Source organism: Enterococcus thailandicus (assembly GCF_001886265.1).
Taxonomy (GTDB): Bacteria; Bacillota; Bacilli; order Lactobacillales; family Enterococcaceae; genus Enterococcus_B; species Enterococcus_B thailandicus.
This window is the reverse complement of sequence record NZ_JXLE01000001.1, coordinates 173,014-230,684: the sequence shown is the minus strand read 5'-3', so window position 1 is coordinate 230,684 and position 57,671 is coordinate 173,014. Positions and strand designations below refer to the sequence as shown.

At 36.2% G+C, this 57,671-nt stretch carries 57 protein-coding genes (2 of these 57 only partly in view); 10 read left to right on the top strand and 47 right to left on the bottom strand.

Annotated features, from left to right (window positions below; translation table 11 throughout):
• From accB to fabT, 7 genes are all read right to left on the bottom strand, one after another.
• Positions 1–459, bottom strand: the 5' portion of a protein-coding gene (gene accB / locus RV17_RS01040; RefSeq protein ID WP_071868244.1) for an acetyl-CoA carboxylase biotin carboxyl carrier protein. The gene continues 27 nt to the left of window position 1, outside the view; 459 of the gene's 486 nt are visible here — the first part of the coding sequence; its start codon is at positions 457–459; its stop codon lies off the left edge, out of view.
• A gap of 2 nt (positions 460–461) precedes the next feature.
• On the bottom strand, positions 462–1,697 hold the full coding sequence (gene fabF / locus RV17_RS01035) for a beta-ketoacyl-ACP synthase II (protein ID WP_067480871.1): 1,236 nt from the start codon (positions 1,695–1,697) through the stop codon (positions 462–464).
• Positions 1,698–1,715: 18 nt separating this feature from the next.
• On the bottom strand, positions 1,716–2,453 hold the full coding sequence (gene fabG / locus RV17_RS01030; RefSeq protein ID WP_067480868.1) for a 3-oxoacyl-[acyl-carrier-protein] reductase: 738 nt from the start codon (positions 2,451–2,453) through the stop codon (positions 1,716–1,718).
• Between the two features lie 2 nt (positions 2,454–2,455).
• The gene (fabD, locus tag RV17_RS01025; RefSeq protein ID WP_071868243.1) at positions 2,456–3,382 is read right to left on the bottom strand and encodes an ACP S-malonyltransferase; all 927 of its coding nucleotides are present in this window, start codon (positions 3,380–3,382) and stop codon (positions 2,456–2,458) included.
• Between the two features lie 104 nt (positions 3,383–3,486).
• Positions 3,487–3,711, bottom strand: a complete 225-nt coding sequence (locus RV17_RS01020; RefSeq protein ID WP_002287614.1) for an acyl carrier protein — start codon at positions 3,709–3,711, stop codon at positions 3,487–3,489.
• A gap of 60 nt (positions 3,712–3,771) precedes the next feature.
• Entirely contained in the window at positions 3,772–4,734 is a 963-nt protein-coding gene (locus RV17_RS01015; protein ID WP_067480860.1) for a beta-ketoacyl-ACP synthase III, read from the bottom strand.
• A gap of 9 nt (positions 4,735–4,743) precedes the next feature.
• Positions 4,744–5,184, bottom strand: a complete 441-nt coding sequence (gene fabT, locus RV17_RS01010; RefSeq protein WP_067480856.1) for a fatty acid biosynthesis transcriptional regulator FabT — start codon at positions 5,182–5,184, stop codon at positions 4,744–4,746.
• Positions 5,185–5,489: 305 nt separating this feature from the next.
• On the opposite strand from fabT, the gene RV17_RS01005 reads away from it, so the two are divergent.
• Complete coding sequence (locus RV17_RS01005) at positions 5,490–6,413, top strand: GIY-YIG nuclease family protein (RefSeq protein ID WP_067480853.1); 924 nt, start codon at positions 5,490–5,492, stop codon at positions 6,411–6,413.
• A gap of 116 nt (positions 6,414–6,529) precedes the next feature.
• Here the strand turns inward: RV17_RS01005 and RV17_RS01000 are convergent, their stop codons facing one another.
• From RV17_RS01000 to RV17_RS00975, 6 genes are all read right to left on the bottom strand, one after another.
• A complete protein-coding gene (locus RV17_RS01000; protein ID WP_067480849.1) occupies positions 6,530–6,760 on the bottom strand; it encodes a YkuJ family protein in 231 nt (76 codons plus the stop codon).
• A gap of 85 nt (positions 6,761–6,845) precedes the next feature.
• Positions 6,846–7,733, bottom strand: a complete 888-nt coding sequence (locus RV17_RS00995) for an NAD(P)-dependent oxidoreductase (protein ID WP_071868242.1) — start codon at positions 7,731–7,733, stop codon at positions 6,846–6,848.
• Between the two features lie 76 nt (positions 7,734–7,809).
• Positions 7,810–9,033, bottom strand: a complete 1,224-nt coding sequence (locus RV17_RS00990) for a glycosyltransferase family 4 protein (RefSeq protein WP_067480843.1) — start codon at positions 9,031–9,033, stop codon at positions 7,810–7,812.
• A gap of 17 nt (positions 9,034–9,050) precedes the next feature.
• Positions 9,051–10,100 carry an LTA glycolipid anchor biosynthesis glycosyltransferase, IagA/BgsA family gene (locus RV17_RS00985; protein ID WP_211276007.1) on the bottom strand — a complete coding sequence of 350 codons (1,050 nt, stop codon included), beginning with the start codon at positions 10,098–10,100 and terminating at the stop codon, positions 9,051–9,053.
• 188 nt (positions 10,101–10,288) lie between these two features.
• Positions 10,289–12,016, bottom strand: a complete 1,728-nt coding sequence (gene ptsP / locus RV17_RS00980; protein ID WP_071868241.1) for a phosphoenolpyruvate--protein phosphotransferase — start codon at positions 12,014–12,016, stop codon at positions 10,289–10,291.
• Positions 12,016–12,282 (bottom strand): phosphocarrier protein HPr, encoded by a 267-nt coding sequence (locus RV17_RS00975; protein WP_002287602.1) that lies wholly within the window; start codon positions 12,280–12,282, stop codon positions 12,016–12,018. The genes ptsP and RV17_RS00975 overlap by 1 nt, the downstream gene beginning before the upstream one ends.
• A gap of 577 nt (positions 12,283–12,859) precedes the next feature.
• Between RV17_RS00975 and RV17_RS00970 the strand changes: the two genes are divergently transcribed.
• Together RV17_RS00970 and RV17_RS00965 are read left to right on the top strand one after the other, a co-directional pair.
• Entirely contained in the window at positions 12,860–15,097 is a 2,238-nt protein-coding gene (locus RV17_RS00970; RefSeq protein WP_067480837.1) for an ATP-dependent Clp protease ATP-binding subunit, read from the top strand.
• Between the two features lie 219 nt (positions 15,098–15,316).
• Positions 15,317–15,640: a DUF1827 family protein gene (locus RV17_RS00965; protein ID WP_067480834.1), complete on the top strand. Its 324-nt coding sequence runs from the start codon at positions 15,317–15,319 to the stop codon at positions 15,638–15,640.
• Positions 15,641–15,803: 163 nt separating this feature from the next.
• Here the strand turns inward: RV17_RS00965 and RV17_RS00960 are convergent, their stop codons facing one another.
• From RV17_RS00960 to RV17_RS00910, 11 genes are all read right to left on the bottom strand, one after another.
• The gene (locus tag RV17_RS00960) at positions 15,804–16,064 is read right to left on the bottom strand and encodes a hypothetical protein (protein ID WP_067480831.1); all 261 of its coding nucleotides are present in this window, start codon (positions 16,062–16,064) and stop codon (positions 15,804–15,806) included.
• 248 nt (positions 16,065–16,312) lie between these two features.
• Positions 16,313–17,194, bottom strand: coding sequence for an AraC family transcriptional regulator (locus RV17_RS00955; RefSeq protein WP_071868240.1), 882 nt, complete (start codon positions 17,192–17,194; stop codon positions 16,313–16,315).
• Between the two features lie 130 nt (positions 17,195–17,324).
• Positions 17,325–17,867 carry a ClbS/DfsB family four-helix bundle protein gene (locus tag RV17_RS00950; protein WP_071868239.1) on the bottom strand — a complete coding sequence of 181 codons (543 nt, stop codon included), beginning with the start codon at positions 17,865–17,867 and terminating at the stop codon, positions 17,325–17,327.
• A 181-nt stretch (positions 17,868–18,048) separates the two neighbouring features.
• Positions 18,049–18,426 carry an HsmA family protein gene (locus tag RV17_RS00945; protein WP_067480822.1) on the bottom strand — a complete coding sequence of 126 codons (378 nt, stop codon included), beginning with the start codon at positions 18,424–18,426 and terminating at the stop codon, positions 18,049–18,051.
• 18 nt (positions 18,427–18,444) lie between these two features.
• Positions 18,445–18,864: a DUF2871 domain-containing protein gene (locus RV17_RS13190; protein WP_071868238.1), complete on the bottom strand. Its 420-nt coding sequence runs from the start codon at positions 18,862–18,864 to the stop codon at positions 18,445–18,447.
• A 9-nt stretch (positions 18,865–18,873) separates the two neighbouring features.
• Positions 18,874–19,284, bottom strand: coding sequence for a hypothetical protein (locus RV17_RS13185; protein WP_067480816.1), 411 nt, complete (start codon positions 19,282–19,284; stop codon positions 18,874–18,876).
• A 44-nt stretch (positions 19,285–19,328) separates the two neighbouring features.
• Positions 19,329–19,883, bottom strand: coding sequence for a TetR/AcrR family transcriptional regulator (locus RV17_RS00930; protein ID WP_067480814.1), 555 nt, complete (start codon positions 19,881–19,883; stop codon positions 19,329–19,331).
• A 263-nt stretch (positions 19,884–20,146) separates the two neighbouring features.
• Complete coding sequence (locus RV17_RS00925) at positions 20,147–20,521, bottom strand: hypothetical protein (protein ID WP_071868237.1); 375 nt, start codon at positions 20,519–20,521, stop codon at positions 20,147–20,149.
• Between the two features lie 205 nt (positions 20,522–20,726).
• A complete protein-coding gene (locus tag RV17_RS00920) occupies positions 20,727–22,304 on the bottom strand; it encodes a peptide chain release factor 3 (RefSeq protein ID WP_067480807.1) in 1,578 nt (525 codons plus the stop codon).
• 163 nt (positions 22,305–22,467) lie between these two features.
• Positions 22,468–23,844: a hemolysin family protein gene (locus RV17_RS00915; RefSeq protein WP_067480803.1), complete on the bottom strand. Its 1,377-nt coding sequence runs from the start codon at positions 23,842–23,844 to the stop codon at positions 22,468–22,470.
• A 126-nt stretch (positions 23,845–23,970) separates the two neighbouring features.
• Entirely contained in the window at positions 23,971–25,089 is a 1,119-nt protein-coding gene (locus RV17_RS00910; protein ID WP_067480800.1) for an AI-2E family transporter, read from the bottom strand.
• 155 nt (positions 25,090–25,244) lie between these two features.
• On the opposite strand from RV17_RS00910, the gene RV17_RS00905 reads away from it, so the two are divergent.
• The gene (locus RV17_RS00905) at positions 25,245–25,688 is read left to right on the top strand and encodes a GNAT family N-acetyltransferase (protein WP_067480796.1); all 444 of its coding nucleotides are present in this window, start codon (positions 25,245–25,247) and stop codon (positions 25,686–25,688) included.
• A gap of 53 nt (positions 25,689–25,741) precedes the next feature.
• Here the strand turns inward: RV17_RS00905 and ntdP are convergent, their stop codons facing one another.
• The 3 genes from ntdP to recX form a co-directional block, all read right to left on the bottom strand.
• The gene (gene ntdP / locus RV17_RS00900; protein ID WP_067480792.1) at positions 25,742–26,275 is read right to left on the bottom strand and encodes a nucleoside tri-diphosphate phosphatase; all 534 of its coding nucleotides are present in this window, start codon (positions 26,273–26,275) and stop codon (positions 25,742–25,744) included.
• A 93-nt stretch (positions 26,276–26,368) separates the two neighbouring features.
• The gene (gene mutY / locus RV17_RS00895) at positions 26,369–27,556 is read right to left on the bottom strand and encodes an A/G-specific adenine glycosylase (protein WP_071868235.1); all 1,188 of its coding nucleotides are present in this window, start codon (positions 27,554–27,556) and stop codon (positions 26,369–26,371) included.
• Positions 27,549–28,349: a recombination regulator RecX gene (gene recX / locus RV17_RS00890; protein ID WP_071868234.1), complete on the bottom strand. Its 801-nt coding sequence runs from the start codon at positions 28,347–28,349 to the stop codon at positions 27,549–27,551. Before recX ends, mutY begins: the two co-directional genes overlap by 8 nt.
• A gap of 107 nt (positions 28,350–28,456) precedes the next feature.
• Between recX and rlmD the strand changes: the two genes are divergently transcribed.
• Positions 28,457–29,833, top strand: coding sequence for a 23S rRNA (uracil(1939)-C(5))-methyltransferase RlmD (rlmD, locus tag RV17_RS00885; RefSeq protein WP_071868233.1), 1,377 nt, complete (start codon positions 28,457–28,459; stop codon positions 29,831–29,833).
• A gap of 94 nt (positions 29,834–29,927) precedes the next feature.
• Here rlmD and RV17_RS00880 read toward each other — a convergent pair whose 3' ends face one another.
• The 8 genes from RV17_RS00880 to RV17_RS00845 all read right to left on the bottom strand — a co-directional run bounded on the left by RV17_RS00880 (position 29,928) and on the right by RV17_RS00845 (position 40,108).
• Complete coding sequence (locus RV17_RS00880; RefSeq protein ID WP_071868232.1) at positions 29,928–31,175, bottom strand: LCP family glycopolymer transferase; 1,248 nt, start codon at positions 31,173–31,175, stop codon at positions 29,928–29,930.
• Positions 31,176–31,567: 392 nt separating this feature from the next.
• Positions 31,568–32,572 (bottom strand): WxLIP family cell surface protein, encoded by a 1,005-nt coding sequence (locus RV17_RS00875; RefSeq protein WP_249024335.1) that lies wholly within the window; start codon positions 32,570–32,572, stop codon positions 31,568–31,570.
• 33 nt (positions 32,573–32,605) lie between these two features.
• Positions 32,606–33,214: a WxL domain-containing protein gene (locus RV17_RS00870; RefSeq protein WP_067480775.1), complete on the bottom strand. Its 609-nt coding sequence runs from the start codon at positions 33,212–33,214 to the stop codon at positions 32,606–32,608.
• 24 nt (positions 33,215–33,238) lie between these two features.
• Positions 33,239–34,603 (bottom strand): adhesive domain-containing protein, encoded by a 1,365-nt coding sequence (locus RV17_RS00865; RefSeq protein WP_071868230.1) that lies wholly within the window; start codon positions 34,601–34,603, stop codon positions 33,239–33,241.
• Between the two features lie 33 nt (positions 34,604–34,636).
• Positions 34,637–36,124 (bottom strand): Mur ligase family protein, encoded by a 1,488-nt coding sequence (locus RV17_RS00860; RefSeq protein WP_067480769.1) that lies wholly within the window; start codon positions 36,122–36,124, stop codon positions 34,637–34,639.
• A 29-nt stretch (positions 36,125–36,153) separates the two neighbouring features.
• On the bottom strand, positions 36,154–36,393 hold the full coding sequence (locus tag RV17_RS00855) for a hypothetical protein (RefSeq protein ID WP_067480764.1): 240 nt from the start codon (positions 36,391–36,393) through the stop codon (positions 36,154–36,156).
• Entirely contained in the window at positions 36,393–38,078 is a 1,686-nt protein-coding gene (locus tag RV17_RS00850) for a hypothetical protein (protein WP_067480761.1), read from the bottom strand. Before RV17_RS00850 ends, RV17_RS00855 begins: the two co-directional genes overlap by 1 nt.
• Before the next feature lie 71 nt (positions 38,079–38,149).
• Entirely contained in the window at positions 38,150–40,108 is a 1,959-nt protein-coding gene (locus tag RV17_RS00845; protein ID WP_071868229.1) for an adhesive domain-containing protein, read from the bottom strand.
• A 482-nt stretch (positions 40,109–40,590) separates the two neighbouring features.
• Between RV17_RS00845 and RV17_RS00840 the strand changes: the two genes are divergently transcribed.
• Positions 40,591–42,039: a helix-turn-helix domain-containing protein gene (locus RV17_RS00840; RefSeq protein WP_082904049.1), complete on the top strand. Its 1,449-nt coding sequence runs from the start codon at positions 40,591–40,593 to the stop codon at positions 42,037–42,039.
• Positions 42,040–42,175: 136 nt separating this feature from the next.
• Here RV17_RS00840 and RV17_RS00835 read toward each other — a convergent pair whose 3' ends face one another.
• The 3 genes from RV17_RS00835 to RV17_RS00825 form a co-directional block, all read right to left on the bottom strand.
• Positions 42,176–42,376, bottom strand: coding sequence for a cold-shock protein (locus RV17_RS00835; RefSeq protein WP_067480755.1), 201 nt, complete (start codon positions 42,374–42,376; stop codon positions 42,176–42,178).
• Between the two features lie 136 nt (positions 42,377–42,512).
• Positions 42,513–43,121 carry a superoxide dismutase gene (locus RV17_RS00830; protein WP_067480752.1) on the bottom strand — a complete coding sequence of 203 codons (609 nt, stop codon included), beginning with the start codon at positions 43,119–43,121 and terminating at the stop codon, positions 42,513–42,515.
• A gap of 114 nt (positions 43,122–43,235) precedes the next feature.
• Entirely contained in the window at positions 43,236–43,694 is a 459-nt protein-coding gene (locus tag RV17_RS00825; RefSeq protein WP_067480749.1) for a GtrA family protein, read from the bottom strand.
• Positions 43,695–43,939: 245 nt separating this feature from the next.
• Here RV17_RS00825 and RV17_RS00820 point away from each other — a divergent pair, with 245 nt between their 5' ends.
• Positions 43,940–44,749 carry a DUF1189 domain-containing protein gene (locus RV17_RS00820; RefSeq protein ID WP_067480746.1) on the top strand — a complete coding sequence of 270 codons (810 nt, stop codon included), beginning with the start codon at positions 43,940–43,942 and terminating at the stop codon, positions 44,747–44,749.
• A gap of 122 nt (positions 44,750–44,871) precedes the next feature.
• Positions 44,872–45,819 (top strand): phosphoglycerate dehydrogenase, encoded by a 948-nt coding sequence (locus RV17_RS00815; protein ID WP_071868228.1) that lies wholly within the window; start codon positions 44,872–44,874, stop codon positions 45,817–45,819.
• A gap of 135 nt (positions 45,820–45,954) precedes the next feature.
• On the opposite strand, the gene RV17_RS00810 is transcribed toward RV17_RS00815, so the two are convergent.
• Positions 45,955–46,254, bottom strand: coding sequence for a HesB/YadR/YfhF family protein (locus RV17_RS00810; RefSeq protein ID WP_067480740.1), 300 nt, complete (start codon positions 46,252–46,254; stop codon positions 45,955–45,957).
• Positions 46,255–46,272: 18 nt separating this feature from the next.
• The gene (locus RV17_RS00805; protein WP_067480737.1) at positions 46,273–46,938 is read right to left on the bottom strand and encodes a potassium channel family protein; all 666 of its coding nucleotides are present in this window, start codon (positions 46,936–46,938) and stop codon (positions 46,273–46,275) included.
• Between the two features lie 662 nt (positions 46,939–47,600).
• On the opposite strand from RV17_RS00805, the gene RV17_RS00800 reads away from it, so the two are divergent.
• Positions 47,601–49,376, top strand: coding sequence for a DUF3329 domain-containing protein (locus RV17_RS00800; RefSeq protein ID WP_067480734.1), 1,776 nt, complete (start codon positions 47,601–47,603; stop codon positions 49,374–49,376).
• 487 nt (positions 49,377–49,863) lie between these two features.
• Here RV17_RS00800 and RV17_RS00795 read toward each other — a convergent pair whose 3' ends face one another.
• The 5 genes from RV17_RS00795 to mltG all read right to left on the bottom strand — a co-directional run bounded on the left by RV17_RS00795 (position 49,864) and on the right by mltG (position 54,247).
• Entirely contained in the window at positions 49,864–50,496 is a 633-nt protein-coding gene (locus tag RV17_RS00795) for a response regulator transcription factor (RefSeq protein WP_067480731.1), read from the bottom strand.
• Between the two features lie 6 nt (positions 50,497–50,502).
• Positions 50,503–51,570 (bottom strand): two-component system sensor histidine kinase LiaS, encoded by a 1,068-nt coding sequence (gene liaS / locus RV17_RS00790; protein WP_067480728.1) that lies wholly within the window; start codon positions 51,568–51,570, stop codon positions 50,503–50,505.
• The gene (gene liaF / locus RV17_RS00785) at positions 51,567–52,298 is read right to left on the bottom strand and encodes a cell wall-active antibiotics response protein LiaF (protein WP_067480723.1); all 732 of its coding nucleotides are present in this window, start codon (positions 52,296–52,298) and stop codon (positions 51,567–51,569) included. The genes liaS and liaF overlap by 4 nt, the downstream gene beginning before the upstream one ends.
• Positions 52,299–52,460: 162 nt before the next feature.
• Positions 52,461–52,940: a transcription elongation factor GreA gene (greA, locus tag RV17_RS00780; RefSeq protein ID WP_067480720.1), complete on the bottom strand. Its 480-nt coding sequence runs from the start codon at positions 52,938–52,940 to the stop codon at positions 52,461–52,463.
• A 134-nt stretch (positions 52,941–53,074) separates the two neighbouring features.
• Complete coding sequence (mltG, locus tag RV17_RS00775) at positions 53,075–54,247, bottom strand: endolytic transglycosylase MltG (protein WP_067480717.1); 1,173 nt, start codon at positions 54,245–54,247, stop codon at positions 53,075–53,077.
• Between the two features lie 169 nt (positions 54,248–54,416).
• On the opposite strand from mltG, the gene RV17_RS00770 reads away from it, so the two are divergent.
• Positions 54,417–55,574 carry a serine hydrolase domain-containing protein gene (locus tag RV17_RS00770; protein ID WP_067480714.1) on the top strand — a complete coding sequence of 386 codons (1,158 nt, stop codon included), beginning with the start codon at positions 54,417–54,419 and terminating at the stop codon, positions 55,572–55,574.
• A gap of 70 nt (positions 55,575–55,644) precedes the next feature.
• Here the strand turns inward: RV17_RS00770 and RV17_RS00765 are convergent, their stop codons facing one another.
• Positions 55,645–56,595 carry an NAD-dependent epimerase/dehydratase family protein gene (locus RV17_RS00765; RefSeq protein ID WP_067480712.1) on the bottom strand — a complete coding sequence of 317 codons (951 nt, stop codon included), beginning with the start codon at positions 56,593–56,595 and terminating at the stop codon, positions 55,645–55,647.
• A 100-nt stretch (positions 56,596–56,695) separates the two neighbouring features.
• Positions 56,696–57,671, bottom strand: partial view of a hypothetical protein gene (locus tag RV17_RS00760; protein ID WP_067480708.1) — the 3' portion only. Its footprint extends 239 nt past the window's final position; 976 of the gene's 1,215 nt are visible here — the last part of the coding sequence; its start codon lies off the right edge, out of view — the gene reads right to left on this strand; the stop codon is at positions 56,696–56,698.

The following is a 57,671-nucleotide window of genomic DNA, read 5'->3' as shown; positions in this document are numbered from 1 at the left end:
TTGACCAAATTCAACAACTTCTTCATTTTCAACCAGAATTTCAACAATTTCTCCGTCAAAGTCACTGGTGATCTCATTCATTAGCTTCATTGCTTCAATAATGCAGATGATTTCACCTTTTGCTACTTGGTCACCAACTTTTTTGTAAGCTGGTTTATCCGGTGAAGGTTGCAAGTACACAACACCAACAATTGGTGATTTTACTTCAATGCCTTCAATTTCTTGCTTTGTGTCTGCTACTACAGTCTGTTCTTTAACAGGTTCATCTGCTTTGATTTCTGGTTTCGCTGATACAGGTTGAACTGCAGGTGCTTCCATCATTTGAGGTGCTGTTACTGCTCCACGACTGGTATTGTTTTTATTCATATAAAGTTCAAATTGACCTTCACGTAAATCAAATTCAGTCAAAGAAGATTGATCGAATTGCGTTACTAGTTCTTTAATTTCACTGATGTTCAAGCTTATTCCTCCCAGCGTTTCATGCAAAGGACCGCATTGTGTCCGCCAAAGCCTAGTGAGTTACTCATGGCATAAGTAAGTTCAGCAGGTTTGCTCTCATTTTTTACGACTGTTAAATCAATTTCTGGATCTTGATTTACTACGTTGATAGTTGGTGGTACAAATTGGTGCTCTAACGCTAATAATGTTGCTAAAGCCTCGATTCCCCCAGCAGCACCTAGTAAATGTCCTGTCATTGATTTTGTACTGCTAACATAAGTGTCTCGGAAGTTTTCACCAAGTGCTAGCTGAATTGCTTTTGCTTCTGCTTGGTCATTTGCAGGTGTGCTTGTTCCATGCGCATTGATATAGCCCACTTCTTCTGGTTGGATGCCTGCTTCGTCCATCGCCAATTTCATTGCTTTTGAAGCCCCTGATCCGTCTGGCGTTGGTGCTGTCATATGATATGCATCACAATTTGATCCATAACCTACGATTTCACCATAGATTTTCGCACCGCGTGCTTTTGCATGTTCTAAGGACTCGATCACTAAGATTCCAGCGCCTTCTCCCATAACAAAACCATTACGTTCTTCATCGAATGGAATAGAACCACGGTCTGGATCTGTAGCAGTTGATAAAGCTGTCAACGCAGCAAAACCTGCGATTCCCATTTCACAAATCGTTGCTTCTGTTCCGCCAGCTAGGATAACATCTGAATAACCATGTTTAATGTTACGGTAAGCTTCACCAATGGAGTTCGTTCCACTAGCACAAGCTGTAACGATTGATGTACAAATGCCTTTAGCACCTACTCGTAAAGCAATATTCCCAGCAGCCATGTTGGCAATCGACATAGGAACAAACATTGGTGATACTCGTTTAGCGCCTTTTTCATGCAAGCGAATTACTTGATTCTCAATTGTTGGTAAACCACCAATTCCTGAACCAACGATAACACCGAAACGATCTTGATCAATTTTTTCTTTTTCTAATCCACTCATTTCAATTGCTTCAAGAGCAGCATAGATTCCATAAATTGAAAACATATCCATACGTTTGCTATCTTTTTTAATAAAATATTTATCATAAGGGAAATCTTTTACTTCACCAGCTAGCGTAATCCCTGTTTCAGTTGCATCAAATTTCGTAATTGGTGCAATTCCGTTCGTTCCGTTTTTTAAACTATCTAAAAAGCTATCTCCATCGTTTCCGATTGGCGAAGTAACACCATAGCCTGTAATTACTACTCGATTCATCAATCATCTTCCTTTCTATTATCCGTGCATGACCAAACCGCCATCAACATTAATCACTTGACCTGTGATGTACGCATTTTCTGCTAAGAAAACTGCAGTCTTGGCAATATCTTCCACGTTACCAAAGCGCTGCAATGGAATTTGTTTTGTGACTTGTTCTTTTACTTTTTCTGATAGAACATCCGTCATGTCTGTTGCAATAAAGCCCGGCGCAATGGCGTTACATGTGATTCCACGCGTCGCTACTTCTCTAGCAACTGATTTGGTTAAGCCAACAACTCCGGCTTTACTGGCTGCATAGTTTGCTTGTCCGACATTCCCGATTAAACCAGAAACACTTGCCAAATTGATGATTGCACCTTCACGTTTTTTCATCATTTGTTTTAGAACATGTTGGGTCATGTTGAATGTACCAGTCAAATTGATATCCAAACATTTTTTGAAATCTTCAGCGTCCATCCGAAGTAATAATTTGTCATTTGTGATTCCAGCGTTATTGACTAAAATATCAACAGAACCTAGCTGCTCTTGCGCTTCCTTGATCATTTCACCTGCTTTAGTAAAATCTGCGATATCACCAGATACCCCAATGCAGGTAACACCTAAAGCTGAAATTTCAGCCAATTTTTCTGAAGAAATCGCGCTGCGACCATTTAAGACAACATTGGCACCCGCTTTAGCAAACGCAATTGCAATTGCTTCCCCGATACCTCTCGTACTTCCTGTGACAAAAACGTTTTTTCCTCTAACGTCCATAATTACCTCCCCGATAATCGTTGATAAGTTTCTTCAAATGTTTGTTGATTCTCAACACGGTAAACAGGAATCGTTTTATCGATTTTTTTCATGAAACCACTCAAGACTTTCCCTGGTCCGACTTCAATCATTTGGTCAATTCCCAATGATTTTAATTTTTCAATACTTTCATAAAAACGAACAGGAGACATCACTTGACGCTCTAATAAGTTTGGAATTGCTTCTTTTGTCATAACCTCAGTGGTTGTATTGCTAATCACTGGGATCCTTGGTTCGTTAAATGAGATTGTTTTTAATTCCTTCGCTAGCTTTTGCGCTGCTGGCGCTAGGATGGCTGTATGAAATGGTCCACTAACATTTAATGGAATCATTCGTTTGGCGCCTTGTTCTTGTAACAAAGTCATCGCCGCGTCAACAGCTGTCACTTCCCCACCAATAACGATTTGCTGTGGTGTATTGTAATTTGCAGGTGAAACAATGCCAAACTGACTTGCTTCCTGACAACAAGCTTCAATCAATTCAATCGGCGTATTCATCACAGCGACCATTTTGCCACTTCCGGTTGGCGCAGCCTCAGTCATATAAGCACCGCGTTTAGCCACTAATGCTACTGCTTCTGCAAACGATAGCGCTTCGCTTGCAACCAATGCTGAATATTCTCCTAAGCTAAGCCCTAATGCTGCGTCCGGAGTAATTCCTTGTTCTTGTAATAAGCGATGATAGGCAACACTTACCGTTAAAATCGCCGGTTGTGTGTAAGTGGTCTGATCTAGTTGCTGATTTTCAGTAAAACACAATTCTGCCATGTCATAACCAAGAATTTGGCTTGCTTCATCAAATGTTTGTTTTACTACGGGTTCATGGTATAAATCTTGACCCATGCCTTGGTATTGAGCGCCTTGCCCACTAAATAAAAATGCTGTTTTCATTATATTCTCCAATAATTTAGGATAGACGACTAAGTATCCATTTATTCAAAAAGGCTAAGACATTTCACATCGGAAATGTCCCAGCCCCCAACCTTATTACATGATTATGCAGTTTGTTTTTCAACGTAAGTAACTAAATCTTGTACAGTTTTAATGCCATCTTCTGTTTCAATTTTCACATCGAATTCATCTTCGATTTCGTTGATGATTTGGAATAAGTCCAAGCTATCAGCTTCTAAATCTTCTTGAATATCTGTGGTTAATTTAATTTCTTCTGTTTCTTTACCTAATTCTTCTGCAATAATTTCTTGAATTTTTTCGAATACCATACGATATATTCCTCCGATATTGTTTACAATTTTATAGTTTTATTTTTATCATTTATCAGTTTATAGCTCCATGAGGATACTTCCCCATGTTAAACCTCCGCCATAACCTGTAAATACCACTTTTTGATTACTGCCTAATTGAAGCGTTCCAGCGGAAACCGCCTCGTCTAATAAAATAGGAATACTTGCAGCAGAAGTATTACCATATTTATCCATGTTTGCTAGAAACTGCTCTTGTGGAATTTTGACCTTCCGAGCAATTTTTTCAATAATTCGTTGATTTGCTTGATGCAAAAGTAGATAATCAACTGAATTTTCTTGCGTTATTTCTTTTAGATTTTTCGCGACATCTCGGACTGCAAAGTCAAAAATATCACGTCCAACCATTTGCAAATAGTAAGAACCTTCTGACTTTTCAGAATAAAATGGACTTTTATTTTCATGATATCCTGCTGTTAACGAAGAACCTCGTGTACCATCCGTTGCTAAATGCTCCACTAATAATTTTTGTGTTGCGCCAGCTTCTAATAACACACCACCTGCTCCATCACCGAATAAAACAGCTGTAGAGCGGTCTGTCCAGTCAAGTAACTTAGACAACGTTTCTCCACCAATGACAAGCCCTTTTTTCGAGCCACAGCGAATCAGTTTTTCAGCAATACTTAGTGCATACACAAAACCAGTACAAGCAGCACTCAAATCAAAAGCAATTGCTTTGGTTGCGCCCAATCGACCTTGGACTTGCGCAGCCACTGACGGCATTGCATAATCCGGAGAAATCGTAGCAACTACGATGAAATCCAGTTCTTCGGGTTGGATTTTTTGCTTTTCTAGTAATTTTTGCGCAACTAGGAAACAAAGATCTGATGTTGTTTGATTCGTTACACAACGTCTTTCTCTAATCCCAGTTCGTGAACGAATCCATTCATCTGATGTTTCCATCATTTGTGAAAGCTCATCGTTAGTCACGATTCTTTCAGGAAGTACACTTGCAGTTGCCGTAATTGTTCCAAATTGTTCCATTAACGTTCCTCACTTATACTCTCGCAAGAAATCATGCAAGTTTTTCAGTGCATTTAGCAAAGCATGTTGTTCTTGGTCGCCCATTCCATCCAGAATGTTTTTGACCATTTCTCGATGAAAATGTTGATGTACGCGATACAATAGCTTTCCTTTTTTCGTCAAGCCCAGTTTCACCACACGCCGATCATCTTCACTGCGAATACGCTCAACATACCCTTTTTTCACTAATTTGTTGATGGCAGTGGTCAAGGTCCCAACAGTGATCGATAACTCCTTTGCTACTTCTGAAGTTGTTTTTTTCTTATACATCCCGATTGCCTCGATCGTATGCATCTCAGTAATTGATAGATCGTTGAATTGTGATTTTTTCAACTCAGACTCTTCGATCGTCAAAATATCATTGAACACACTTACGAGATAATCATTAACTGTTTTCAAATCTGGTTCCATGTTCCACCATCCACTAATTAGTTTGATTATCAAATCTTTTGATGTTCAAACTATATCTTAACTTTTTTCAAAAATCAACCATAATCAACAACTTTTTTCGATTCTCAGTTTATTTTAAGAAAAAATTCATTTATAAATGCTGATAAAACAAATATTTAACAAAGATAGATTAAAAATTCATTTCAAAAAAATATTTTGATTATCAAAGCTTTTTTGTCCAGTAGTTTTCTAAAAAAACAAGTTTTCTTGTTTGTTTTTTTCAAATTTGATATAGTTTTTTTGATTGAAAGATAAAAGGAGTAATTATGCTTAAAGAAAAAGTGAAACATTTGCCTCTTCTTCCCGGGGTTTATTTAATGAAAGATAAACATGGCTCAGTGATTTATGTTGGTAAAGCCAAGCAATTAAAAAATCGTGTGAGTAGTTACTTTCAGCAAAACAAACAACATTCAACTAAAGTGCTACGAATGGTACATACAATTGTCGATTTTGATTTTGTGGTGGTAGATACCGAATTAGATGCATTGCTTTTAGAATGTGAATTGATTCAACACTATCATCCATTCTATAATCGACAGATGAACTATTTTACCAATTACAATTATCTTCAATTAACTGATACTGGTTTTATCCTGTCAGATGAGCCGACTGCTCAAAGCTTCGGTCCTTTTCGTTCCTACAAAAAAATACCTACTATCTTACGTATTTTAGAAGAGACTTACCAAATGCCTTGGCTGAAAGAAATTAGTTTATTAGCTTTGCGAACACAACTTCCAACAATCGCTCAGTTGTCCTTTCAACAAAAGAAAAAAGAAATTGAAGGTCTTTTAAAAGGTCGAAATAAAAAAGTTTTAACTTATCTTAAACAACGACAAGAACACTTTATTGAACTTCTCAATTTCGAACGTGCAAGTAGTATTCAAAGTGAAATTGAGTTAATGACTTACTTCATCCAGCAAATCCAAAACCAAAAGACCTTTTTGCAAACACCTCGTCTCATTTTGTCTTTACCCGTTGCAGCAGATCAAGAATTGACAAAATATTATTTGATTTGCTACGGTCAATTAGTAGCGACAACTAAAATAGCTGGTAACACCCCACCTAATTTTCATTTTGCTGTTGGAAATGATACTTTAGCAAAAAAACAACAGCTAACAAAAGCTGAAGTTGATCCTGTTCAAATTTTACTCAGCTATCAACGCAAGCTTAGCAAAGAACAGTCACAATAAATAACCTACGAGCGTCTCTTAATAGCCACTCAAACAGAACAACATAAAAAGACCAAGACGAATAATCATCTCGGTCTTTTTATGTTGTTTACAAGCTTACGCTAAATGAGCAAAACTTATTGGATTAAGTCGTAGATTTCCATCGCAACGATATCAATATTATCAAACTCGTATTGTTGGTGTGTATCTGTTTCAGTTAATTCAAATGTAGTAGTTGCTTTATCATAAGTTACTGTACATTTTTCAACGCCTTCTTTTTCAAAGCGACGAACTTGCAACTCGTTGTCTGCTGATTCGACCATAGCCTCCAGTCGTTTAATAATTGCGACTAATTGTGAATGTGTCATAGGAGGTCCTCCTTTTCTTATTTCTGTTATATTGTATCAAAGTCATGGCTGTCTTGCATTGATTTTCGCGAAAAAAACCAGTTTTTTATGATTTTTTTTCTGGAACATTTCCATTCGGCCACCAAAGTTTAATCAACGCTTGTGTCCCATCATTTTCAAACCCTTTACCAGCCAACTGTTCGTACAAGATAAGTGCTTGTTTTGTAGCTGGTAGTTCAAGTGATTGGTTTTCAGCTTCATCTAAAGCAATTTTTAAATCTTTGATAAAATGTTTAACAAAAAATCCGGGAGAGTAGTCTTCGCGTAAAATACGTGGCGCATAATTGCTCAAAGACCAGTTTGCTGCACTACCACCAGAAAGCGTTTCAATCACCTTTTTCAAATCAAGTTGATTTTTTTTTGCGTAAGCTAACATTTCGGTCATCCCTGTCATTGTACCAGCAATCATGATTTGGTTGGCCATTTTTGTATGCTGACCTTTTCCTGCATCACCATGTAATGTAAAAGTTGAGCCAAACTCTCTAAAAATTGGTAAAACTTTTTCGTAGACATCTGATTGTCCACCAACCATAATGGTTAATGTCGCGTTCTTTGCTCCTAAGTCGCCACCAGAAACTGGCGCATCCAACGCAGCTGCTCCCTTTTCAGAAGCTGTCTGAGCAATTTTTTCTGCCAAAGTTGGCGTACTGGTTGTTAAGTCAACTACAATTTTCCCCGAAACATCTGCTGAAAAAACCCCATTTTGCCCATAATAGATTTCTTCAACGTCTGTTGGGTATCCAACCATTGTAAAAATCACTTCGCTTTGTCTAGCAACTAGTTGTGGTGTCTCTGCCCAAACAGCTCCCTTAGCAACTAAAGGATCTGCTTTTGCTTTTGTTCGATTATAAACGACCACTTCGTATCCTGCTCGTAATAAGTGTTCAACAATTGAGCTACCCATTACTCCTGTTCCAATAAATCCGAGTTTCATCTTTCAACCTCCTAAAAAAAAACCTTGACTCTAGTATACGCTAGAATCAAGGTTTTTTAAGAATAAATTGCTTTATTTATCGTTTAAATGAATTTAATTTAATTTTAATTCGCTCGATGGAAGCTTCTTCTTCTTTTCTGCGCGTTTCCTCTTCATGATAAACAATCATGTCTTGATAAAATTCAATCATTGCTTCACCAAAATGAGTAGACGAAATTTCATAAAGCTTCGCAGCTAAAACTGCTTCATCACGAGGAATCTCATCTGTTATATATTGAATAAGTGCTTGTGCAAAATCTTGGTCTGTTTCAAATGTTTTTCCTAATGATGCGTGATCAAATAGGCGATTTAAATAAGCGTTACCTTCAACCACACACGGTGTACCAGCAGCCATAGCTTCTGTATATGTTAACCCTTGTGTCTCAGAAGTGGACGCGCTGACAAAATAATCTGCTGCTTTATAATACAGAGCAACTGCATTATTATCAACTTCACCAGTAAACTGAACGACTTCTTGTAAATCTAATTCTTCTATTAACTCTTGTAATTCTTCCATATAAGGTCCTTTTCCAACAATCACTAAGCGCGCATTTGGATAAGATGCAATGACTTCTGGAAAACCTTGAATAATTGCTTGAATGTTTTTCTCATAAGAGAGCCGACTAAGCGAAAGCACCATCAATTGGTCATCAGTCATTCCTAATGACGTACGTAAGGCGCTGATTTCCTGAGTGGTAATATCTGATCGCTTAAACTTCTCGATATCAATCCCCGTTGGAATCACTCGCAACGGTGCAACTACACCATACCCACGTAACGTGTCAATCACTCGTTCACTTGGACAAACCACTCCTGTCGTATGGTTAGCAAAAATACGCGAAAAATATTTGACGTGTGACTGTCTGATCACCTTACCATTTGCAATATAATGAAGATAATCCTCATACATTGTATGGTAAGTATGAATAACTGGAATTTTCAATTTCTTGGCTACCATTTTCCCCAGAATCCCCGCTCCAAATTCGGTATGTGTATGAATCAAATCTAGCTCCAGCTCTTTGGCAACTAAATAAGCATACCACATGCCTCTTACAACGATTCGCCGATCTTTGAAAGAAACAAACGGAACACTTGGCATCCTAATAACATCTTTTTCTAATTTATCCGCATTCGGATCTGTTGTAGTGAAAATATAGACTTCATGACCATTTTTTTCAAGTTCATCTTTTAATGTCTTGATTGATGTAGAAACCCCGCTAACTTGCGGAAAATAGGTATCGGTAAAAAAGCCAACTTTCATGTTTTTTTGCCTCCAAACTACCTTTTCATTGATTTACTTTTTCTTACCTCTAAAGGTGCTTCTTGTTCCTCTAACACCATTTCATAAACTCCTTGAAGTTCTCGCCCAATTCGTTCGATGCTACGTTCTTCGGCTGTTTGATAACCAGCTTGCACCAAACTTGGAACCTCTTTTTCAGTTATTTGTCTGATTTTTTCAATAAATTCTTGATTCGTTCGTCCCATATAACAGTTTTCGCCATCTTTTAACCAGCCTTCATACACTGGAATATCTCTAACTAAGACATTTTGTCGACTTGCTAGCGCCTCTAAAACAACGATTCCTTCAGTTTCTTCGTATGAAGGAAAGAAAAACAAATCTGCACCTGAATAAGCACCCTCAATGACATCTCCACGAATGTAACCAGGGAATATGACATTTTCCGGATGGTCTTCTTTAACGATTTTTCGAATATTTTTAGGAATCGAGTACATCGGTACATGACCAAACCAAACAAATGTGTACTCAGGCATTTCTCTAGCAATTTCAACGAAGTCAATGATTCCCTTTCGTTCAAAAAACAAGCCAACACAAATCACTACTTTTTGATCTGAAGACAAATTGAAATATTCTCTAAATCTTTGTTCTTTCGTAAGATCAGGTTGGTATTTATCTAAATCAATTCCATTGGAAATTGCACGAATAGGTACTTCGATTCCGTAGCTTTCTAATAACTTTTTAGAATATGGTGTAGGCGTAATCAAATAATCTGCCTTTTGATACAAACTCACTAGATATTTTTTGACGACAGGAGATAATTGGTTAGAGCCAATAAACGAATTGCGAAAGTCTTCTTCTGTCGAATGTGCATGATAAACAACTTTCTTGCCATCTCTTCGCGCTTTGTTAACCATATTATGACTATTGATACCATAAGTATTAATGTGCAAAATATCATAGTCGTCGTTGGTATCTAATGTATAAGGAATCCCCACATCTGACAAAGCACGCTTTTGATGATCAAGCGCACGCCCAATCCCAGATTTTGCAAGTATTTTTTCACTTTCAAAATATAATAATACTTTCACCTTACGTCCCCCTTCTCCTATATAGTATAACATAGCCAAGAAACTGTCACTCAAACTTAAGCCCTATTTTTCAACAACTTAAAAAGTAAGCGATTCAATTGAAAAAACTAAACATGTTACGAGAAAATAAAAAAAGTGTTAGAAATCTCGCTAAAGCTAGCAAAATTTCTAACACTCAATAGTCAAGCTTATTTTACGTATTCATTTACAAGTTCAACGACTTCTTCCATTGTATCGCAATCTTTCAATGCGTGATCTGCAAGTTCAGCCATTTTCGTTGTATCTAAACGTTTCATCAAGCTACGTGTTTTAAGAATAGATGTTGCGCTCATTGAGAACTCATCTAAGCCCATACCAACTAATAGAGGCACAGCTGTTTGATCCCCAGCCATTTCTCCACACATTCCAGCCCATTTGCCTTCAGCATGTGCTGCGTCAATCACGTTTTTAATTAGACGTAAGATTGATGGATTGTAAGGTTGATATAGATATGAAACACGTTCATTCATACGGTCAGCAGCCATAGTATATTGGATCAAGTCGTTTGTACCTACTGAGAAGAAGTCAACTTCCTTAGCAAACTTGTCAGCAATGACAGCTGCGGCAGGAATTTCAATCATAATTCCGACTTGGATTGTATCAGATACTTCCACGCCTTCATTAATTAATTTTTGTTTTTCATCTTCAAAGATTCCTTTTGCTGCACGGAATTCTTTCAAAGTAGCTACCATTGGGAACATGATACGCAAGTTACCATGAACAGAGGCACGTAACAATGCACGCATTTGTGTGCGGAACATGTCATCACCTTGTTCAGACAAGCTGATACGTAGTGCACGGTAACCCAAGAATGGGTTCATTTCGTGTGGTAATTGTAAGTAAGGCAATTCTTTGTCCCCACCGATGTCCATTGTACGAACAACAACAGGTTTACCTTCCATACCTTCTAGGACAGCTTTGTAAGCTTTATATTGGTCATCTTCTGTAGGGAAGTCCGGAGAATCCATGTATAAAAATTCTGTACGATAAAGACCAACAGCTTCTCCGCCGTTGTTATGAACACCAACTAAATCTTTTGGTGTTCCAATATTTGCGGCTAATTCAAAATGCTTGCCATCAGCCGTAACTGTTTCAGCATTTTTTAATTTTTCCCATTCTGCTTTTTGTGCAGCGTAAGATTCTCCTGCTTTAATAAATTCAGCCTTTTGTTCTTCTGTTGGTTCGATGATTACATCACCTTCGATACCATTAACAGCTAACATTTGACCTTCTTTTACTTTAGCAGTGATTTCTTTCGTTCCAACGATTGCTGGAATTTCTAAAGAACGAGCCATAATTGCAGAGTGAGAAGTGCGTCCGCCAATATCAGTCACAAAAGCTTTAACAAATGTACGATCTAATTGAGCTGTGTCACTTGGTGTCAAATCATGAGCAACAACGACAACTTCTTCGTTAATCATTGAAGGATTTGGCAAGTTCACACCTAATAGATGCGCTAAAATACGTTTTGCAACGTCACGAATGTCAGCAGCACGTTCTTGCATATAAGCGTTGTCATCCATAGCTTCAAACATGCCAATATACATATCAGTTACTTCTTTAAGAGCTGATTCAGCATTCACACTGTTATCTTTAATATTTTGCTTGATTTGACCAATCATTTCTGGGTCTGATAGAACCATCAAATGAGCATCAAATACTTGCGCTTCTGCTTCACCTAAGCTTTGCGCTGCTTTTTCACGAATTTGTTGCAATTCTTCAGTAGATTTTAATAATGCAGCATCTAAACGAGTTTCTTCAGCAGCTGTATCTTCTACTGTTGTCTTACTGAATGATAAATCCGGTTGAACTAGCAGGTAAGCTTTTGCAACGGCTACACCGTCACTAGCGGCAATCCCTTTTAGCATTTCAACCATTATTCAGATAAGCCTTCTTTCTTCATTGTTTCTACGATAGCTGCCATAGCGTCTGCTTCGTCAGCACCTTCAGCTGTAATTGTAACGTCAGAACCTTGACCTACACCTAAAGACATAACGCCCATGATAGATTTCAAGTTTACTGATTTACCTTTATACTCTAAGTTTACATCAGAGTTAAATTTGCTTGCTGTTTGTACTAATAATGTAGCTGGACGTGCGTGGATCCCAGTTTCTGCTACTACGTGAAATTCTTTCTTTTCCATATTGATCGGTCTCCTTTAAGTGAGTGTTGTTTTTATGTGAGGGTTTTCTTTTTTAGCAATCCAGAAGATTTCTAATAAAGCTTTACCCTTTCATTTGTAAAGATTACCATTTTTTGTCGACAGATACAACAGTTTTCATTCAAATTCAGTGAAAAGTATTTTATTTAAACTCCTTTTCTTTTCGTTATTGGATTTATCCTTTCGCATTCATTCGTTGATTCCGTTTTCAATAAACTTCTATTATTTTATCTTCTTTTTTGGACAAATCACACGAATTTTTTTCTTCTCTCTTCCTTAAGAAAAAGGACAAGGCTTTGTTATGTAGTCTAAGACATTCTTTCTATTAGATGCGCCTTTATTACGCTATTTTAAAATCAAAATTGATTCGAGTTAAAATAGTTGATTCTCTTCTTTTTTTTAGTATAATAAGTTCAAAGGTCAGAAATGGTCAATAGACTTTTTTTACCTTCTCAACTAACGAATGATGGAAGAAAGATAAGGGTTTTCTTTTTACCTCTTGAAATATGCGTTGTAAAATAAAGATGCAACCCATTTTGTGAAAGGACGTGAACTACACATGCTTTGTCAAAATTGTGGCAAAAATGAAGCAACGATTCATTTATACGCAACAGTTAACGGACATCGAGCGCAATTAGATTATTGCCAGAGCTGTTATCAAAAAATGAAAAATCAAAAAAATGGAGGTCTGACAAATATGGCCCAAAATGATCCATTTGGATTTGGTAGTCTTGACGATCTATTCCGTTCAATGTCTAATCAAATGCAACAACAAGGAAATGGTTATGAACAAACACCACCTACTCAATTCGGTGGCGGTAATAACTTTAACGGTGGACAACCACCACAAGGAAATACTGAAGGTTTGCTTGGTGAGTATGGCATTAATATCACTGAACAAGCTCGTCAAGGTGATATCGACCCAGTTATCGGTCGTGATGAAGAAATCAAACGTGTGGTTGAAATCCTCAACCGCCGAACAAAAAACAATCCTGTTTTAATTGGTGAACCTGGTGTTGGTAAAACAGCAGTCGTTGAGGGTTTGGCACAAAAAATCGTTGATGGCGATGTTCCACAAAAATTGATGGATAAAGAAGTCATTCGTCTAGATGTTGTTTCTTTAGTTCAAGGAACTGGGATTCGTGGTCAGTTTGAAGAACGGATGCAAAAACTGATTGAAGAAATCACACAAGCAGAAAATGTAATCTTATTCATTGATGAAGTTCATGAAATCGTTGGTGCAGGTGCTGCGGGTGATGGAAACATGGACGCCGGAAATATCTTAAAACCAGCTTTAGCTCGTGGTGAACTTCAAATGGTTGGTGCTACTACTTTGAACGAATACCGAATTATTGAAAAAGATGCTGCTCTTGAACGTCGGATGCAGCCAGTCCGTGTCGATGAGCCAACTGTCGATGAAACAATTAGTATTTTAAAAGGTCTACAAAAACGTTATGAGGACTACCATCATGTGAAATATACAGATGAAGCAATCAAAGCTGCAGCTGTCCTGTCTAACCGTTACATCCAAGACCGCTTTTTACCTGATAAAGCAATTGATTTATTAGATGAAACTGGTTCAAAGAAAAATTTGACGATCCAAATCGTTGATCCAAAAACGATTGATAAAAAACTGCAAGAAGCTGAAACACAAAAAACGCAAGCTTCTAACGAAGAAGACTTTGAAAAAGCAGCCTATTATCGTGACCAAATCAATAAACTTCAAAAAATGAAGGAAAAACAAATCACCGATGAAGAAACACCAGTCATCACAGAAAAAGATATGGAACAAATTGTTGAACAACGCACAGGTATTCCTGTTGGTGAATTGAAAGAAAAAGAACAAACACAGCTTAAAAATCTTGCAACTGATTTGAAAGCGCACGTAATTGGTCAAGACAACGCCGTAGAACGCGTTGCCAAAGCCATCCGCCGTAACCGCGTTGGATTAAGCAAAAAAGATCGCCCAATTGGTTCATTCTTATTTGTTGGACCTACTGGCGTCGGGAAAACAGAACTTGCTAAACAATTAGCTTTCGAGTTATTTGGTTCCGAAGACTCAATGATTCGTTTCGACATGTCTGAATACATGGAAAAACACAGCGTGTCAAAATTGATTGGTTCCCCTCCTGGCTATGTTGGTTATGAAGAAGCTGGTCAATTAACTGAAAAAGTACGACGTAATCCGTATAGCCTAATCTTGCTTGATGAAGTTGAAAAGGCACATCCAGATGTCTTGCACATGTTCTTGCAAATTTTGGATGATGGTCGTTTAACAGATGCGCAAGGTCGGACAGTCAGCTTCAAAGATACGATCATCATTATGACAAGTAATGCTGGTACAGGTAAAGTTGAAGCAAATGTTGGTTTCGGTGCAGCGAGAGAAGGCGTTACTCGCTCTGTTTTGAATCAATTAAACAACTATTTCACACCAGAATTCTTGAACCGTTTTGATGGCATCATTGAATTCAGTGCTTTGTCAAAAGAAGATTTAATGTCCATCGTTACTTTAATGTTGAATGACGTGAATGAAATGTTGGCACCTCAACAACTTCATATTGAAGTACCTGAAAATGTCAAAGAAAAATTAGTTGATTTAGGATATGATCCATCAATGGGCGCACGTCCACTTCGTCGAACAATCCAAGAACAAATTGAAGACGGGATTGCGGAATTCTATCTAGATCATCCAACAATCCATGATTTGAAAGCAAAACTAGATAAAGAAAACCGAATCGTTATTACATCAAAACCTGAACGTTTGGCAAAAGAATCAAAATCTGAAGCTGTGGAATAATTGACAACTAACAACTGTTCGCAGTGTGAATCAAAAAGATAAGTCGTGCTTTCTTCAATTTGTTTTACAAATTTTATAGAAAGTTCGGCTTTTCTTTCTCTCCTTAGTTTTTTTTAAAAGACAATGCAAATTACTGTTCATTTTATGAGAAAAAAATTATAATTAGGTAAATAATTCTGTTACTTATGTACTTATGCGTAAAGAAGAGAGGTGAGCGCCATGAAATTAGTAAACGTGACGAATAGCCATTCACGCCTTGTATTAAATCAATTAGAAAATACTGACGCACATATGGTCAAAGTTTATAGCATGGGAAATACCACAGTTGTCTATACTGAAGCACCTGAACACAATGAGATTTTGCTAGTGAATCATAAGCGAAATATCCGCCAAAATGAAATTCAAGAAGTGCAAAAATACTTCTTGAAGAAACTCCATGACGCAGACTATCGTAAAGAAGATATCACAGTTATTGAACTTGAAGGTATGGTTGAAATTTCTATTCCAAAACAACCACTAGGACAAGAATTAGCATATAATTAAAAATAAGCCTAATCAACAAGAATTGTTCATCAATTCTTGTTGGTCAGGCTTATTTTATTTTTGTCTTTCTTAATATTGAGATAATCATGTTTTTTCTATACTACACTGCATACAGCTACACGTACCTGTACATATATATACAGTAGCTAGTAAACTATTTTAGTTAGTTGTTCTCATTGCTTCTTGCGACACTTAGTTCGTTGCTTAATTTTTTTATTTCTCTGATTCTTTGTTCTTTTTGGGTCTTCATGACATTTTTATTGTTAACTTCTGGTTTTCGAGTCACTCCGCTAACTATTTTTTTGATTTCACTACTGATTGCTTGATTTTGATCCCAGTCTTCAATATCCAATAGTCGGCACAGTCTTAGCATCTCCGCTTTTTTTCTCAATTTTCGTTCTCGTTTTTGCCATTCTGTCTCCATCGTTTCCCACCTCACTTTCCTTTTTTAAGTTTATATACGCAAAAAAGAATATTTTTTTTATTTAAAAATTTATTTTTCGCAAGTAACGTAAAAATACTCGTAGCGGGAAAACTTAAGAAACTTTTGTATGTACTTTTTCATCCGTTTAGCACCAATCACAAAAAAGCTGGGAGTTAAATTCCTCCCAGCCTCGTAGAACAAAACACAATTATCTCGTCCTTGTAATCTATCGACTTTCTAAAATCAGTTTAACCTTCATCAGTTATTCCTTCTTTTTTAGTAACAGCTAACCAGATTTCACTAGCCAAATTTTCTTGATCTTTTGTCCAACTAGTAAAAGAAATTTCCGGTGCCTCTACTAATTGGTATTCTGATGAAGGTAACCATTCAGAGAAAATCAGTGCCATTGTTTCTTGTAACACTTCAGGAAACTTTCCACGGTTAGGAAAAATAGCCCATGTATGTTCTGGAACAGTTATCTGTTCCAAATCACTAAAAATATTTTCTTTACTAGTTAAAAAACCAATCATATGGGTTAAGCTTCCTGTTTCTGCTAATCTTCCCTCATCAAAATGATAAGAAGCATTTACTACTTGGTGAGGATATAAGTCACCTAATTGATGCATTTCTTCCCGCTGTTTTTCGGTAATGGATTGTGCCAGTTCAACAATTCTTTGATTTTCTCCCTCAAATTGGATTGGTACACGCTTCGACACACCTACTAGTCGAAATGGCGCTTTTTTTTCAATTTTGAATTCCATTGAAATTCCTCCTCTTACTTCAATATAAAATGAAAGTTTAGGAAAAGATTTTTGAATTCCTATTTTTCTAATCTCTGAAGGTAGGTATCCACTCCACTCTCGAAAAGCTCTTGAAAAACCTTCAACTGTCTGATATCCATAGCTAAATGCGACTTCGGTAACTTTTTTTCCTGAAATCAAGTCTTGATTTGCTAATGCCAGTCTTCGATTTTTAACATATTCCGTTAAAGTCATACCAGCAACAAATGAAAAAGTTCGCTTTAGATGATAGTCAGAAATGCCCATTTGTTGAGCAATTTCAGTCAATGAAAGTTCACCTGTTAAGTTTTCTTCGATATAATCGATTAGTTTGTTTAAGTTTTGAATCATCTTTTCCTCCTAACTTCATTAACAGGTTATCCTTTTGTCAGTGACTATACTTGATTTTAGCTAGACATCTTTAGTCGATTTTTCATAACATGAATGGAGTAAAACAGTTTAGTTTCTTTGTATAGCAAGTTTATTTTTTGCTTTTGATTTGTTGCTTGATTTTTTTTATTACCCACTCATAGTGACTGGAAGTCGAAGATACACAATAACTGCCTAACGTCGAATGCCCCGTCCAGCTTAGTTGATTTTTTTCAAATAGTTCTTCATTTGTAAAAGAATTGATTACAGTCATTACTTCGTGATGGCTCTGCTCCAACAATTTTTTTGCTTGCTCCAGAGAAGTAGTTTGGTGCTTTTCAACAAATACTTCATTCATTTCTCCATATGTTCGCCAGTTATAAGGTGACGGCAGAAATGAAATTTCTTGACCAGCTTGATTTTCTTTCACCCAAGTTAAAAGTAATTGATGCCATTCATATAAATGAATGAAAACATCTCGGACATTTTTATCTCGACGCCAGTGTTTTTCTTTTTTCTTGGTCAAAAACGCCTCATCAAAGGTAAATGGTGCCTTCTGTTCCTCATCAGTCAACGTATTTACCAACTCCATCAACGCAACAAATTGTTCCTCTGCAAGGAACATCAGATCAGTCTTCGTCTTCGGTCTTGCCATTGTCACTCACTCCCTGAAATTTATTCTTGATAAAATCATAACAAAAAACGGTTCTATTTGTCGCCTGCTAACTTAAAATGTGGACTATACTCTCAGAATGAGATGAAAAAGAGGATGAGATTTTGTTTTATCTCACCCTCTAAAACTGTTTTTTATTTTTAAACTTTTTAGACAAAAATTCCTACTGATTCATGCCAATGAAAATCCCTAGAACGAAAGGAACTAGCCATGCAATCCAGACAAATAAACTAAATTGATGAAATGTCTGTTTGGCTTTGTCGTCTTTTTTAATCAAAATAATTGTTGCCCAAATTGCATGAAAAGCCATTAATAGTAACGCAACTAATCCCGTTACGCTGTGCAAATTAAATGTAAAACCACGACCAGAAATTTTACTCATGATCGTTGTTCCAGCAGTATCAAAGACAAAACCACACCAGAAAACCAATGCATGCCAGTTCAACAATAAACCTTTTTTTCTTTCGGCAAATACTCCAATTGTATAAAACGTTAAAGCTAAAACCATGCAACTAATTGCTGCAATCAATAAAGTTGACATCTACACTTCTCCTTCTTCCTACATTTCATTAAGCATTTCTTTTTTTATTGCTAATAACACCATCAACAATGCCACTGTGACTCCAATATGCGATAAACCCGCAATCCCAGAAATCATGGCATCCACACCAGTAGAAATCGTTTGTTGTTGGATTTGGATTAGCCCTCTAACAACCATCATTACAATCATCAAAGGAAAAGATAAGTTATACAGTATATAAAACTTTTTATATCGTTTATTTTCTTCTAAGCGTGTCACCTTAAAAAGAACTGCTATCAATAAAAAGAGTCCTGTTCCTAAAGCAAATAAATGAGTATGGACAACTGCCAAAACCGTCTGACCCGTAAAATCATTTAACTTGGTGGCTTCTCGATAAAAAACGCCACTAATCATTGCCAGAACAAAATAAACAATAGCTGTATTCATCACTTTTTTCATATTTTCCGCTCACTTTCTATTTGAATTAAAGTAGTTATACCCAAAAACGATGCCTGCTAAAAACAATGCAGACCCTAGACCACTGTAAAAAATGGCGATAAATTGTTCAGGTAATAGTTGAAACTTTCGAATACTAAAACCTCCAAGAATCATGATTGCCATGATACTAAATGATTTGCCATCAAAAAACTTTAAAAAGAACTGTTTTTCTTCGTTAAGTTCACTGATTCTTTGTGTATGTTTTTTTGTCAAAGGTCCAAATACCATGAACCAAAAGAGTAAAAAAATGAAAATGGATAGAAATATGTTCAATATTCCAACATAATTTTGATATGCATCTATTCCAATCTTTATGACATTAAAACCTGCAAACAGCCAAACCAAACTTGCAATTAATAATAACTGGATTTTTTTTACCATAAGCACTCCTTGTGAACGATGTTCATTTTGCTTTAAAATTTTTACTAATAGATTGAGTTACGGACGAGTTGCAATAAATTTTCATGTTTTTTTTCGCTAATTATTGTGTACAAGAATAGCTCAAATATATAATCGACATATTCTTCCATTGATAATTGTTGATTAAACACACTTTCTCGAACTTGTGAATCTTTTTGTAACGCCTTGAGCATTCCTTGCTTGATGTGGTTCCAATAAGTTTCCATCAATTCTGAACCCATTGCTTGATCTTCCGCAGGCATAACTAACGCATGCGCCGTAAAAAAATTAGGATATAGTTCTTTTCCTTTTTCAATGCTTCTTAGCAAAGCTGCTAAGCAGTCAAGAAAGTTGCTAAAGTCGAAAGATGTTTCAGACAAATGAAAGATTTCTGCCCAAATACTTCCAATTGTTGCAGATAGCAAATGACTTTTTGAAGGAAAATAATTATAAACAGCCCCAACAGAGATACCGCTTTTTTTGGCTAAAGAACGGATATTAACCGCCTGAATCCCTTGCTCTTTCACAATTTCTTTACAATAGCTAATCAGTTCTTCTTTTGAGCTAACAGCATTATTCATCACTCATCCTCCTCTAACATGAACAATGTTCATATTGATGATACTAAAATTTCATTTAGTCGTCAACAAAAAAAGTTGAAGCATGAGATATACTTTTTTTTTACCTGTTCAGTTTTCTTACCATTTTTAGAAAAATATTCCTTTTGACTTTTTCAATTACAAAAAAAAGCCCATCAAAAATAGGCTCTTCTGTGCTATTGTTTTATCTTTTAGCTAGTTATTTCTTTCTATTAATTCATCAAGTGTTTTCTCAAGCATTTGTATTAACGATACCCTCGCCTTTTGATTTCCACCGCACCGATTGTTACAATTGTTGCAACCAACAGAGTGACTCCACCAACAACAATAAAGGAAGTGTAGTCAACATAACTATGATCAAGAAACATTTCAACGCTAGCAATAGTAAAAAAAATCAAATAAACCAAGATGAATAGCAACCATTTAGGCAAAGACAGTTTTGAAAGAAGCAACATTGCCCCATAGAGAAATAGAAACGTATAGGTTGTTTGCATGTTACTAAATAGGAAGCGATGATTGAAGAGATTTAAAAAGCTTTCGCCTATTGCAACTAAACTAACCACTGCAATCATCCTATAAAATGGTGATTTCTTAAGAATTTGATCTATTTTTCGAAACATGTCTGGGCCCTCCTCACATCATTTTTTCTTCTATGTAATCAATCAAAATCCATTTCTTTTATACTTAATCCTGTACTTTATTATAGCATAGGAATGTTTCGATCATTCCAAACAAAAAAAGCCCTTTTCCATCAAATTTTGACAAAAAAGAGCTTTTGTAAGTGTACGATTTTTATTTTTTACAGCTGATTCACGAGCAATCTTTTTAGAGCAAACTTTTCAATTCAACATCCGGATACTTGTCGCTAAACCAGCGCATGGCGAATTGATTTTCAAACAAGAAGAGTGGTTGATCGAAACGGTCACGAGCTAAGATATTTCGACTTGAACTCATCTTTTCGTCTAGGTCTTCTGGATTGATCCAACGCGCGATTTTATTCCCCATTGGCGTCATAATGACTTCTGAATTGTATTCATTCATCATTCGGTATTGGAAAACTTCAAATTGGAGTTGTCCTACAGCACCAATAATGTATTCTTCAGTCAAATAAGTTTTATACAACTGAATTGCACCTTCTTGAACCAATTGTTGGATTCCTTTATGGAAAGATTTTTGTTTCATCACATTTTTTGCTGTGACTTTCATAAACAATTCTGGTGTAAATGAAGGCAATTCTTCATAAGCAACTTTTAATTTTCCTTCATATAAAGTATCACCAATTTGGTAATTTCCGGTATCATAGACCCCAATAATATCACCTGCAACTGCATTTTCGACATTTTCACGAGCATCTGCCATAAATTGAGTCACATTACTTAATTTCAATTTTTTGCTTGTACGTTCCAAAGAAACGTCCATTCCGCGCTCAAATGTTCCTGAACAGATTCGCACAAAGGCAATTCTGTCACGATGTGCAGGATTCATATTTGCTTGAATTTTAAAGACAAAGCCTGAAAATTCTTCTTCGTAAGGACTAATGACTTGCTCATCCCGAGTTTTATGTCCATGTGGTGATGGCGCTAAGTCTACAAAAGTTTCCAAGAAAGTTTGCACCCCAAAATTCGTTAGCGCTGAACCAAAGAAGACAGGTGTTTGCTCACCTCGTGCAATTTTTTCCGCATTAAAAGCATCGCCGGCTTCTTTGACTAACTCAACCTCTTCCAATACTTGTGAGTAAATTGAATTTTGAGTTAATGGATGATTGTCAGGCAACAAGCCATCTTCATCTAGTTCAACTAAACGTTCATCGTTATAGTTTTCAGGACGGTAAAATTCCACACGATTATGGTAAATATCATATAAGCCTTCCAACCCTTTTCCCATACCAATTGGCCAGTTCATTGGGTAAGACTCGATATCCAATAATTCTTCGAGTTCTTCAAGTAATTCAAGTGGTTCGCGACCATCACGATCTAGTTTATTGATGAAAGTAAAAATCGGGATACCGCGTTTTTTGACAACTTTAAATAATTTTTTCGTTTGTGCTTCGATCCCCTTCGCGCTATCAATCACCATCACTGCACTGTCGACAGCCATCAATGTTCGATAAGTATCTTCAGAGAAGTCTTCGTGTCCAGGTGTGTCCAAAATATTGACGCGTTTTCCTTTGTAATCCAATTGCATCACTGAACTGGTAACTGAGATTCCACGTTGTTTTTCGATTTCCATCCAGTCAGATTTAGCAAAATTCCCTGTTTTTTTTCCTTTAACCGTACCGGCTTGGCGAATTGCACCACCAAACAAAAGTAATTGTTCAGTAATCGTTGTTTTCCCCGCATCCGGATGGGAAATAATCGCAAATGTGCGGCGATTATCAACTTGTTGTTTTAATTCCTTGTTCATAGATTAACTCCGTTTCTTCATCATTTATTTACTGTTTCCGCGAATACCTAATAGTCTCGTCTTACAACTAGATTAGTATATCATGTATTTCTTGAATGAAACAGTCAGTGAGTGGATAAATTCAAAAAAGAAGCTATGATTTTCATCACAGCTTCTCTTCGTTTTATCTTCTAAGTTCGTCGTCTTCGAACTCTTTTCTAAAATAACGACGTTCCTCTTCTGGCTCGACTTCGACTTCTTCTGGATCATGGAATTGGACACGAATTTTTAAAATTCTTGATCCTTCCATTTCTTCTGAAATCAATGTCACGTTATCAACATCAAACGAAAGCTTTTCGCCTTCATCAGGAATCAATCCTAATGCTGTAATCAAGTAACCAGCCATCGTATCGACATCGCTCATATGAAGATCTGTGTCAAACGCTTCATTGAATTCGTCGATCAGCATCCGTCCTTGAATGATATATTCATGTTCTGCTACTTTTTCATAAAGGCTTTCAACTTCATCAGATTCATCGTCGATTTCACCAACGATTTCTTCTAGCAAATCTTCTAAAGTTGCTAAACCTACTACACCACCATACTCGTCAAGCAAAATGGCCATTTGATTTTGTGTTTTCTTCAATTCATACAACAAATCATCAATAAAAATTGTTTCAGGAACAAACAATGGTTCTTGCATGATTTTACGAATTTCTAAGTTAGCAAAGCCAAATTTGTGAGCAGCTTTTAATAAGTTTTTCGTATGAAGAATCCCGATTACTTTATCCTTATCTTCGTTATAGACAGGTATTCGAGAATAGTTTTCGGATAAAACTTCATTGATATTATCTTCAACGGAATCATTGATGTCGATCATAAAAGCATCCGTTCGAGGTACCATCACTTCTCGCGCAACTTTCGTATCTAAAGAAAAAACACCTTGCAACATTTCTAGTTCTTCATTATCCAAGACACCTTCTGTTTCCAACATGTAACGCATTTCGTCTCGAGTCATCTTTGAGTCCTCATCGTCAAATGTCATCGGAGTGATTCGGGCTAACAAACTAGTTGAGGCAGACAACAACCACACGAAAGGTTTTGCTACCACACCAATTGCTCGGATAAAACCAGAAGTTAATTGTGCAACTTCTTCAGATTTATTCAAAGCGATTCGTTTTGGATAAAGCTCACCAAAAACAATCGATACATAAGTTAAAATCGCTAAAACAATCACACTAGCAAGATTTTTTGCTGCCGCACTACCACCTAGCACTGGAGCAAGTTTCTCAGACAACGTATTGGCCAAAGAAGCACCAGATAAAATGTTGACCAACGTAATCCCAACTTGAATCGTAGATAAAAAGTTGGTAGGGTCTTGCAATATTTTCAAAAGTTTTTGTGATTTTGTATCTCCTTCTTCAGCTTTTTGTTCAACCCGGTTTTTATTGATAGACACAACCGCAATCTCTGAAGCAGCTAAAAAAGCATTGATCAATGTCAAAACGATCAATAATAAAATCTGCGCTAACAGCGACTGACTCTCAGGGTCAGCATTCATAATCGCATTCTCTCCTTGTTAAGTTAAATTTTTTTAGTTTACGATAGAAAAAAACGTGGCTAGGTAGCCACGTTAAAATGGTATCACAAAGCGATTTTCTTTGCAATAAAAATAGCGGTGCACGTCTTATGGTGTCGTCGCGATTTTCTTCGTACTTTCGTTTCGCTGATCTTCCTTAACGATTTTGATAACATAAGAAACAATTGTTTTACAAATCGCATAAAAAGGTACACCTAAGAAGATTCCTAATAGTCCAGCAATATTTCCAGCAACTAATAAGACGATAATAATTGTTAATGGATGGATTTTCAATGATTTCCCAATAACATTTGGATAAATGATATTTCCATCTAGTTGTTGAACGACTAATACAACGACACAGCAAAGCAATGCTTTAAATGGCTCATTGAAAACCGTCACTAAAAAGGCTGGAGCTAACCCTAAATAAGGACCTAAGTAGGGAATCAAATTGGTCAATCCTGCAATCACGCCGAATAAAAAGGCATAATCAACCCCTAGAAGAAAATATCCTAGGAAGGTAAATGTACCGACAAATAAACATTCGATTGCTTGCCCACTAATATAGTTAGCTAATGTTTGATTCAGTTGGCCAAGTAATTCGACAATTTGACTTCTTCTTTTTTCTGGGAAAAAGCGCTCGATATTCGGTACTAACTTTTCACCATCTTTTAGCATATAGAACAAAATAAATGGTGCCGTCACAATCACGATTGTCGCAGAAGCAATCGTTCCAACAATCGAACCTAAGCTAGAAGAGATTCCGCTTAAAAATTGTTGAATGATTCGCCCATAAGAAATATCTAGCTGGTCTAAATATTTGCTGATATTCACTTCTTTAAAAATCGGCAATTCTGCCATTTCTCTTAACCAGCGTTCGACCTGTTTGATGAAGTCAGGCATGTTTGAAGCCAATGAAGAAATTTGTTGTACCAGATTTGGGATTACGCTTAGTAAAATCCAAATAATTGCCGTTAATAACATCAGCAATACAAGAACCACTGCCCAAGTTCGTTTGATTTTTGTTCGCATCAGCAACTTAACAATCGGATTCAAAATATAATACAAGAATCCAGCAATTAAAACTGGTGCAAATAAGGTTGAAAAAAATGTCCCAATGGGTTCAAATATAAAATTGATTTTTGAAGAAACCAAAATCAATGTGGCTAAGATCAATAATTCAAAAGACCAAAACATTAATTTGGAATTTCTCAGTTTTTCAAACAATCGATTTCCTCCTTTTCTCTTTTTTATAGTATAGCGCATCTAGTTTAAAAATTCTTCTCTAACTTCTCTTTTTTTATCTAACGACTAGGATTGCCACGGCTTTTCATTTCACAAACTTTCCAGTATACTAAAAAATAATGAGAGGTGATTGTAGAATGAAAATCGTACAAACAAGAGATACGTTAAGTGGGATTTATTTAGATGCTATTCGCATTCGACATCAAGTATTTGTCGTTGAGCAAGGCGTTCCATTAGAACGAGAAATTGATAAAGATGAAGCTAGATGTATTCATTTTGTCCTTTATTCAGAAAAAAAAGAACCCTGCGGAACTGTTCGTTTACTACCATTAGATAATGGCAAAATGAAATTGCAGCGAATGGCAATTCTTCAAAATTTCCGTCAACAAGGTTTAGGAAATCATTTAGTGAAAGAAGCGGAAGAATTCACCAAAAATCAAGGCTACAATACCATTCTTTTAGGTGCTCAAGAAACTGCTGTGAATTTTTATTCCAAACTAGGTTATGAAATTTATGGCGAACCATTTGAAGATGCGGGAATGCCTCATCTACATATGCGAAAAAAAATGTCACAACCATAAAAAAGAACAGCGAGTTTAAGAAAAATTTCTTAAGCTCGCTGTTCTTTTTTGTTTTACTTTCGCGACAATTGCTTATAACGATCATACCAAACATCAATATAGCCTTCAGAAAAAGGTCCTTGTTCATTATTGATCCAGTCAACTAAAATCTTCACATTCTCTTTTAAAATGAAGTCGATGTCATTAGGATAATGCATGATTTTACTATGCATTTCATATTCATCAACATCCAACAATCGTTTCTCTCCATCAGGAAACACCTTGATATCTAAATCATAATCGATATACTTCAAGGCTTCATCGTCTAATAAAAAAGGTGAAGCTAGATTACAATAATAGGAAACCCCCTTTTCACGAATCATTGCTATTACATTAAACCAGTATTTTTTGTGGAAATACACAATCGCTGGTTCTCGCGTTACCCAGCGGCGACCGTCAGACTCGGTAACTAAAGTGTGATCGTTCACGCCAATCATTGAGTGTTCGCTTGTTTTTAATACCATGGTATCACGCCACGTTCGATGCAATTTGCCGTCGTGTTTGTAACTTTGGATCGTGACAAACTCTCCTTCTTTTGGAACTCCCATAGCAACCCTTCCTTAAGCAGCATCTTGTGCTTTGTGTTTGGGTGTTCATTACACCGACATCGTAATTATTATATCAATAAACTTTCTCTTTGCCTAGGAAGGATTACTATTGTTTCTATTTTTCTCAAGTTGTTCCACCAATTTCATTTGAACTTTCGGAAAAACAAATTGAGCAAACTTTGCTTCATCAGTCCACAAAGCAGCTTCTGTTTCCGGTAACAGCTGATTAGTCCTGCTTGTTGCTCGCCCGTAAAACAAAAGAACATGCCATTTTAAATGACTGAACACATGGACTACCTCGCCCAAATGACGCTTTTGCCAAACGACTGTCTCTTGGTGTGCAAAGGGTAAATCTATCTGTTTTTCTGCGACCAGTAACTCATCAAACAAATTCGGTTGATTGTCAACAACTGATGCCCATTCTTGCTGAAGTTCCTGATACCGTTCAAGTGTGACTTCAACTAACGGAAACGTCCACATGTCTGCCAATAACTTTTGACTGGTTCGTTTTTCCAAATAAAAGCTTCCTGCTTGATCTTGAATTGCTGCTGCCACATAATAAACATCTTTTGGCTTTGCTTTTTTTGTTTTAACAGGAAAGTTGGTTTGTATTCCACGTTTATTTGCTAAACAAAAAGATTGAATGGGACAAATCTCACATTTGGGTGACGTCGGTGTACAGATAGCCGAACCTAAATCCATGAATGCCTGATTGAGTTCTCCCGGATGTTCTTCGTCAATAATGCTTCGAACTGCTTCATCAAAAACTTTCCTACTAGACGCTTTCGCAATGTCTTCTTCAATGCAAAACAAACGACTCACAACTCGCATCACATTTCCATCAATTGCGGGTTCAGGCAAATCAAAGGCAATGCTAGCAATCGCTCCCGTCGTATAAGGACCGATTCCTTTCAACGAACTAATTTCAGCAACTGTTTGGGGCATTTCCCCACCAAATTCACTCATGATTTGTTTCGCTGCTGCTTGAATATTTCGAGCGCGGGAGTAATAACCTAACCCTTCCCAAGCCTTCAATAATTTTTCTTCTGGTGCATTGGCTAACTCCTCAATCGTTGGAAACCACTCCATAAACCGATAAAAATAGTCGATAACTGTATCGACGCGCGTTTGTTGTAGCATAATTTCTGAGATCCAGATGCGGTATGGGTCGTGATTATAGCGCCAAGGTAAATTCCTTTTTTCTCTTTCATACCACTCAACAAATTCTTCCTGAAATTCTTTTGTCTGCTCTATTGACCAGTTTTTCCATTCTTTATTCACTGATTTCTGCTTCCTTTTCTGAAATAAATCGTTGAATCAACTCCAGATTGAATCCTTTTTGATACAGACTTTGTTTGACTTTCATTCTGCGTTTTGTTAAATCAAAACGTGCATTCTTTCGCCATAATTTTTCGCCTTGGCTTACCAACAACTCATACTCAGCTTCCTCATCAACTTCTTGTGGTAATTGGGCAATCGCCTGCTGGATGACCTCCGAGTTAAAGCCTTTAGTCATTAAATTTTGTTGGATTTTTCGTAAAAGTTCTTTCTGGCTTTTTCCATGATTTTTTTTATATGCTTTTTGTGCCGCGATACTGGCAACCTCCACTTGGTCTTCAAAAAGATATTGGCTCAATGCTTGCTCGATGATTTCTGGTTTGAGCCCTTTTTGCTGTAATTGCTGGCTCAACTTTCTGGGACCTTTGTCACTCAATCGCATCTGAGTTCGGACGTAGCTTTCTCCGTAAACAAGATCATTAATCAAATCTAATTCTTTCAATCGTGCAACGATTTTATTTCGATCTTCTTGAACAATTTCTTTTTCTTTTAAATAGGTACGAATTTCTTTTTCTGAACGTAATTGATAACTCAAATAATTCAATGCTTGTTGAAAACCAAAGTCTTCTCCACTGCTTTTTTTGATTTCTTTGATTAATTCTTCATCTAACTCTCGTCCCTTTAATAAACGATAACGAATTAAAACATCTTCTGACACGCGCAGTGGCTCGCCAACAGATAAATCGACTTGGTAAAAAGGGCCTTTGCCTTTACTGATCCTCGTCACTGTTATCATGAAACTCCTCCTCGAACATATATTCTCTATCATATCATAGAAACTCCCCGCCGACAGCGATTTTGTGATAGAATAGACCCACATCAAACGAAAAAAAGGAGATACCTATGGCAGAAACAATTGTCAAAACCGGACAAACAGTTCCTTTAAAAATTAAACGACTTGGTATCAATGGTGAAGGCATTGGCTACTTCAAACGATTGATTATTTTTGTTCCCTATGCTTTACCAAAGGAAGAAGTACTGGTAAAAATCACCAAAGCGACACCTCGCTACGCTGAAGCAGAACTTGTGAAAGTGAAAAAGCCGAGTAGCCAACGTGTTGTCGCTCCCTGTCCTGTTTATTACGAGTGTGGTGGTTGTCAATTACAACATTTAGCCTACCATGCACAACTCGATTTCAAAAAAGATTTGCTTTTACAAGCACTTGAAAAATTCAAACCAGCTGGCTTTCGTCACTTTTCTTTATTACCAACGATTGGCATGGAAGACCCTTGGCGTTATCGTAACAAAGCCCAATTTCAGCTAAGAAAAAACAAAAAAACAAACCAAATCGAGGCTGGTTTGTATCAAGCGAATTCACATAACTTAGTTCCGCTGACTGATTGCTTAGTCCAAGAACCTCGAACACAAAAAGTGATGAATACGGTCGTTCGCTTGTTAAATAAATATGATCTACCCATTTATGACGAACGAACAAATAGCGGTATCTTTCGAACAATCATGGTTCGTGTGGGAATCCAAACGGGGGAACTACAAGTCGTCTTCATTACTCGTAGCCAAAAGTTCCCACAAAAAAATGCACTGATTCGTGAAATCAACGAGCGATTACCCGAAGTAGTTTCCATTATGCAAAATGTTCAACCGCAAAAAACTTCTTTAGTAATGGGTGACGAAACAATTCATCTTTGGGGAAAAGAAGCAATCGAAGAACGAATCAATGAAGTCACTTTTGATCTATCGCCACGCGCCTTTTTCCAACTGAATCCAGAACAAACAAAAGTTCTTTATCAAGAAGGAATCAAAGCACTGGCAATCGAAAAAGATGACACAGTTGTGGATGCGTATTGTGGTGTTGGAACAATCGGGTTAAGTGTTGCAAAATATGCCAAAGAAGTTCGCGGAATGGACATTGTTCCTCAAGCAATTGATGATGCAAAAAAAAATGCCACTCGTTTAGGCTACGACAACACTCGCTATGAAGTCGGAACGGCAGAAGAACTTTTACCTAAGTGGCTCGAAGAAGGGTTCCAACCAGATGGAATTATCGTTGATCCACCTCGAACTGGTTTGGATGCGAAATTAGTTCAAGCTTTGTTGAAACATCCAGCCAAAAAATTGGTTTATATCTCTTGTAATGTTTCAACCTTGGCGCGCGACTTAGTTGAATTAACAAACTGTTATCAAGTCGACTACTTGCAATCTGTCGACATGTTTCCACAAACTGCTCGCTGTGAAGTCGTTGTAAAGCTAACAAAAAAATAAACGGATAAAAAGAAGTTTTCATTTCCGATCGATCAACCAAAATCGCCCTATTAAAAGTTACTCAACGACTTTTAATAGGGCGATTCATTTTTAGTTAATAATTTCCATTGTAATTATATTGATTCGTATCTTCTGGTGTATATTGCTCATATGTTTCTTGATTGTTGTTTTGATCGTAGTTATTTTCAGTACCATACCCATTGTCTTGATTGTTATAGTCTTGGTTATAATTACCGTTACCATCTGAGTAGGTTGATGAATAATCGTCTGAATAACTGTTGGAATAGTCATTTGAATAATTATTTGAGTAGCCATTTCCATCGGTGACAATGCTACCCGAAGTTAGACCCGTTCCATCTTCTGAATCATCATAAAACATTTGATACGCATTGTCATTTTCTAAATTAGGCAAAGTACTACTTGTTTTCAAGTCTAATTGTTTTTTCAATTTGTTTTGAACTTTCAATAACTCATTTTGACCAAGAATTTGGTAATAAATTTCGTTAATTGTCGTGCTTTCTCCTTGCAGTTGTCCTTGATCGATTTTGCTGAATGCTGCAGTGTAATTCGTTGCAACATCTAACATGTCGTCCCACTCCAAGTCTGTCTTCACGTTGTTTTCAACTGCTTTTAAAATCTTTTGATAATTGCTCACACCATCTAGACTTAGTACTTTGTTGACGATTTTTGTTACAACTTCACGTTGACGACGTTGACGACCAATGTCCCCTTCTGGATCTTCATGGCGCATTCTGGCATAAGCTAATCCTGTTTCACCATCCAGCTTTTGTTTGCCAACTGGCACGTGAACACCATCTAGGGTAAAGTCGATTTTATTATTGACTTCAATCCCACCAACTGCATCAATCAAATCTTTCATTCCATCCAAATTGATCGTCACATAGTGATCAAGTGGTATGTCCAACAACTGTTCAATCGAATCCATTGCCATTTCAACTCCGCCAAATGCGTAGGCATGATTTAATTTGTCCACTGTTCCATAGCCAACGATGTTCGTATAAATATCACGATCCAAGCTGACAATTGTTGAAGTTTTCTTTTCTGGATTAACTGTCACAACCATCATGGTGTCTGAACGTCCTTGTTCTGTTCGTCCCAATCCACCAGTGTCTAGTCCGAGTAATAAAACGGAAAATGGTTCTCGATCGTCAATACTAACTTTGTCCGATCGTTTAGTTGAAACTCGATTTAAATTCTTTGAAATTTTGTTGACTGTTTGATTTGCTTCACCCATAAATTTGATTCCATATGCCGAAAGTCCGACAATCAAAAGAACAAAAACTCCGAGAAAAGCTAAAACTACTTTTTGCCACCGCTTCATAGTACACCTCTGTTTCACATTTTCTAAAATATTTTCTCATACAACAATTTATTCAGCAATTCCCCACTTTAATCATAATAAAACTTTAAAAAACAGGAACAAAAATGCGAGGAAATTATGTAAATTTTCAAAATTCTTCATTATCATACCATAGCACTTCTTTTGAGAAAAGTCAGAATTGTGCATAAATGAGCGATAAATTGACAGAAAATGAAAATTTGTGCTGGAAGTTTTGGCACCAAGTGGTTATCTCCAAGCAATGAGAACACTTTTCTAAAAAATAAGTTCTCTTTTTACCTATCCTATTCAAGAACACTTTTATGATAAAAAATTTCTAAATACCACACAAAAAAGCTGGAACACCACACTGTCCCAGCTTTTCGATTCAAACTTTATTCATTTTGGTTATTTTTTCGTAATTTGTTTAGTAACCAGACAATGACTAAAACCAGTCCCACGATTGTCCCAATCCCTAGCCATATCAACCATGGAAACGGCTTTTCAGGTTCTTCGATTGAAGCATCTTTTCTATTGTAAGAGTCAGATGTCTTCTTGCTCACCTTGAATAACGTTTCATCACTCCAATGAAAGTCTTCTTTACTAACTGTTATCTTTAAACGATACGTTCCCTCCTCAAACTTTTGTCCTTCTAAAAAAATCAAGTATGCCATCCCGCTATTCGGAGCAAATCCGATTGCTTGATTCCCACTTAATTGAGGGGTTTCTTCATTTCCGTTAAATAACTCATACTGAATATCAGCTGTCGATAAATACGTCGCCTTTGTATTTTGTAAACCTACCTTCACAGCATTTCTGCCATTAACTTGAGTTGGGGAAGCTTCCTTCATTTCAAGAACAGGTTCAATTTTTTCTCGTTCATTTTGTAGCAAGACAGCTATTTCTCGAGAAAAGACATTTTGAATGTTACCTTGTGCTTTTTCTCGTGGCTTTTCTTGAAGATAAATTCCGCCAGCAAGCACACCTTCAAATGGTTTATTTGGCATTGTGACAGTTAACTCAAGAATTTTTTGTTCATTTTCTTTTAAAGTAAATTCTTTTTGTGACAATTGAACTACTTTCTCAATATCGACTGGTAATGCTTGTGTTGTATCCTGGTTTTTCCCTGAATACTCGACGACACCAAGTTGGTTCGTTCTTGCGCGATTAAAAGAAGGAATAATCGTGACTGGCGACTCTTTTAAATTAGTCACGGTTACTTTTAACTGAACCTCTTGTTCAGGTGCTAATTGCAAATCAAAATAGGCATCATTTTGGGAAGGTATTTCCTGATCCGGCTGAATTTGCGCATCAAAACTTTGAAGTGATTCTCCCTGAACCGGTACTATAAATCCCAAACTCAATCCTACTATTCCGAGTATTCCAATCAACCATTTCACAATTATCCCTCCTCTTTTCATCTACTCAAGTTTTTATGGTTCGGGTGTTGAAGAAAATGTCCAATTCAAGGTTGTCGTATACTCTGCTGCTACTTTATTCGTATTAGCTGGTACCGCTAAAGAAAACTGGTCAATTGCCAAAGAAGTATCCCCAGAATTCTCCCCAGCAGTTGCACTTAATACCGTAAATTCTTGGTTAAATACCTGAATAGCTAATTCATCATTTTCATAAGTGCTTGTTGGGCTTAAAGATAAGTTATTTGTAACTGAACCAAACGATAAACTTAACACTGCATCTGTCAATTCCACTTCGTCACTCGTTTGAAATTGTTCGACTTGTGCTACTTTCACCAGCCAAGTTCCTGTAAGATCTCCTCGGTTATCTCGAACGTCAACTGCTCCAGTTGTTGCAGGCGCTGTCTGTTCACCAGTCGTAGTAGCAATCCAGTTTTCCGGTGTGACGGTTTGAATTGGATGTTCACCAAAATTTAAATCAGTCGGAATCTCACTAGTGTAATCGAATTCCAATGCTCCAGGGATATAATTCACTTCACCTTGTGTCTGTGAGTCTGCCAAAACAAATTGACCAGAGAATAAGCACAGCCCTAACATCGCTAAGCTTGTAAAAATTTTCTTTTTCATAACAATTCCTCCTCCTTTAGCAATCTAACTAGGTGTATCTGACAACACCCACTCCAAAACGGTTTGGTAAGTTCCCGTCGACTTCACAGCTTCTTTTGGAACAAACAGTTGAAATTCACTCAGATTTAATAAAACATTACCTGGTTGCGTCGTTCCATTTAACTGGACAAGAGTTTGTTGAACGCCAACATTTAAGCCAACTGTCTGATTGGCAGTGCTACTAACTGAACCTGCAGGAAAAGTTGAAATCAGATCAGCATTTTTAATTTGTAATTGTGCCAAAAGTTCATTCGTACTTTGGTTCCATGAAGTTAGCTGCTCCACTTTTAACTGCCAAAATTTTTCTACCAATCGCGTATCACTAATTTGAACAACCCCTGTCGTTACTTGTTGATTTTCTTTAGCAATCAGTAACTCATCTATTTGCGTTTGAATGGTATGTTCACCAAAATCCAAATCACTTGGAAGCAATGCCGTTTCCATATCTAATGATCCTGCAGAAAAATAAATGGCTGTCTGCGCAACAGATTCTTCTAGTTGGATCAACGTTTCATCTGTCTGGATAAACATTCCTGAAAAATTTGCAACATAATCACTTGTAATCGCAGGCGAAGAAATTAAAAAAGGTAATGATGCTTGCGTATTTCCCAAAATTGAGCCTGCTACCAACGCACGACTATCCGCAGAAGTCGGTGAATTCAAGTTATTAATCAATTGATTCAACGCCGTTGTAAACGGGGTTAATAATACTCCCAAAACCGTTCCAATTAGAGGAATTGCCGTGACAACAGTCAATAGATTTTGAACACGATTTTTTAACGTGGTAGCTAAAATCGGTAATAACCCTTGACTAATAGCTACTTCAAATTGTGTGCTAGTTCTTGGGGTAATCGCAAGAGACAAATTTTGACTACCAAAATTTTCCGAGGTTAATTCCGTTAATGCTTGGTTCACAGCCGTTTTATTTGCTGCAGAGACCAGTGGCGAATTAACGATCAGAGAAATTACTGAACTGATTGTCGGCATCAATACTTGTAAAGGGGATTGGCTCAAAGGAACAGTCACCGTCGTCTGTACAGTTGCAGGCCCGTTAACTTGAACATAACCAACCATCTCCGTTGGAATTTCAAGTATTCCGTATTTTTCACCCGTTGTAATCGCTCCAATACCTACGCCATCTTCTCCCGTAAGCACAAAAGTAACTGGCGTATTTTCCACATGCAAAAATGGTTCTTCTACCGTGGTTTGGCTGTTATTTGAAAGTGTCGTTGTTCCAAATAGTTCTAAAGAAAGTGCATGAACGACATAAGTCTGACTTAAAATAATCCAAACCAAGCAGAAAGTCATTCCAAGTATTTGCCAAACTTTTTTTCTTTGAAAAAAACACATCTAACCCCCTCCCTCGCATCAATTTGAACTCAATCAATGAACCTTTTGACTATTGAAATTTCTCCCTAAACTACGGATATACTGATCAATTTGCTGAAAATCGCTTCCTGTTACTGAGCCTTTAGCTAAAATCAAACTATCATCACTCAGTAGCGCTTCCAATTGATTGGATAATTCTTTTAACGTAGCAAACCAGTGAAACTTCGGATCGTTTTGTTGCTCCAAAGCAAAGATTTCTTTGAACTGTTCCCCATAGCCAAAGATATAATCAGCGTCGGCATCTTCCATATCTTTTTTGATTGCAAGATGAACAGATTTCGCTGCATCTCCTAAATCAGCAATTTGTCCTAAAATCAGAAAACTTTTTCCTAAATAATAAGGACGTACATCATTAAAATAACCAATCGCATTTCTCATAGCCGGTAATGAAGCGTTGTGGGTGTCATCAATAAACGTAACTTTTTTTTGTGGTGCAATCGTTATTGATGATTTTTCTAAAATTTTGTGTAGTGGTCTAAATGTCTCAAATTTTCTAAGGTACGGCTTGATCGTCCCTTCCACCTCATGAACCACTAGTAACGTTGCTAAGGCATTGGAAATCATTCCAGCAGAAGAAACTGTTAGATTGACAGCCATTTCTTCGCCTAAAAAAGAAATCACTAACTCACAGTATTCTCTTTTTTGTTGCCAGTGTTTGACATAGACATCGGCTAGTGAATCTTGTAATGAATAAGTGTAGATTTTCGCCTCTCTTTTTCTGGCACCATCAACTAAAATAGTGAACTCTTCTCGTCCCATATCTTTATTGATAATTGCCGTTCCACCTTTTTTTAACCCTTCAAAAATCTTGGCTTTGTGAATTGCTACACCTTTTGTATCCTTCAACGAGCTAAGATGTGCTTCGCCAATTGAGGTCACCAACGCAATATCTGGTTCAATCAACTTTGACATAGAACCAGTATCATAGGAATTCAATGCATTTACTGAAACTTCTAAATTAAAAACTTCTGGATCAGTTAATAACTTGCTCATATACAGCGGGACCGCAAAACGTACATTGTGATTTCCTCGGTTTTCTAATACTTTCTTTTCTTTAAATAAATGAGAAATCATCATTCGCGTCGATGTTTTTCCCGCAGAGCCTGTAATGGCAATCACTGGTTTAGTAAAATCTGCTCGCAGCTTAGCTGACAAGTTCAATAGAAATTCCCAACTATTCGGAACGATAAACTGTGGAACCTGAACTGTCTCATCTGTGATTGGATGTTCCGTTACAATCAAGCCAAACTCATTTTCTCTTCCAGCAATTTGTTCATTGCCATCTAACCATTTAACTGGTTTTCGATTGATATAATTTCTTCTTCCAGGCGTGATACAAACAAAAATCGTTGAAGAATAATCATGGTGTTTCTTTAAGTGTCCTGAGAAATATTCTAAATCTGTTATTTCTTGATCCAAATTTTCATACTCTCTGAAATAATTTCCTTCGATTTCCGTTAGCAATGTTCGAATGGTCGTCATTTTTTCACCCCACCTTCTTCATTTATCGGCTACCAGCGACCACGTCTTGGACGTGCCTGGTTCACGTATCTGGTTGCTGTTTTTTTAATTCTTTCAGGTGAATCATTCTGGTCGTTTTCCCAAGGATACAAGCCATTTTCATCTTTCTCATACCCAGTTAGATCTGCTGGAGGCTGCTGACCTTTCCGCTCTTTTTTCCGGCGTACCTTAAAAATAAAATAAGATAACCCAATCAAAGATAACGCAATAAAACGAATCGTTCCAACCATTAGAATCCCTCCTCTTTATTGGTATGCATTCGATAATTGATCAAGCCTGACAGAAAGTGCTCCGCATCGTCAATTCGCATTCGAAAACGGTCATGTCGGGCAAAAAAACCATAACAAACAACGGCCGGCTGTTTAAAAAATTGCGCAAATTCTGGGAACATCACACCTGTTGTTATTTCATGTAAAGCTCTCTTTTCCATCACCTGATTAATTCTAGATTTTGCTTGAAAAAAATCTTCATCTAATGGAAAGATTTCTTTTCTAAATGGACTCACTTCTAATTTAGTCATCATTTTTGATGCTGCAACTAACAATTCCAACATGGTTGGATAAGCAGTATCACGTTTATCAATGAAATTGATATTTTCCAGAGCGTTTTTTAGCCCAAATTGATAATATTCCTTTTTCTGTTGATATTTCAGTAATTCATTTGTCGCATAGCTTAACCAATGGTCGTGATATTTTTGATAATTATTAGCAACGAACTGTGCCATTAGACCTTCGCAGATTGCCAAAATTTCTTGCTGTTTCAAAATCTCATAAGCACGTAACAACGCAAACAAAATTTCACCGTCATAGTAAACGATTCGGAATTGCTCTTTCACTTGCAATTGACCATCCAGCACATGAATTGTTTTCTTTTCTGCTGTTAAAAACTTATCTTCAACTACTCGAATCAGCTCTTGTAAAAAGGAATGAAACTGTTCGTCTTGAGTTAGCTCAACATACTTGGAAACAGCGAGTATCGCCGTTGCTTGTGCGCCTAGCTTATACTCCACATCTTTTGTTAGTTGCTCTTTAATGAAGAGATAATCATCGAGTTCAACTGTTAAGTGTTCCATCCCCCAGAGCAATCCATCTTTTACTGATGCCAGCATCTTTTGATCGGAAAAGTATTCGGCTGCTTCTGCCAACGCATATAAGGAAGAAAAATGTCGAACTGAATTATAACCTTTAATTGGTTGATCATAGCAGGGATAATAGCCATAAATAAATTTTCCAGTAGAAGTTAACTGATTTTCTAAATAACTACTCCCTTTAGCAATAACCAAGTCTGTCATTTGTGCTAAATTTTCTCGAGAAATTTCCCGTATTCGATTCCCATTTCCATAGTCCTTAATCGGTAAAAGTTGCCCCTCCTCAAAGTAATAGGACTTCGTTTCAAACAAATAAAAGTCCGAGCGCTGTAAGTAACTTAGATCTTGTTCATTTCTCCCGTATTTTCGTTTGACATAACCACGGTAGTTTTGTTCATCAATTTGTAAATCTGGAAGATTTTTTCCTACTTTATGTGCTTTACTTGGTTTCAAGATTGCATTAGCAACAAGTTCTTCCATTAAGAAGCTTCGTTTTCGTAAACCATCGATCCTGACATTAAAATCAACGTAGTTATTTCGGCGAACTTTTTTTAAACCTGCTAAAAACTGGGTAAAATCGATTTTTGTTTCTTTTGTCAAAATATCAATTCTTAAATAAGGAGCTTGATTGAATTGATTGATTTTATATGCGGATAAAAAGTTGTTCCAGATTGTCTTGAAATTGTTGCCATAAAATTCAATGACTCGTCCGCGTTCACTAAAATCACCGGTGCTAACAATCAGCAGTTTATTAGTCGCACTCGTTTCAACTTGATCAATGATTTCTTTGATTGAAGCCAAACTATTTTCGGTCGTCTGAACAAACATATCCTCACCTCATGAAAGATTGATGAAGAGAATGCTCCCTTCATCAATCTATTTTATTTTCCTACTTAGCTTTATTTATTCTTTTTTCCTTTGCGAAGTTTCCAAATCCCTAGTCCAGAAATAAACGCTGTTAATGCTCCTAGTAATGAGGTTGAAGCACTTGTTTGATCAGATGTTTTCGGATAAGTTTTTGGACTCGTCTTCGGTGTCGCTCCAATTCCAGTCCCACCTTTACCACTTGGTGGATAACGGTCATTACCAAGTTGAAGCGGTAATTTTGGTGTCGGTCCTGTTTGCTTAACTGGAGTAGGATCATCATCGTCGGCATCCGCATCGGCATCGGCATCAGCATCGGCGTCCGCATCGGCGTCGGCATCGGCGTCTGCATCGGCGTCGGCGTCGGCATCTGCGTCGGCATCGGCATCTGCGTCGGCATCCGCATCGGCATCTGCGTCGGCATCGGCGTCGGCGTCGGCATCCGCATCAGCGTCAGCATCTGCATCAGCGTCAGCATCAGCGTCGGCATCAGCATCAGCATCAGCATCAGCGTCGGCGTCAGCGTCGGCGTCGGCATCGGCATCCGCGTCGGCGTCCGCATCCGCGTCAGCATCAGCATCGGCGTCGGCATCTGCATCTGCGTCGGCATCCGCATCTGCGTCGGCATCCGCATCAGCGTCAGCATCATCGTCGTCTTCATCCGGAATAAATGCTTGCGTTGGTAAACTTGGAATCTCATTCTCATCGTAAGCAATCAACTGAATTTCATCTAATGGATCAACGTCCTCTGAAGAAATTGGAATAGTAAAGCTTCCTGTTACTTCATCCGCTGGTCCTTCACCAATCAATACTCCATCTTTATAAATTCTTACTGTAGCACCAGGATCAGCCATACCCGTGACTTCATAGCCATCAGCTACATTTCCAGTCACCTCAACATTGTAAGGAGCAGTTACATCACTTGCCTCATAGAAAACCGGTGTGTACCCGTCATAATTTGAAGCAATGTCAATCGCCAATAGACTTGATTTAATCATCGTTGCTAAAAAACCTGCTTCATAGGGATTCGAGATGTCTACTCCCGCTGTCAATAAGTCTTGATAAGTTGGATCTTGGATTAGAGTTGGAATGGTCACGGTTGTTTCACCAAGCACACTGCCATCTACTAAATTACCAATCAATGCAGAACCTACGTTAACTAAAGCTAAAGCCGTATTGTAAGTGAGTGTAAAAGTTGGTTTAAGTGTGGCATTTAACGTTCCATTAACTGCACTCGCCGCAATCGTGCCTGCTATCCCTGAGCCAGAAGTTGGAACTGCTTGGATAGATTGCACTGCGTTATTCAAATCTGTTAAAATATCCGTTAGTGATTCACGAATGATTACTTCAAGAACGCCTTCGAGTTCGGCATAGATGTATTCATCACCTTGTGCTTCGAGTTGTAAGGCAACATCAGCAGCCGTTAAATTACTTAGGTTATTCAATAAGTCTAACTGTGTATAAACTTGTGATAAATCTACTGTTGCTAACGGGTTAAGTGCTAGTGCGGCGTTTATTCCATTCACTAAGGTAGTCACCGCACCATTTACAACTGTTAGTAACGGATCTAAGGCATTCGTAGGAAGCAGAATTTCGGTTGAGAATGTTCCATCACCATTTGGCGTTACTAGTCCTTGCATTTCTTCTGGAATTGCTAGAACTGCTAGACGATTTCCTGGTAAAACACTTAAATCAATTCCACTATCTGCTGATATGATAAAATCAACAGCACGACTAGTATTTTCTAAAGGATAAGGGGCAGAGCTGGTGGTTCCACTTGTGTTAGACGAAGTTAAATTACTGAATAGCTGTCCGCTAATCAAATCTGCGTAAACTTCGTTCGTTTCAAGGGTAAAAAGTGGCGTAGCAATTGAAATTGGGGCTAACCCTAACAACATACCTGTTGCTAACGACGTTCCTACAAGCAAGTACTTTCTTGAGCGGCGCTTAGCACTTGCTTTTTGGTCCATTAATTTTCGGTAGTCCTTTTTCATGTTTATCCTCCTTTTTGAAACACATCTCCTAACTGTCCTGTCCTCCGACAAAAGAATAAATATGTGAAGTAGCTAACGACCTCCCCTTTATATTCGATTTTTATACCTAAAAGGCGCCTTTTTAGGTATTTTCATTCACTAGCAACTTAAGTTATTCGGAGTTTATCAAGGGTATATTATAAAATCTATTATTTTGCTCGTTAGTCAATAAAATAACCACCATTAAACGAAATTGTTACTTTAAGATTAAAAAATAATAAAAAATGTATTATAATATTCACCATAAATAGATAAAAACTCTTATAAAACAAATAAATCTATAACACGCAAAAAAGATAAAATATCATACGATATTTTATCTTTTTGTAGTTTTACGTTATTTTTTCTTATTTTTTGCGTTTGTCAAGTTACAAAAAACGAGAATTTTTAACGAAGTTTACTAATATTATCTATTTTAAATAATTTTTGGAGGAATAACTTATATGAATCAATTTTTTAGTTTAGAACGTCCGATACAAATGCAGTTGACCATTCTTGAAACACTTTACTTTTCAGAAAAGTCTTATTCTTTAGAGAAACTTGCTCACTCAATCTCATCTGACAAACGATCAGCTGCTCAATATTGTCAAAAAATCCAAGAATTACCAAATGCGATTCATTTTTCCAAAACTTCATCCTATTATCGTTTCTCAGGTGATGCAAAAGAGTATCAGCTCCTACGTTCAGATATCTTAGCTCTATCACCGATCTTCCAACTAGTTTACCAGTTAATTTTACTTTCTAAAATTCAAATAAACGAGTTCTTGGATTCACTTGAGATCAGTGAATTTATTTTGCGTAGACATATGACACAATTAAATAAAAAACTTGATCCTTATCAAATCCAAATCAAAACTAAAAAAGGAGACATTTACCTAACTGGAAAAGAAACGCAAATTCGCTATTTTAGTTACTTAGTTCTATGGGAGACTTATCAGGGCGTAACCTGGCCTTTTTCAACCATTGACTTTGAACAAACATTATCTGATGTAGAAGGTCTTTTTGAAGCTGTAGGTCAGCAACCAAATAAAATAAAAGCTCTGCAATGGTGCTATATTTCTGCCATTAATCTCTTACGATCCTCTCAAGGACATTTAATCGATAACAAGACATTACCTTCATTTACCACACAAATCTGGAAAGAATTTTCGGAAGAAGTGGAAAGCTTTCAGCAAGCAATTGGAGATAAACTTTCGGAAACAGAATTACGTTTTTCTTTTCTCTGGATGCAGTCAAAAACAAATTTTTATTTAGCAGAAAATTTTTTGGAAAGAGCGCTAAAGCTTCATTTGGCAAAACAAACTTCAGCAAGATTATTTTTGATTAAGTTTTTTTCCTATTTAAATACATTGAAACGAAATCAGCTTAACCATATCAAAAAACGTAAGCTGTTAAACGCAACCTTACTAGCTAACTCGATGCACGCCATTTTATTTCCGAACTTTTTAACATTAAATAAAGAATTTATTTTTGATATAGAAGAAAAACATCCAAAACTCTTAGAGGAAATGACGCGTGTCTGTACCGAGTTCAAGGATCAAGACCAAGCGCTCTATTGGTTACAACCTTGGATTTTGACGGAAGCATTCCTGATTATTGCTCCACCAACTTATTTTGATAAACAGGTCAATATCAAATTTGAAAGTGACCTTCCTCATTCACTAGAGTTAGCGACAATGAAAAAAATCAATGATTCTTTACGTCCGTACATCAATGTTTTTATGACAAATGATCTTGTGATTCAACCAGATTTGATTATCCGAACAACAGACACGTTACTTACCATGCCAAAATTTGAAGAAGAACCAACAGCTGTTACAATTTCCATCCAATACATTGAAAAACAAATCCATTCACTGGTTCACTTCATTAAAGAACGTTTTACTCCATAATCCATTTTTTCTATAAATATAAATAAAAAAGGAGTCATGGCATACGCCACAACTCCTTTTTTGCATGATCTTGTAAAAGAAGTCAACTTTTTTCAAAGTCACTTGTTTTTGACAAGATCGTTTTATTCAACAAATATTATAATTTAGTCACTTCAGCAGCTTGAGGTCCGCGTGAACCTTCAACAATTGTGAATTCAACTTCTTGGCCTTCTTCTAAGCTCTTGAAGCCATCTCCTTGAATTGCTGAGAAGTGTACGAATACGTCATCTCCGCCATCTACTGTAATAAACCCAAATCCTTTTTCATTGTTGAACCATTTAACTGTTCCGTGTTCCATAAGTGTATAGCCTCCAAAAAATGTTCTTGTAAGAATTCTTCTTACAAAAATATTATACCGAATTTAGAAAACGCTCGCAAGGCTGTTCTTCACTTTTTCCGGAATCAGTCAAAGAGAGAGCTAACACATAAACATGTTATTTTGCTTGTTCAAACTGTTTATTTACTTCATCCCAATTCACAAGGTTCCAGAATGCTTCGATGTAATCAGGACGTACATTTTTATAGTTCAAATAATATGCATGTTCCCACACATCCAAGCCTAACACTGGTATTTGACCTTCCATCAAAGGTGAATCTTGATTAGCAGTTGAAGTAACAACTAATTTGCCATTATCAACAGCTAGCCAAGCCCAACCAGAGCCAAAACGACCAGTTGCAGCAGTTTTAAATTCCGCTTTAAATGAAGCAAAATCACCAAAAGCAGCATCAATTGCTTCTTTGATTGCTCCTGTTGGTTCGCCACCGGCATTTGGTGCCATAATTTTCCAGAAGAATGAATGGTTTGCGTGACCTCCACCGTTATTGCGAACTGCAGTTTTAATATCTTCAGGAATAGCATCCATATCAGAAATTAATTCTTCTACTGATTTTTCGCCAAGTTCTGGATATTTTTCGATTGCTGCATTTAAATTCGTAACATAAGTATTATGGTGCTTGTCATGATGAAGGTGCATTGTTTCTTCATCGATATAAGGTTCTAAAGCATCATATGCGTATGGTAAATCAGGTAATGTGTAAGTCATTGAAAATCTTCCTCCTCAGTAATTCTGTTAGTCTTTACACTCAAAAGAGTAACAAAGAGTTGAGATTTCTTCAAAAGTTATGCCTACGATTTTTGTTATTGTTCTTTGATTTGATCATTTGGTTTCTTTGATTTCATCGATTACCTCAGTTTTTTTGAAAATAAATAACTTACTGAATACATAGTTAGCCAAAACAACTAAAATTTGTGTAATGATTTTGGCCACATACTCGTTACTATGGAGCCCCTGAATTAGTAAAATCATAGCGCCCATATCCAGTCCATAGGAAACAATTCGATAAAAAAGAAACTTGCCAAATTCTTCCAGCACGTGCCAAAAACTTGGTGATTTAGAATGAAAAACCCAAATTTTATTTGTTACAAAAGCGAACAACACTGAACAAATCCAGGAAATCGTATTGGAAACAACCATGCTGAAACCAAATACTTGTAATGCCAACGCAAAGGTCACGAAGTTTACCACTGTTGCTAGTCCGCCAAAAAAAATGTACACAAAAATTTCCCAGTACCCTTTTTCTTCTAAAAATTCTTTGATTTGCAGATATGCTTTCATTTTTGAACCTACCTTATTAAAATTCTTATTTATCATACGCTATTTTCGCAAAATTTTCAGCCAGATTATCAAAAAATTAGTAAACAGCTTCGTTTAGCCATAAAAAAACAAGCAACTAATTTCTTTAAGAATAACATTTTTCTGATTGACAACCAATCAATCGTGTAATTTTGGCTCCTTCCCTTGTATTTCCAGCCATACTTCGCTAGAATTGCTGTTGAAGACAATACTAAAGAGGAGCTATTATGACAACAAAACAATTATTATTCAGTTCATTTACACAATTCAAAAATCTCAAAGAGGCACGACAAACTCCTTTTTGGAAATCAATTCTTTATCTCTTAGCGCTAAGTGTAATCATGGCTTTGCCAATTTCATTCCAAGTCTTTCAAGTTTTGGATAACATCAAGACAGATGGACAACAAATTGCAAAAAAAATCCCTGATTTTGAAATCAAAGATGGGCAATTAGATGCCCATGGCGCTGAAGGTTTCATTTATCAAACAAATTCCATCATTTTTACTTTTGATCCAGATGGAAAACGTTCTGAACATGACATCTCAACTGATTTGATGGGTAATTTTATCAGTGTTGGCATGCTGAAAGATCAAATGGTTATTGCCTTACCAAATTCTGGCACAACTACTTCTTTGTTGGGTAGCAATGAAATGACCTTGAGTTATTCAAATGAAGCATTAGCTAACTTGAATGGGAAACAAATGCGTGAAGTCTTAGCAAAATCAACGATTCCGTTTTGGATTAAAGCAGTGACTTTTATTATCACTATTTATCCAAGTTTTCTTAACTTACTAATTACATTAATTATTGCAAGCTTTGCCGGTTATATCTATGCTCGTTTGCGTTTGACTAGAGCAACATTCCTTGATTGTTTAAAAACAATGATTTATGCGATTACTTTACCAACACTTCTTTCCACTGTGCTTTTAATTTTTGTTCCAACATTTGATACAAGTATCTTCATCACATTAGTTGGGTTATTTATTTTCATTCAGGCAAGTAAAGGTTGGCCAAGATTTCAATTACCAAAACAATAATTCTATTTGAGCTATGACAGCTGTCATAGCTCTTTTTTTATTTGCTGACCTCTTCCTCATCAACTTACTTCAAACTTTTCATACTTTGCGCTAAACTTAAGACAAGAAAGGTGGTCAAATCTATGAAACAGCCAATCATTTACTCCACTCGTCCTTTTCGTGACGAATTTATAAAACAAATTCAGACATTTGCACCAAATTATCAATTCAAAACAGAGCTAACTCCTGCTGAACTCTCAAAAGTCGAGATTAGTTTAGGTTGGAATCGTGAATTTCAGTCTGAACTACTAGCAAGTAATAACTTGAAATGGGTTCAATCCATTTCTGCGGGTGTTGACACATTACCATTGGAAGAATTCTCAAAGCATGACATTTTACTTTCAAATGGTAGTGGTATCCATAGTGAATCAATTGCTGAACATCTAATGGGCGTTATCTTTGGATATTCACGTGGTCTTTTTCAGGCACAAAAAGCACAAGTTTCTCAAAATTGGCTTGGCTCATCTGTTCACTATCAAGCAATCCAGAATAAAAAACTGCTGATTATTGGTACTGGACGGATCGGTAAAATGGTTGCTCAAAGAGCAGAAGTTTTTGGAATGGAAATCTATGGTATCAACACGACTGGTCGGCCAGTAGAGCATATTAAAGAAACGTTTCCGTTAGCAAAACTTAAAGAAGTCTTACCAACCATGGATATTGTAATCAATATCTTGCCCTTAACCGAACAAACTAACGGTTTATTTAATCAAGAGTTGTTCACTTTCTTTTCACCAACAGCGCTCTTCATCAATGTTGGTCGTGGACCATCTGTCAAGACCAACGAACTAATTGATGCGCTCAAGCAAAAGAAACTAGCTTTTGCTGCGCTAGATGTCTTTGAAGAGGAACCACTCCCAGAAAACAGCCCACTTTGGTCAATGGAAAATGTGTTGATTACTCCACACATTGCTGGTTTGACTCCCCATTTTCAAACTAAATTTATGGATATTTTTCTCAAGAATCTTGAAAGTTATCTTTCAACACAGACTCTTGTAGTCAATCAAGTACAGTTGCTTTCTGGTTATTAAAATAAAGGTTCGCTCACTGAATAAAATCGATTAATCGCGTAATTTTTTGTTTTGTGAACGAAGCAGATTAGAGTTATTAGTCAAAAAATAACGGAGAAACCAATCAATGATTTCTCCGTTGTTTTTATTTTATTGTTAATCATTTTTTTCAAAATGATAGGCTGGTTCATCCTTTTTGGCGTCGTAATCGACAACTAAATCGTATCCTTTGAAGAACCATTCATCCGCTTCTTCAATAAAGAACTTCATGCCATCAATCAATTCTTCTTCAATGACATTTTCTGGTTCTTCAACTGATAAACCAATCGAAAAGCCTTCGTGTACCTCTGTTTTACCATAAACTTTTCCGAAAAAGCGAATGCCAAGATTTTCAGGTGGATTCACTTCTTTTTTGAACCATTCTTGTGCTGCAGGTGTTACTGTTAACTTCGTCAAAATCACTCACCCCTATAATTATTGATTCATTTTATCGTCAAGCATCTCTACATCTTCCGTTTCTCCAATTACTAATAAATTATCATTTTGACGGACAAACTCATCTGCTGCTGGAGAAACAACCACTGTTCGATCCACTCGACGAATCGCTACAACAGTTAAATCAAACCGTTGACGGAAATTTAGTTCGCCAAGTGTTTTATTGAAAAACTTAGGATTAGCTACTCGAATTTCAGCTAATGAGTACGCATCCGTCAGTTCTAAGTAATCTAAAATATTTTTTGAAACTAAATTATGCGCAATTCGAACACCCATATCTCTTTCCGGATGTACTACGCGATCTGCGCCAATTTTTTCTAAAACGCGTGCATGATATTCATTTTGTGCCTTCACTAGTATGTTAGGTACACCCATTTCCTTGACCATTAGCGTTACTAAAATGCTAGCTTGAATGTCTTCACCAATCGCCACAATCACATGGTCAAAGTTACGAATTCCTAACGAGCGCAAAGTCATCTCATCTTGCGCATTTGCTACCACTGCATGCGTAGCAATATTCATATATTCATTTACGCGATCTTCATTGCTGTCGATTGCCAAAACTTCTTGTCCTGATTCAATCAATGTGCGACAAATACTGCCACCGAAACGACCAAGACCGATGATTGCAAAATTTTGTTTCAAGTCATTACTCCTCTTCATCCTTATTTCTTTTCAAGTATAGCAAAGCCTTTTCAAAAACAAAAGGGGCGAGACTTAACCATGTTTATTTTCAAATCTTCTAAAGTGTAAAAGGATGGGTTTCGTGTCTACAACCATCATCATTATTAACATATTTATAAAGTCAAAAAACTATTTTTCTTTAATCAGTTATAAAGTATTTCCTGTAATCCAAGATTCTTTACAACAATTTTCTTACTTTTTAAAATTAATATTTCATACCTCAACATCACAAATGGACTTAAATATTCCAGTAATTTCTGAACTTTTCCATAAAAGAGTCACAAATAATCTTCCTATCATTTCATTGAAAATAAAATAACTAAAAATACATTTCAAATAAATCGTGTAGTCTTTATAAATATTTTATGTTGTTAAGATTAACATTACGTTATCCTAGACTATCAATCATAAGCTAATTTAGAACCAATTTTTATAATAAGAACACTCTATATCGTGTTAGATTCCCCCCCTCACTTCACTTTTGTTTAAAAAAATCGATTAATTAATATCAAAAAAAAAAATGAAAAAATCCATACATATTTAACTTAAAATGGACTAAAGATATACGTAACAATTGGAAAATATGATATGTTGTATATATTAAAAAAGTAAAGGAGTATAGAATGAACCAAAAATATTCTACACAAAAAAAAATATTTTTTTCAATTGTAATATTAACGTATCTCGTCATGGTGCTATTAAATTTTTTAACCCCTTTAATTGCTGACGATCTACAATACATGGCTAAAACAGAAGGTTTTTTCACCATCTTAAATAATGAGTACACACAATATCAAACATGGACTGGAAGATCCATCGTCCATATTATTGCTCGTATTTTTTTATTAATGCCTAAAATTTTTTTCAATATCTTAAATCCATTAGCATTTATTTATGTAACTTTATTAATTTATATTTTATCTACTAAAAAGAGATACTCTATCTCTAAATATTTGGTTATTCTTTTTTCTCTGTGGTTATTTACACCAGCATTTGGGGAAGTCTTTCTTTGGGAAACAGGTGCAGCTAATTACCTATGGGGAAGTACTATCATCTTAACATTTTTAGCGATTTATCATAAACAGACAGTTTCACAAAAGGTAAAGTGGATTAATCCCGCCAATTGCGTTAGTATCTTTGCTTTATTCTTCTTAGGGTTGTTAAGCGGTTGGTGTAATGAAAACACTTCTGGTGGTGCTGTTTTATTAGCACTAGGCTATATTGGCTATAATAAATTACGACAGCAACCAATTCCAAAATGGATGATTTCAGGACTAATTGGTGCAGTAACTGGACTAGTCATTATGGTTAAAGCTCCAGGAAATGCAATTCGATCAACGTATTTTAATCGAAGTAATTGGTCTTTTACTAAAAAATTAGTAGAAGGTGTATTTCAAATCACTCAATCGTTACAAGAAAATGCATTTTATTTTATTTTGTTAGTCATGCTTGCTACTGTTATAGGCTTTATTCTTTTTAATAACTCAGAAAAATTAATTTTAAGTATAGGCTATATTTTTGCAGGAATTGCTACTATTTATGTATTAGCATTCTCGCCAACTGGATTAAATTGGGGACGATCATATTACGGTGGTGCTCTTTATTTGGTCATTGCGCTACTAATAAGTTGGCCAGATAAAATAGATAAAAAACAATTATTTTATAGTGGTACTTTTACTATATTAATCGTCTCTTTTACTTTTTCATTCGTACTTGGAACGATTGACATTACACTATCTCATAAAAAGATAAACGAACGATATGATTATTTAGTCCAACAAAAGACTCTAGGAAATTTAAATCCTGTTTTTGCAAATTTTGATGAAGAGAACCTTAGTAATTATCCAGCATACTCTAATCGTTTGTCCCATGTTGGAAAAGATAAAAAAGCCCAAATAAATCGTGCAACAGCAAATTACTTTGGTTTAGAATCAGTTGCATCTGTTAGTGAAAAAGACTGGCAACTTATTTATAAAAATGGTTCTTCGGAATTGATGAATATTGTTAAAGCAAAGAAATATTTTAGTAAGATTAATAATAGTAAATATATCGTTCTTCTCTCAGGAACTTACAGCAATGTGTCTGGTCAATATATTGATTTTTTAGTAAATGATCTAGTGTTTACAGACGGTGATGCTATCATAGGTTCTAACGTAGATCATTTACCTCTGGAAGGCAATCCAGTATTTAGCCAGAAAAAAATTAATATAGGAAAAAAACAAGTTAACATACGTAGTGGGCGTATTAACGAAGAAAATACCGTTTTTAATCAAATCATAATTGATAATGTTGACTATTCGAGGAACGGAACAGGATTAAATATCGTTGTATTAAGTGCGGAAACTCAAGCTATTTTGGATTCTGTTGCGATTGATACAACTGGGAACGTAACAAGATAAACTTATTGAAAAAAGAGTCCTTGGTTACCAAGAAGTACTTCATTTTAGTGAGCTAGTATCGAATACTATATATATAGGAATTTTTCATTTTCTAGAAATTTCAGAGAATAAGCAAAGTTATATAAGATTTATATCGCTCAAGTTTGATAATTTCCTATATATGTATTACTAACCAAAAACATCATAAATCAGTCGTATGAATTCTTTTATACTCATACGACTGATTTATTTAAATAAAATTCTTCACAGATTGTTGAAAATATTTTAGGATTACGATTATTCATTTCGGACACCCCCTCCTTTACTTTTTGACTATTCCTTGTATCAAACGAAACCTTTTTTCTATCACTTAGCCAATCTTTTTTCCTTCAAAAATTGACTGATTTTCCTTCAAAAAAATAAAAAAGCGGGACAAACACAAATTTGTTTTGTCCCACAGTCTTTTTAAATTCAATCAGCTGTTCATGATCAATTATTTTTTTTTTCGTTATTTGACCAAACCATGTTTGAACGCATAAATTGCGGCTTGTGTACGATCCTCAACTTCAAGTTTTGCCAAAATATTTGAAACATGGGTTTTGACTGTTTTCAAAGTGATAAATAACTCATCTGCGATTTCTTGATTACTCTTTCCTTCAGAAATCAACATCAGAATTTCATTTTCTCGTTTCGTCAAGTCTTCATGCAGAATTGGTTCGTTTCGGCGGCTCATTTTTTCCATCATTTTGGTTGTTACTTCTGGCTCCAGTACTCGTTCGCCACGTTGCGTCGCGCGAATTGCATCTGCGATTTCATGCGCAGTCGAAGTTTTTAATAAGTAACCTGCAGCACCAGCCTCAATTGCAGGATATACTTTTTCATCATCAATAAAACTGGTGACAATAATAATTTTTGCCTCTGGCCAATCTTTTAAGATAGCTTTTGTTGACTCAATTCCATCCATTTCTTCCATCACTAAATCCATTAGAATAACATCTGGTCTCAGTTCCATTGCTTTCTCATAGCCAATTAAGCCATTCTCAGCCTCTCCGACTACTTCGATATCCTCTTGAATAGATAAGTAAGAAGAAACGCCTAAACGCACCATTTCGTGGTCATCTACGAGCATTACTTTTATCATCCGCCGTTATACCTCCTTAATTAAAGGAACCTTGATCTCGACACTCGTTCCCTGTCCCTTAAAGCTAATAATTTTCACTGTGCCACCAATTCCTGCAACACGTTCTTTGATATTTCCTAAACCGTAACTTCCCGTTTTCGTTTCGTTCATATTGAATCCCGTTCCGTCATCAATGACCCGTAACAATAAATTATTGTCGATTCGGTGTAAATAAACCTCTAATTCATTCGCTTTTGCATGGCGTAATGTATTTGAAAGCAACTCTTGCACAATTCGGAAAAGATGATCTTCGATTGAACTGGATAATTGAACATCTTCAATCTCCCACTTCAATGAAATTTGAATTTTATTTTGTAATTCTTTTAATAATTGCTCAATTCCTTGTTTCAAACTTTTCTCTTCCAGATTAACTGGGCGTAAATGTAATAATAACGCGCGCATCTCTGATTGAGAAGCGTTGATGATCTCTGCGACCATACGTAGTTGTTTCCGAAAAACTTCTGGTGTATCACTTTTTTCTGCCTGCTCAGTCAAAGCAGACATCATCATCATGGCTGCAAATAACTGCTGTGAAACAGAGTCATGCAATTCACGCGCTAATCGATGACGCTCTAATTCTAAAATTTCTTCTTTTGTTTGTCCATTTACATATTGCGGACGACTTGTCAAAATTTGAAGTTCACTAGAAACTTCAATCATTTTTTCTTTAATTTTAATAATTTCTTGGTCAATATCTTTGATATATTCGTTATCAGCTGCTGCTAAAATCGGTTGATCCAAAATTTTTGCATCATAGTTCCCAGAAGAAATTGCTCGTAACTTTTCTTCGATTTTACCATATCTTGTTTTTTGAGCAACTGATACGATCAAAAAAGTCAATAATCCTACACCTAAAGAAATCGCAAATAGATGAAAAATCAGTGGTACATAAAGCAATCTTGCTTGCAGTAATTCTGCCCACCAATGTTTCTGTTTACTTGCATAAAAATAGGTGAACATAGCGAATAAAATAACCATAAATGTGCTAAGCGAGGCATAAAAGGCAATCATTGGTCGAGAAATTTTCCCAATCATACACGAATCACCTCGACATCACCAAGCAAGGTATTCGTAATAATTTTCAATCGACGTGGATTCTCGTCATAATCATTACTGTAAATTTTGATTGATTCATTTTTCAATGCAAATTGTTCTTCTTCAAAGTAAACATTTCCAACTATCGTTGCATGTTCTAAACTGATAGCAATCCCTAATGGAACAAGAATTCTTGTTCGACCAACACCTTTTCGAACGATGACAATATTATCATCTTTAGGCAACAAAGTATTGCCTAAATCAATGATTGTATCACCCGTAGCAATCGCAATATTGATGTCATCCCATTCATACACATCTGAACCAATTCTCTGATTGCCAATCAATTGTTGTTTCGTACGTTCGTTGTTATGTGGTTTCAACTGTTCTGTCTGAATCATCATCATTTGCTTTTTGCGCCAAAAAGCATTCTTGGTTAAATCAATACCAGAGATTTCAACACCCTTTAGTCCAATAAACAACACAGCAAAAATCAGCATCAACCAGAGTGCTGGACTGCTAACTAAACTGAAAAAAAGGATCAAGCTCCCTAGAATCAATTGAAATTTTTGGAATTTTTTGCGTGGTTGTTTGCGTAGTGCCAAATAAATATTGAGTGCGCCAAAGACCACGAAGATTAAAATTTCTGTATTATTAACAATTTGCCAAACAGCAAATAATAGCAATAAGGTTTCTACTACGACAAAAAATCGTAAAGAACTATTCATCAGCTTGCTCCTTTCCTATTCACTTTCTTCATCATACCTATTTTTTCTAAGCTTTACTATAGGTCTCTGGTTGTAAAAAGCTCTTTTTCTTATCAAATAAACCAAAAAGAAAGACCTAGACTAATCATCTGATTATGCTCTAGGTCTCTAGTTAACAAAAAATTAAGCCTGTTCAACTTTAACGATTTTAACTAACATATCTCCACCTGGTGTAGTGATTGTTACTTCATCGCCTTTTACTTTTCCAATCAAAGCTTGTGCAATTGGAGAGTCATTTGAAATCTTACCGGAAAATGGATCAGCTTCAGCACTACCAACGATAGTATATTCTTCTTCATCACCATCAGGAAGTTCAACAAATGTAACTGTTTTTCCGATTGAAACTTCGTCAGAATCCACGCCATTATTATCAATGATTTGTGCAAAACGAATCATTGTTTCAATCGTTGTGATACGTCCTTCTACAAAAGCTTGTTCATCTTTTGCTGATTCATACTCTGAGTTTTCTGACAAGTCACCAAAGCTCCGAGCAATTTTGATACGCTCAATAATTTCTCCGCGTTTAACTGTTTTTAATTCTTCCAATTCTTGTTCTAGTTTTTCTTTTCCTTCTAGCGTCATTGGGTAAACTTTCTCTACCATTCGTAACGTCTCCTTCATCTCAATAAACTACCACAAAAGGTAACCTTTTATGGACTATAGTCCAAAAAAGATTACCATGCTTTTTCTAAAATGTAAATGTTTTTCTAAAAATGAATGAATAACACTAGTTTATTTTATGATTTATTGACATATTTTTCAACTAATTCTAAGTGTTCTTCATACGTTTTGGCAAAGTAAACATTTCCTGTACTTATGTCTGCCACAAAATAGTAATAATCATTATCTGCAGGAGATAAGACTGCTTTGATGGACTCCTCACTAGGACTATCAAATGGTCCAGGTCCAAACCCAGGATTCGTGTATAAGTTATATGGAGAATCAACCGCAGTATCAGCATAACTTACTGTCTCTTTGTGTTCGCCAAGAGCGTATAAAACGGAAATATCCGTTTGTAGCGGCATATCTGACTCAATTCGGTTATAGAAAACTCGTGCAATATTCTTACGATCATTTTCCTTGACGCCTTCTTTTTCAACTAAAGATGCCAATGTCAATACTTCTTGAACAGTGCGATTTTGTTGCTTAATCGTCGCATAGTAATCTTGCATAACTGAGTCTGTTTTTTCAACCATTTGGATAACTAAATCTTTCAACGAAGTATCCTTATAATAATCATAAGTAGCTGGGAACAAATAGCCTTCTAAATGATATTTTACATCTTTAGCTTGAGATGAACTTTCCAGCAATTCTGGGAATTTTTGATACAACTCTTTTAAGAAAGCATCATCTGTTATCAAATCTAAAAATTCTTGCTTGTCTTTCCCGGTAATCTTAGCCACCCGACTTGCTATTTGATCGATATCATAACCTTCAGGAATCGTGATTTTCCCATCAGCAACTTCTTTGGGTTCAGCAGTACCACCTTCTTGCAGTAATTTACCAATCTCATCTAAAGTCATGTTTGGAGCCATTTGATAAAATCCTGCTTGGAAACCAGTTAAATTTTTGAATTTCGTATAATAATTAAAAACGATACCACTTTTGATAACATGATCGTTTTCTAGGATTTCACCAATTTGTTTATTCGAAGAACCACTTGGAATCTCTACTTGAACCAATTGACTATCCGAATTATCTAATGGTTTTAAACCACTTTCAACATACTTATAGGTAGTAAAACCAAATACTCCAACGATTGCTAATAAAGTGATTACGATCACTAAAATGATCTTGCCAACGATTTTATCTTCTTTTTTACGCAAATTTTTACGTTTGACCATCACTTCTTGCGTTGTCGTGTGTTCCATTTTATTTTTTTCTTCTGGATGTTGTTTGTTTTCTGACAAAACAACTCCTCCTTACTCTCAAGTTCATAACTTCATCCATTATACATGAAATTCCTTTCAGAGTGAATTCTTTTCATAAAATATATTATTGCAAAATTGTTAGTAGGAATCTTCTTACTATCCGTATTAAAATGAAGATGTTTTAACAAATATCAGAAAGGGTCATCCTATGCACAATAAAAAACATCAAAAAAGGCAAGCAAGGAAAAAGACGGTTCTTCTTGCTATCTTAACATTTTTTCTGGGATTAGGCGTAACCACGAGTTGGTATTTGCTCCTACTTTCTGACACAATCAAGCCCGTTGCAGATCAAGAACCAGCAACTGTCGTAAACTTGACAGCTTCCGAGAAAAAAGCAGCAACGGAAATGGATCAATTGCTGAAAAAATCGAAATATATTGGCACAATCTATGTTCGAAAAAACAATCGAATTATCTTAGAGAAAACTTATGGCTATGCAGACAAAGAAACAAATCAGCCAAATTCTCTATCACTCGACTATCAGATTGGTTCGATTCAAAAAGCGATGACGGCACTCCTCATTCTAAAACAAATCGAACAGAAAAAAATAAGCTTTACAACACCTTTAGCAACCTTCTATCCGCAAATTCCAGGTAGTCAATCAATCACGATTCACGACTTGTTGACAATGCGATCAGGGTTGCATAAGACCGAGCAACCTTCTGTTCCACTGACTGACCGTGACATTGTTCAATTTACTGTAGAACATTTAAAATGGACTGATTACCAGACGTATCATTATGAACCACTAAACTTTACTTTATTGGCGGGAATTCTAATGCAGTTGACTAATAAAAGCTATGAAGAGCTATTATCAGATTCGTTAATCAAACCTCTTCAATTGCAACACACCGATTTTTATGAAAATGTCAAAAATTCTTCTCAGCATGCAAAATCTTATCAAATGTCAGCTGATGATGACTACTGGAAAGAGTTAGATGAAAACGAAACTGCGATCCATAACGAATTAGGAACCGGAAATATCAGTATGAATACGTATGACTTGGCAGCTTTTTTTACAAAAGTACTATCCGGTCAACTTATTCCCAAAAAACTACTCTTCTCACTTTGGCAGAATAATCAACTGAAACATCCTTATAGCGGGGGTGTTTACAGCGGTGCAGATTACATTTTAGCGCAAGGGAACATCAATCGTTTTCACTCAGTTGTTGCTATGACAAAAGATACTAAAAACGCAATCGTTATGCAAAGTAATATCCAATCTGATACAAAAATCAAACCTGGGGCAGTTGCTATCAGGAATCAACTGTACGAAATTCTAACAGGCAAAAAACTTCCTTCATAATTTTAACTACAAAAAAATAGCGAGGTGGTAAGTAAAATTACCGCCCCGCTATTTTTTCAAAGTAAATTCTTTACTTGACAAGCTCACTTTCAATATAGCATTTCATACCAGCCAAAATATCAAATTTTGGCTGATAGCCTAATGTTTTGATTTTTGAAATATTTGCCAAAGAGTCGTGAATGTCCCCTGAACGTTCCTCTTCAAATTTCAGTTTCAACTTCACCTGTAAAATTTCATCAATTGCCTGAATCAATTCAAGTAACGTTGTACCGTCACCGGTGCCTACATTAAACTGTTTGCCTAATGCTTCTTCCTTCGTTGCCACTAACATCAACGCTTGAATCACGTCTTCGATATAAACGAAGTCTCTTGATTGACTGCCATCACCAAACAAAGTGAAAACAGTTGCCTCACCTGCCAATTGTTTTTTGTAGCGATCCATTAAAATCGAAATAACACCGCTATAAGGTGAATTTGGATTTTGATTTGGCCCATACACATTAAAGAAACGAACGGCGCTAGTTGGCACATCATACAAATGATAATAATCCAAAACATATTGCTCTGCTGCAAATTTATCCACTGCATAAGGTGTCAACGGACGAATCACAGACTCTTCTTGTTTTGGTAAAGTCAATTCATCTCCATAGACAGCTGCAGAAGAACTGAAAACTAAACGCTTTAGTTTGGGTTGATATTGGCGAATCAATTCTAATAACATCAAAACACTTTCAAAGTTCACCCGATGTGTTGCAACTGGACGCGCAACAGAATCTGCAACACTCGCAACCGCAGCTAAATGAAAAATATAGTCAAATGAATGATCACGTAACAATTTCTCCATTAGGCTTTCATCTGTCACATCACCTTTTACAAATTTAAGATTACTTGATACAACTAAATTCTCCTGTTTTCCCATGGATAAATCATCCACAACAACGATTTTATTTTCTTTACTTAAATAATTTGCTAGCGTAGAGCCAATAAATCCAGCTCCGCCAGTGATTAATATGTTATCCACAAATCTCACTCCATTTTTTTAATTATCACATTAATAGTATTGCATATTTTTTCAGGCATCAAGTCAGACTTTCGATAATATATTTACTGATTTTATCCGTTCAGCGCAAAAAAATAGAAAAGTAATTATTCGTAAATAAGTTTACAATAAACTCAATAAAATCTGTATATTGTCCTAAAACCAGCAATTGGTAAATAATTCCACCCAAAATTAAAAAAATGGTGACTATTATCAATAGTTGTCCCCTCATCGCTTTAGCTGTTACTATACACCAAGAAAAAATAATTGAGACAAACGAAAAACGCCAATAGACTGGTAAAATTATAGGGATCGTACCTATAGTTAAAACTAAATTAAGAAAGTAAAATAACATAAATTGTTGCTTTTTGTCATCTTTCACAAAAGAAAAAATCTTACTTACATAATCATTTCTATAAAATAAAAACAAAAATAGAAGATTGATTAATAAATAAAAGATTTTCTGTAACTTCATGAATAAGCTTCCTTGAATATAGGCCATATAACTATTATCACTGCCAAAACCAGTAGCATAAGTATATGCTTTGTCTACTATGGATGTTAATGGGACAGTAAATGGTATCATATGAACAACATGATATATAACGCTGACTGTTAAGGAACAAAATAGAAAAATCAGAGTGATAGATAGTAATATTTTTTTACTCTTTAATTTCGAAATAACATAACTTAAAATTCTGAATGCAATTAAAATTACAGCCGTTTTATGAAGTAACACTGATAAAACATATATTCCCCATACTTGAGTGTTTTTTTTCTGGTGATAGACTTCTAGATAAAATCCAAACATAAATAATACGAAAGCAGAAATATTTCGTATATTACTCGTAACTCCTGGGAAGGAAAGAAATGAAACGACAATTGCAATCTGTAAAAAGACGATTTTATTGCTAAGCTCATTCCTTGTACTGTTATCAAGAATCATATAAAAAATAATAGTGTATACAAACGTTATTACTATGAGAGGCATAAAATGGACATCATTTAACTTTGAAATTAAAAAGAAAAACCAATTAGACAAATCTAACTTTGCACTC

Bases quoted from the DNA above. Each gene is read 5' to 3' on its own strand.
- fabG (WP_067480868.1), bottom strand. From the start codon at position 2,453: ATGGACGTTAGAGGAAAAAACGTTTTTGTCACAGGAAGTACGAGAGGT.
- liaF (WP_067480723.1), bottom strand. From the start codon at position 52,298: ATGAATAGTTCTTTACGATTTTTTGTCGTAGTAGAAACCTTATTGCTA.
- RV17_RS00860 (WP_067480769.1), bottom strand. From the start codon at position 36,124: ATGACGACCATTCGAACATTGCTAACGGAAATCGAAGGAAATTATTTC.
- RV17_RS00965 (WP_067480834.1), top strand. From the start codon at position 15,317: ATGAAATTAGTAAACGTGACGAATAGCCATTCACGCCTTGTATTAAAT.
- RV17_RS00915 (WP_067480803.1), bottom strand. From the start codon at position 23,844: ATGAATGCTGACCCTGAGAGTCAGTCGCTGTTAGCGCAGATTTTATTA.
- RV17_RS00850 (WP_067480761.1), bottom strand. From the start codon at position 38,078: ATGTTTGTTCAGACGACCGAAAATAGTTTGGCTTCAATCAAAGAAATC.
- RV17_RS01020 (WP_002287614.1), bottom strand. From the start codon at position 3,711: ATGGTATTCGAAAAAATTCAAGAAATTATTGCAGAAGAATTAGGTAAA.
- ntdP (WP_067480792.1), bottom strand. From the start codon at position 26,275: ATGGGAGTTCCAAAAGAAGGAGAGTTTGTCACGATCCAAAGTTACAAA.
- RV17_RS00970 (WP_067480837.1), top strand. From the start codon at position 12,860: ATGCTTTGTCAAAATTGTGGCAAAAATGAAGCAACGATTCATTTATAC.
- RV17_RS00945 (WP_067480822.1), bottom strand. From the start codon at position 18,426: ATGTCAACTTTATTGATTGCAGCAATTAGTTGCATGGTTTTAGCTTTA.
- RV17_RS00950 (WP_071868239.1), bottom strand. From the start codon at position 17,867: ATGGCAAGACCGAAGACGAAGACTGATCTGATGTTCCTTGCAGAGGAA.
- RV17_RS00825 (WP_067480749.1), bottom strand. From the start codon at position 43,694: ATGAAAGCATATCTGCAAATCAAAGAATTTTTAGAAGAAAAAGGGTAC.
- RV17_RS00920 (WP_067480807.1), bottom strand. From the start codon at position 22,304: ATGAACAAGGAATTAAAACAACAAGTTGATAATCGCCGCACATTTGCG.
- RV17_RS13185 (WP_067480816.1), bottom strand. From the start codon at position 19,284: ATGGTAAAAAAAATCCAGTTATTATTAATTGCAAGTTTGGTTTGGCTG.
- RV17_RS00865 (WP_071868230.1), bottom strand. From the start codon at position 34,603: ATGTGTTTTTTTCAAAGAAAAAAAGTTTGGCAAATACTTGGAATGACT.
- RV17_RS00870 (WP_067480775.1), bottom strand. From the start codon at position 33,214: ATGAAAAAGAAAATTTTTACAAGCTTAGCGATGTTAGGGCTGTGCTTA.
- RV17_RS00820 (WP_067480746.1), top strand. From the start codon at position 43,940: ATGACAACAAAACAATTATTATTCAGTTCATTTACACAATTCAAAAAT.
- RV17_RS01005 (WP_067480853.1), top strand. From the start codon at position 5,490: ATGCTTAAAGAAAAAGTGAAACATTTGCCTCTTCTTCCCGGGGTTTAT.
- recX (WP_071868234.1), bottom strand. From the start codon at position 28,349: ATGATAACAGTGACGAGGATCAGTAAAGGCAAAGGCCCTTTTTACCAA.
- RV17_RS00905 (WP_067480796.1), top strand. From the start codon at position 25,245: ATGAAAATCGTACAAACAAGAGATACGTTAAGTGGGATTTATTTAGAT.
- rlmD (WP_071868233.1), top strand. From the start codon at position 28,457: ATGGCAGAAACAATTGTCAAAACCGGACAAACAGTTCCTTTAAAAATT.
- ptsP (WP_071868241.1), bottom strand. From the start codon at position 12,016: ATGGTTGAAATGCTAAAAGGGATTGCCGCTAGTGACGGTGTAGCCGTT.
- RV17_RS00930 (WP_067480814.1), bottom strand. From the start codon at position 19,883: ATGAATAATGCTGTTAGCTCAAAAGAAGAACTGATTAGCTATTGTAAA.
- RV17_RS00770 (WP_067480714.1), top strand. From the start codon at position 54,417: ATGCACAATAAAAAACATCAAAAAAGGCAAGCAAGGAAAAAGACGGTT.
- RV17_RS00960 (WP_067480831.1), bottom strand. From the start codon at position 16,064: ATGGAGACAGAATGGCAAAAACGAGAACGAAAATTGAGAAAAAAAGCG.
- RV17_RS00855 (WP_067480764.1), bottom strand. From the start codon at position 36,393: ATGGTTGGAACGATTCGTTTTATTGCGTTATCTTTGATTGGGTTATCT.
- RV17_RS13190 (WP_071868238.1), bottom strand. From the start codon at position 18,864: ATGAAAAAAGTGATGAATACAGCTATTGTTTATTTTGTTCTGGCAATG.
- fabT (WP_067480856.1), bottom strand. From the start codon at position 5,184: ATGGAACCAGATTTGAAAACAGTTAATGATTATCTCGTAAGTGTGTTC.
- RV17_RS00880 (WP_071868232.1), bottom strand. From the start codon at position 31,175: ATGAAGCGGTGGCAAAAAGTAGTTTTAGCTTTTCTCGGAGTTTTTGTT.
- RV17_RS00815 (WP_071868228.1), top strand. From the start codon at position 44,872: ATGAAACAGCCAATCATTTACTCCACTCGTCCTTTTCGTGACGAATTT.
- liaS (WP_067480728.1), bottom strand. From the start codon at position 51,570: ATGATTGGGAAAATTTCTCGACCAATGATTGCCTTTTATGCCTCGCTT.
- RV17_RS00925 (WP_071868237.1), bottom strand. From the start codon at position 20,521: ATGTTTCGAAAAATAGATCAAATTCTTAAGAAATCACCATTTTATAGG.
- greA (WP_067480720.1), bottom strand. From the start codon at position 52,940: ATGGTAGAGAAAGTTTACCCAATGACGCTAGAAGGAAAAGAAAAACTA.
- RV17_RS00995 (WP_071868242.1), bottom strand. From the start codon at position 7,733: ATGAAACTCGGATTTATTGGAACAGGAGTAATGGGTAGCTCAATTGTT.
- RV17_RS00975 (WP_002287602.1), bottom strand. From the start codon at position 12,282: ATGGAAAAGAAAGAATTTCACGTAGTAGCAGAAACTGGGATCCACGCA.
- RV17_RS00840 (WP_082904049.1), top strand. From the start codon at position 40,591: ATGAATCAATTTTTTAGTTTAGAACGTCCGATACAAATGCAGTTGACC.
- RV17_RS00835 (WP_067480755.1), bottom strand. From the start codon at position 42,376: ATGGAACACGGAACAGTTAAATGGTTCAACAATGAAAAAGGATTTGGG.
- RV17_RS00830 (WP_067480752.1), bottom strand. From the start codon at position 43,121: ATGACTTACACATTACCTGATTTACCATACGCATATGATGCTTTAGAA.
- fabD (WP_071868243.1), bottom strand. From the start codon at position 3,382: ATGAAAACAGCATTTTTATTTAGTGGGCAAGGCGCTCAATACCAAGGC.
- fabF (WP_067480871.1), bottom strand. From the start codon at position 1,697: ATGAATCGAGTAGTAATTACAGGCTATGGTGTTACTTCGCCAATCGGA.
- RV17_RS00795 (WP_067480731.1), bottom strand. From the start codon at position 50,496: ATGATAAAAGTAATGCTCGTAGATGACCACGAAATGGTGCGTTTAGGC.
- RV17_RS00800 (WP_067480734.1), top strand. From the start codon at position 47,601: ATGAACCAAAAATATTCTACACAAAAAAAAATATTTTTTTCAATTGTA.
- RV17_RS01000 (WP_067480849.1), bottom strand. From the start codon at position 6,760: ATGACACATTCACAATTAGTCGCAATTATTAAACGACTGGAGGCTATG.
- RV17_RS00955 (WP_071868240.1), bottom strand. From the start codon at position 17,194: ATGATTCAAAACTTAAACAAACTAATCGATTATATCGAAGAAAACTTA.
- RV17_RS00990 (WP_067480843.1), bottom strand. From the start codon at position 9,033: ATGAAAGTTGGCTTTTTTACCGATACCTATTTTCCGCAAGTTAGCGGG.
- RV17_RS00845 (WP_071868229.1), bottom strand. From the start codon at position 40,108: ATGAAAAAGGACTACCGAAAATTAATGGACCAAAAAGCAAGTGCTAAG.
- RV17_RS01015 (WP_067480860.1), bottom strand. From the start codon at position 4,734: ATGGAACAATTTGGAACAATTACGGCAACTGCAAGTGTACTTCCTGAA.